This window comes from Robertmurraya korlensis NBRC 107688, assembly GCF_001591645.1.
Classification (GTDB): domain Bacteria; phylum Bacillota; class Bacilli; order Bacillales; family Cytobacillaceae; genus Robertmurraya_A.
Map to the genome: position 1 here is coordinate 1 of NZ_BCVH01000018.1, position 57,671 is coordinate 57,671.

The window sequence follows — 57,671 nt, forward strand, 5'->3', positions numbered from 1 at the left end:
TCCGTTTCTACAATAAGAGATTCGATAAAGGTATAATCCTTCTAGAATAAATACCCCTTTGTTTAATAAGAAATTTTTACATTTTCTCAATTAAAAATACTAAATCGTTAAAATCTGTATCAAATCCAATATCGTTACATTTATAAGTTAAAATGTTATTTCGTTCTTCAAGTAAATACCCGATGAGTATGACTGTGACTGTCTCCCGTTACCTCTGTCCCAAATATTATAGATACTTAAGTATCCGTTGCTTGTATAGCATCTACAAATCAGTTCTTTTGGGGCAGAATCTTCCCATAAAGAAATACTGGGGTATTTTTCATTGCTTAAAGAGGGAATCACAATTCCGTTATCAGTTCGTAACCAAACCCCTTGTCTATGGGGTGACCCTTTACTAATAAATTCAACCTTAATTTCTTGTCCGTCCTCAATGTTTTGTACATCCCATTTGATTACATTATGTAGACCTTTTTCAGCAAATGCTTGGTTTAATATTCTTCCTACCCCTAATTCCATCATAGCCTCCGTATTAAAAATTCTTACAATTAGTATAAGTTCCATTCTTCATATTCAATAATCCTGCTTCTTTTGTTACAGAAGAAAAAAATCGCCGCAGCGATTTTTTTCTTTAACTATACTCCGTTAGTGTACTAATAATAATAAAAAGTAGTTTTAATGTGTGATTGGATTAGTTGAAAGATAAAAAATCATAAACATACTAAAACAACCTAAAAGGATTAACATTGTAAATACAAGTTTTCTACCTAACTGTCCTATGAAATAGATATTCACCATAAGGTAATAGGTAATTGCACTACCGACTATAAAAAGCATAAATTCTTTAGTGTAATTACTCGAAGGAAGTGGACTTGTAACATTAGTTAGTGCTAGACCACCAAATATAAATATACCGATTATATTTAATAATCTTCTCATACTTGATTCTTTATTAGCTACAATTACAGCATTTTGTGACGTTTGGACATTGGTTTCCAAAATTACACCACCAATCTATATGACCTTAATAAATTATACGAATTTAATCTAATAAATGTTTCATTGATTCTCAGTGGTGCTTATTAAATAAAACTGCCTTTAGCACAATAAAAAGTGCTGTATCAAATCAGCACTTAAAAGAATTTCTTATATAACTCGCGTCTCAAATGCCCACTTAGATAAGCATATACTCTTGTAGTTTCGCTCTTTTCGTGTCCCATTAAATTCTGTATAACCTCTAAGGGTGCTCCATTATTTATAAGTGTTGTGGCATAACTATGTCGTAATTGATGTGGATGAATACTCTTATTGATTCCTGCTCTTTTGGAGATCTGTTTTATAACGTATCTCATTTGAGCAATGCTCATTCGATGCGGTGCTCGGATCGTAACAAACAAAGCCTGTTGGTCATCTGTTCTTTGTTCTAAGTACCTTTTTAACCAAATACTACATCGAGTGTTAAAATACACTTCTCTTTCTTTTTTCCCTTTCCCAAATACAATAACTGACTGCTCAGGAAAGTTGATTGAATTTTTATCTAAGTTTACAACTTCTCCTATTCTACATCCTGTTGAATACATAAACTCAAATAACGCTTTCTCAAAAGTAGTATCACATGCTTCACGCAATAACTCGATTTCTTCTTCTGTTAAAAACTTAGGAATTCTACTCTCAGGCTTTGGTTCTTTAATTGTAGATACTGGGTTTGTAGAAACATATTTCTCTTCTTGAGCCCATTTAAACAATGATTTTATAAATCGAATTCGATGGCAAAGACTAGATGCCTTCAACTCCGTAGCGACTTCTCCTAGATATAGTTTAATAGATTCGGTCGTAATATCAGTAATGTTAATATCACCAAAATATCTAATTAATAAGGATAACTGAACATTATATACCTTCAATGTTTGAGAAGAATAGCCCTGAATTTGTTTATCAGCTTTATATAGATTCCAGGCTTCCGATACAAGCATAATGAACAACCCCCCGATCGTTCTTTTACTAACATTCTTCACCTGTAAGCTATAAAATATACTAGTTTTTTAGTTTTTTATTATGTTATTGCCCCCGTTACTTTAAGTACATTTCTTCACAAACTTTCGATTATTCACTCACAGTTCCTATATGATAAATATTCTAAAAATTTCTTGGACGCAAGGGAAAGTGATTTTTGATCTCTCATAGCAATACCTATATTTCTAAAAGCAGGAACTTCAAGCTCTTTCGCTATAATCTTATGAGGAATACGCTGTAATATCAATTCTGGTAATATACTGATTCCTAGCCCGTTTTCCACCATAGACAAAATGGCATAGTCATCCCATGTTGTAAAATTTACTTGCGGTGAAATATGATGCTTCTCAAAAATCTCAGAGATTTCTGCTTTTGCTCCCTTCTCTAATAACATAAACGGATTATTCAGTAAGTCCTTGATTGGAAACTTTTCGCAATTAGCAAGAGGATGATTTTGCGGAATTACTACCAACAATCGGTCTTGCTCCAAAAAGATAGTTTCTAATTCTGGTTTAGACGGTAGTCGTATAAATCCGAAGTCAACACGTCCGTTTAGAATCCAGCTTTCAATTTCTGTATAATCTCCAAGCAAAAGTTCAAAATCTATCTTTGGGTAATCCTTCTTAAAAATTTTTATAATGTTAGGGAGCCAATGGCTTGCTACGCTAGAAAAAGTCCCAATGCGAACCATCCCAGACTCCATATCGTGTAAGTCTTCGATCTGCGTCATTAAGATTTCATACTCATTACAAATTCGCTTTAATTGGGGCAGTAACTTTAAGCCATCCGAAGTTAAATTGATACCAGTCCGTCCTCTTTCGAATAGGAAAACTCCCCATTCCGTTTCTAAATCGTTAATCATACGACTAATCCCAGACTGTGTATAGCCCAATACTTCGGCAGCTTTTGTAAAGCTACCAAATTCTACAGCTTTGACAAATGCCTTATATTTTTGGATATTCATTTCTCTTCCCCCAACCCATCTGGTTTTGTCATATACATCATGATAAACATTCGTTTTTTAAATGTATGTGAGTATGATAAATTATCACTATTAATAATTCAAGTTTGGAAAGGAAAAGGTATTAAACGATGTTTTTTGTGAGTGAAATAATGGCAATAGCACCAGACAGCTATAAGTCATATCTACAAGCAATGGTCTACGAATCATTGACAAAGTTACAGATTTCATTTGAACGAGTGAATACTGATGAAGCAATTTCAATGGAGGACTGTATAGAAATTAATCGAAAATTGGATATGAAAATGGTGAAAACGTTGTTTCTCTGTAATAGTAAAAAGACAGAATTTTATTTATTTATAACTACAGCAGATAAACCATTTAAAGCAAAGGATTTCAGCAATGCACTCGGCATATCACGTGTATCCTTTGCTCCTGCAGAGCGGATGGAACATATTCTGGGCGTAAAAGTCGGAGCTGCTACTGTATTTGGTGTTTTAATGGACAAGGAAAATCTTGTGCAGGTTGTTTTTGATAAGGAAGTGCTTTTGGAAGAGTGGTATGGATGTAGCGATGGAACGACAACTGGATATATGAAAGTTAAAACAAAGCTAATCGTCAATAACTTCCTTACCTACGCAAAGCACATTCCGACAATTATCGAAATGTAATATTCACTTAAACAATAACGATAAATTCCTTTGTTAAAAACAGTTCGTCGTCTACTCCTAATCAGCTGTTTCACAGAATTAGTAGCGATGAATCAAATAGGCTAAAAGGAGGGGCAGTTTGTGGATCAAAAGCGACTATTACTAAATTATGGATTATTATTTTTTGTCACAGCTATATGGGGACTTAATATGGTTTTGATTAAAGTATTGGTGGAAGCATTACCTCCACAAACCATGACGGCATTTCGAATTATGATGGCTGGGATTACAGCATTAATCATAATCATTCTTGGAAAATCCTTTCGTCGTTTATCGAAGAGAGAGTGGATTTATACATTACTAGGAATGTTATTTAGTGTCATTCTACATCACTTGCTTATCGCAGTAGGTTTAACGATGATTGATGCTTCGAATGCTTCTTTAATTCTTGCATTAGTACCACTTACAACAGCAATACTGGCTGTCCTTTTTTTAGGTGAACAATTAACTAAATTGCGCACGATAGGTTATATTCTCGCATTAATTGGTGTATTTTTTATTCAAGGTGGTTCATTTAGTAATATGCAATTGTCTCAAGGAGAATTGATTATATTTATTGCTATGTTCGTGCAAGCCATCAGTTTTATTTTTGTAAAAAAGGCAACAGCAACACTCGATTCAAAACAGGTAACAACAATAATGTATCTAGTGGGTTCAATAGGATTATTGATTATTAGTTTTATAACTGAACCAAAGGGAGTCAATGAAATGACTTCAGCTAATATATTTATTTACTTTTTATTTATTGTGTCAGGAGTAGTGGCAACAGGAGTGGGGTATATTGTTTTTAATGCATCTATTCAACAGATAGGAGCAGGAAAAACAGCCATATTTAATAACTTTGTTCCTTTTTTTGGCCTTGTGTTCTCCGCACTTTTCTTAGATGAAAAAATTACATCTTCACAATTGATTGGATTTGTATTTATTGTAGCAGGAGTTCTTTTTGGGACAGGTTATATCGAAAAGCTATGGGCGAAAAAGCATAATCAGATTAATAATACAAAAAAGATTGTCGGATAATATACACTTTTTCCTATAACTGGTTTGAAATTATGGTAAAGAATAATTGGTTAGAACAACCTCCACATTGAAAAATATAACAAAAGGTGCCTTTCCAAATCGGTCGGGCATTTTATTTTTTGGCTTTGTTACGTATATTGTTGATTTCTCACACAAAAAAAGAAACCGCTCTAGTGTAAAGAACAGTCCTTTTTTCGGTTCACAGTTTTTAAAGTTTTCTTATCTCTGAAAATTCTAGAAATTGATAAAACGCCCCTTGTGATTAAAGACTTCAAACTAACACTAAGAAAAGTATGATACCACTGCCAACCATTGCTCCATTTAATCAATCCAGTTTTACGTTCAGCCCAAAACTCAAAAATTGTAAGTGGAACTGTAAAAAAGAGCAATTTATAAACGATACCTATTAGATTATCTTTACTTGTCCATTGATTGTATATAACCGTTACAATTGGATAAAGGAAAGCGTTGTATAGTATATGTATGTTAAAGATTATCGGAAATAATCGTGTAGGATATGAAATAAAGTTCCTCGTAACCCACTTGTCTAAAATAATATTGCTAACTGCGTTAAAAGTATATGCTAACCACCATTCCTTTTTAGGTGGACGTTTCATTAGGAAAGGCAATATTGCAATGGAGAGTATTAGTAATCCATATAAAAACCTTTTTTCATTTTTTTTACCACCCAAGTTAATCACCCTAAATTAGTATGCCACTTGTTTGGTTTTTTATCCTTGAAAATCAACAATTAAGTTTAACAGAGCCTATTTTTTAAAGAGCATTAATCCACTAACCTGCTCCGTTTGTTCAAGAGTGTTCAATAGTTTCGTACTGACAGCAATGACTTTTTTCGTCTTTTTTTACACATAAGCACCCTTTTATTGATAAAAACTCTTCTCTTTTCTAAATTTTATTTTCCACTAATATATCACTTTGCCACTTTTGATAACCATAAAGAATAATAGCAATTGTTGTCATTATTAAAATCCCTTCAAGTGGCGACAAGTTTCCTCCAGCAGTTGTAATTTCGAGTTTTTTCCATAATGCTCTAAAACCAAATGAATAGATACAATCTACAATCAAATTGATAATAAAATAAAGCCAAAACTTACCGAATGTGAAGTAGAAAATCCAAATAGTTCCAACCAAAAAAACCCCATACACAGTATGTATTTGTGCTACCTTATCCCATGAAAAAATGGTTTCTTTGTATTTCCACCAATCATAAGTCCAAGCTATTTGATATATAATTGTGTTTAACACCGTTGCTAACAAGGCAACAGGCATATATCTACGAACAGCAGATTTATTTAATTGATGTAAAAAGAATAAGGAAATCCAAGGGATTATAAAGAAAGACCATAAAACGAGTTTTACCATATACGAAATCTCCTTTAAATCTTTTTTATTGTTATAATTCCCTAGGTGCCCTTTGATTTATTTATTTTATTCAATATCTGCGCATAGCGTTTTATTATTTAACAAACCTGTACGATTTGTACATTAAGAATAAAACAGTGTTACCTATTATAGATCGCACCCTAGTTACTTTAAAGACGTTTATTATTTGCATAACTTCTTCCCATTGACGAAGGGGAAAACCTTATTTTATATTTACCGCTTACCTCTAACTTAACTTTTTCTGTTAAATAAGCACCTTGTCTGTTATGTTCTTCCTCTATTTCAAAACCATTTTCAACTATTTGGTCTATGTCCCAATCAATCCATTCACCATACTTTGTTGCCCATTCGCTTAATTCCCTTTTTAGTTCTATTTAGATTGAAATATCATCTAAATCAAAATTACAACCGCATTGATTACACCAAATAGGGTCAGCTCCAACATCACCTTCGACCTTTAACTTGTATGTTTCTTGTTGTTCACAAAAACACTTCATTTTTTGCTCCTCTGATAAAAACTTTTTATTATCATATAGTATATATTCAAGTGGATTAGTGGCGAATTATTCCACTAACCTACCTCTTTATCTTAATAATAGGCTGTAAAAAAAGACCTCTGATAAGGTCCATTTTGTTACATAAAATATATTAATCCAGCAAGTCCTATTGAAAGTAATCCACCTAAACCAGAAACTATAGCTACTTTTGTTCTGAATTTTCTATGGTTTTCAGTTTCAGAATGAAAAATTAGCCCTTTGTTGCTGCCCATCCGTCCAAGCTCCAATAAAAATACCAGAAGTAACTATTCCAATAACACCACAGAAGGAGCAGCAATCCTTCTAGACTATTCTTTTACTGTTATTGAATAGACCTGCTTCTTTAGTAGAATAGGAAAAAGGCTCTTTAACGAAAGCTCCCGTTAGTTTATTAAGAAAAGGTTGCTTAAATAACCTCCCTTATTGATGTAAAGCACGTAATCCTTGACTTTCTTTGAGTGTGTGGTGTTGAGAAAGTAACTCGCTGAAAAGAGCGAGACTTATCTATTTATTCAGCTACCTAAGGCTTGAAAAAGGAAACTCGAATAAGAAAAACATAGGGAGATTTTAGTCTTCCTATGTTTTCATTCATATTATTTATCTGTTTGTTCTTTCTTCTTTTTCAAATACTCCGCACGTATTTTTTCAAGTTGCTGCTTTTTATCAAATTTGGCAGGCTTGTGTTTTTCATGATACTTTGTCACAGCTACCTTACCTTTGGTATCCAATTGATATTTCCCCACTTTGTTCACCTACTTTTCTTGTCCTTAAAGAGAATCTATTCACCCAATATAATATACCTTATTTTACTGAAGTAAACCTTATTACTTTATTAGTGTACCGCTAAAGGTTTTCTCTATATTCTCTTTTCTAGTCTTTAATTGGTTTAATTACTTGGACTAATATTTATTTAATGTTTTAGCCTTATGACATAAACCTGTTTGGTTTGTTGAAGAATTAACTTTGCCCAATGAAAAACCCTCAAAAAGTTATATCAGTTACCCTAAGTCTTCACTATGTGTTTTTTGTATTTATTTCATACGAACGTAACACTTGTATCCCGTAAATTAATCAGTTATACTGATTATATATTAAACTGATTATCTAAAGAGGTGAATACTACGTTTGGAAAAATGGAATCAATCTTACGGTTTTTTGCTTGGAAAAGTACTTCAGCAAATGGAAACTAAGTTTGCTGAGGGACTTGCACCATATCAAATTAATGCTAGACAATATGGTGTGCTTTTATTTATTAATGGGAACCCTTATTCATCACAAAAAGATATTTCTGAAAACCTACAAATCGATCGGACGACCATGGTAAGCCATATTGATCACTTAGAAACATTAGGATTTGTAGAGAGAACCAGGAATCCCAATGATAGGAGATTCTATAGTCTTTTAATTACACAAAAAGGGAATGAAGTTTTAGATTCACGTTGGGAATTTCTAATCAATACGGAATTAGAAGTTCTATCCCCTTTAAGCAATCAAGAAAAACAATTGCTGAAGGAATTCCTAGTTAAAATTTGGAGTTCACTATAAAACTGGAGGTAAAGAAATATGAACGCACTTGATTATTTTCATGCACGTTTAGAAGCAACCATTAGCCCTATGGATTATTTGAAGTTAACACAAATTGAACCGAATAAGTATTTTTTGATTGATGTTAGAAATGGTCCGGATCATGTAAGAAGTTTAACAATCAAAGGTGCTAATATCATTCCCCAACAAGAGCTACCAGATCGGCTAAGTGAAATTCCGATCGATAAGGAAATTATTGTTTACTGCTGGGATGTCTGGTGCAACACAGCTGCCAAAGTAGCAATGTTTTTATTAGAACGTGGGTATAAAGTAAAAGAGTTAACCGGGGGAATTGCAGCTTGGAAAGAGATGAACTTTCCTATTTCAGATACTTCTGAAGATCTTAACCTGTCTAATAGTTGTGGGTGCTGACTTTATTGCTAAATAACAGGTATTGGAGTGGCGTTACTTCACTTGACCATGTAATGAATAAGTTAAAGTTAGGTTTGCCCAACTATGTCATGGAAACAAACACCTTTAAAAAAGGTGCTTACTGTTAATTAGATAATTTACTACTCTCCTAAGATTAATTTATTTCTAGCAACGAAACACTCATTTTCAATCATTTTATATCCTCCTGGTAAATTGAGTTGGTCCTTTTCGCGTGAGCTTTAGGACTCGTTCATTCTACCTAGAGGTTATTTTTTTATTCAACCCTCATTTTCATTTAATACAAAAATGCTAATTCAAAATCAAATCCGCCATCTGAATGGATCCGCATAAGTATCCAGTTGCTCTTTTGATCGGGTTGATCCCCATAATTTTGTCTTCATATTCCCCTATAAGCTGAAAGAATGTTAACTCCTCAATTGGTATTCGAGTGCTATCGCTTCGGAAAATCCACGAACACCAAATTTACTTGCACTGTAAACACTTTCAGTATCTTTTACTACTTTTCCTGAATTCTATATAATATTTATGATACATCCTTTATTCTTTACCCATTACCTTTAGTACTCGTTGGGAACAAAAAATGGTTCCTTTTAAATTTGTGTCAATCATTTGATGAATTTCAAGCTAAGCATAGGGTTAAATATATATAATTCTCTCATTTTACTAGTCAATCAATGGTAAAATGACTTTTTGGCTTATTAGAATGCAGAAGACACCGATATTACTAGAAACTGGTGGTGAGGATTACTTGAAGAAAAAGAAGGTTTGGATAAGTGCTTTTACTGTTATTTTATCATGTTTCATTCTTTATATATTTCTTTCGTCTTTTAGTAAATGGAAGGAAGAACCTGTAAGTGTTTCAATAAATGTTAACGAACAAGTTAGTCCTTCTATTGATACTGCAGTTAAGGAAGAAGAAGAAGCAACTGAGATTGACGAGAAACCAGTGGCAAAGGCGGTAAAAGAAAAAGTCAGAGAAATGATAGAAGGTGCTATTAATTTTTTTAGTCATGATAAAAAAATCGTTTCTATTGGTGATTCCCTCACTCAAGGTGTCGGAGATGAAACAGAAAGTGGCGGTTATGTAGGAATTTTAAACCACACATTCGAAGTGAATAAGATGAATATTTCCATTGAAAACTTCGGTAAAAGAGGAAATCGATCGGATCAATTGTTAAAAAGGTTAGAAGAAGAGGAGATTTCTTCAGCTATAAAGGATACGGATATCGTTTTAATCACAATCGGTGCAAATGATATTATGAAAGTTGTTAGAAGTAATTATACAAACCTTAATATAGAGCCCTTCCAAGAGGAAAAAATCAGCTATATTGAGAGATTAACTGCTATATTTGATAAAATAAATGAAATAAATCCAGATACTCAGATCTTTTTGATTGGGTTTTATAATCCATTTGAGCGTTACTTTGGTGATATAGAGCAACTAAATGTAATTCTCGATGAGTGGAACCAAGCAGGAGAATCAGTTACAGAAGAGTTTGAGAATGTATACTATATCCCTACAGAGGATTTATTCTCTAATTCTACTATCAACCTATTTACTGATGATAATTTCCATCCAAATACAAGTGGGTACAAATTAATGGCACAGCGCGTTCTTGAGTATTTAAATGAATATTATGAAGAAACTGAGTTACCAGATGAGGAGATCGAATAGAAGATGAATTTGATGAGAATACAAATAAAAACAAAACCGTCATGGAAACAATTATTTTTTGGAATAGTTGGAGTAAATGTATGCTTTGTTTTATTTTTCTTTATTTTTTTACTGTGGCCCCTGTCAGATACAGAAATACCTATAAAGGAATATATTGAAGAGGAACCCGGGGCCGAATTTACGATTACTTCGAGTAAGCAAAATTTGAATGAACTAGTCAATGAATATGTAGATCATTTCATGAAAGATAAAGATGATAAATATACAGTCATATTGGATGAACATGTTCAATTGTTGGGGTCAGTCGAAGCCTTCCAAACGGATATACCTATATCAATCACATTAGAACCCGAGGTACAAGAAAACGGAGACCTTGTGTTGTATGCTTCAGATATGTCACTTGGATTATTGGGACTGCCAGAAAAGAAAATTCTTGAATACGTGAAGAAAGAATTAATCACGCCTGAATGGGTTGAAATTGATCCTAAAAATCAACTTATTTATATTGGAGTAACACAAATGGAAGTGAAAAGTAACTTTAAAGTAAAGGTACAAAGTTTTGATTTAAAAAATGATCATATCACATTCAGAATTAAGGTACCTAATAAAACATTAGGTTTATAGATGGATAAAGAAGCACGCAAAACCTTCTTTTAAAGGGCTTTGTGTGCTTCTTACGTTTACAATCATTCTACACATTTTAAATAAAACACCTGAGATTGGAAGTCTCCACCGCGTTTTGCTACTTGCCTATTCACACCGTTAAATTCGGTAGGCAACTGAAGACCGACTTGCATCAGTTCATCACCAAAATAGGTCTTCCCCTCCACTGCATACGCCATATCTGCGGCTAACCCGCTTAGTAATAATGTCTGTTGCTTTCGAGAGTTCGGTGTTGCCAAAACCTTATAATAGCCTACCAGTGCCTCGGATTGATCTTGACTCACCACCATCCAGGCAGTTTCATTTCCTTCAAAAGGACTCATTAATCTGTAGAAATCCCCATCACGAATCAAGCGGCGATGTTCCTTATAAAAGATAACCTGCTTCTTAATTTCTTCCCTCTCTTCCTCCGTTAACGACAATGGATCCAATTCATAGCCAAATGTACCAAAATAAGCTGTATTTGCCCGTGTGGATAGCGGTGTTTCCCTTAATGTCTGATGGTTTGGAACTGCTGATACATGGGACCCCATACTATATAATGGATAAGCAAAAGATGTACCATATTGAATCTTCAGCCTTTCAACTGCATCAGTATCATCACTGGTCCATGCCTGCGGGGCATAATAAAACATCCCTGGGTCAAAACGACCGCCCCCTCCTGCACAGGATTCAAACAATACATGTGGAAACTCCTTTGTTAACCGTTCATAAAGGGAATACACCCCTAGAATATAACGATGGAAAAACTCTCCCTGTTGATTTGTTGCTAATTTTTGTGAGAAAGCCTCCGTAATATTTCGATTCATATCCCATTTAATATAAGAAAGATTGGTCTGCTTAATAATTCCAGCGATTTTTCCATACAGAAAATCAACAATCTCTGGTCTTGAAAAATCAAGCATGAGCTGGTTTCGCCCTAAAGTACGGGGCTGATTAGATAACCCAACAGCCCAATCCGGATGCTCCTTATATAGCTCACTATTGGGACTAATCATTTCTGGTTCAAACCAAAGACCAAACTTCATACCCGTATTGGAAATTTTTTGGGCTAAGCTTTCTAATCCATTGGGAAGTTTATTCAAGTCTACCTGCCAATCTCCTAGTGAAGAGGTATCGTCATTTCTTTTTCCAAACCAGCCATCATCGAGAACAAACAATTCAATTCCCAACTCGCTAGCTGAATTGGCAATATTTACGAGCTTTTCTTCATCAAAATCGAAATACGTCGCTTCCCAGTTATTAATCAAAATCGGACGCTCTTCCCTTTTCCATTGATCAGGTATCAGATTGTCACGGTACAGATGATGGAAGGCCTGACTCATTCCATTTAGACCCTGGTCGGAGTATACCATTACCACTTCCGGTGTTTGAAAAAGCTCTCCAGGTGGAAGAATCCACTTAAATCCAAATGGATGAATCCCGACCATTACTCTTGCCATACCATAGTGATCAACTTCCACCTGCATGATAAAATTACTGCTGTAAACAAAGTTAAATCCATATACCTCACCAGTATGCTCTGTCGTAAAGGGTCTTTTTAATGCCATGAACGGATTATGATGGTGTGAACTTGCCCCACGCAGACTTGAAATCGACTGAATTCCCATTTCTAACTTGCGTTCCTTGACATGCCTTTCCCGTCCCCATGTGCCTCCTAGATGGGTAACAATGAAATCTTTGTTAGGGAGGTCGAGGACTGCTCCCATGAGTCGATCAATCTCCAGATATTCACTACCCTTATTTTTCAAGGATGTACTTCTAGTAATAACAGGTTTGTCTCGAAAAATGGTGTAATTTAATATCAATTCTGCTTCAAGAAACTCATCCTTTAGAGAAATTTGAAGGGTGCTCGCGTCTTGATTATCATTTGCGTAGGTGGCAGGAAGTCCTTCCAGCTTTGGCTTTCCTTCTAAGATGGTAAAAGAGTCATAGGTAAAATTCGGTACATGGGGCTCTGCTTCTTTACTAACACTGATGGCTGGTTCCCTGAAATCAGAGTTTCCGTACGCAGGATACTCCTGTCTTACCGTTTCTAAACTAAAAGCAGGATCATCCTCATACACATGACAACTGGCAGCAGTTGGGACATCATAGGCTTGTAAATGAGAAAAATCCGCCCTGTTCCGTAATGCCTTGCCAAAATAAAGATGACCTAATTGGCCATTTTTCATCACGTGAAAAATATAGCTTATTTGCCCATTCGTTAGATGAAATTGTTGTTTTTCTGGATTGGTATGTATTAGCATAATCCTCACCTTCTCTTCACTTAATCCCTTATTGTAGATGCTACCATTTTTATGCGAAGAGCCCATTACCCCGGCTCTTCACAATCTATTACACTTTTTGAATCATAAATTCAAATTCCATGTCCTGTTCTGACTTAATGAGATGCTCATCATGGACTGGTGCACCCCAGCTGTCGTCCCCGCCGACTCCCATTTGCTTGCCGGCAACCGTTACAACCGTATAATGAACATTGGGAAGCTCATAGATATGCTGTGCGCTCTCCAGTTCAAATGCTGTATATGGAGAGAAATTACACTCCAATGGATCAGTTACCGACGAAATCTTCATTCCCTGGCCGTTACGATTGGTCACGTTCACACGGCGGACACCCGTTCTATTACCAGATTCCTGTGGCATCACATAACCTGATAGATTGTCAGATACCTGATTCTTGAAGGTAGTTAGTTTCGCACCCATCGCACGGTCTGAGTAATTTTCATCAGGCCCCATTGCATACCAGTCGAGTTGATCATAGTCCGCTGGCAGCTTGAAGGAAACTGCAAAAATCGGCATTTGCGGCAGATTTTCAGCTCCTCTATAGGCAGACTTCACACGAACGCTTCCATCTGGATAAACCGTGTAAACAGTTTTCACCTCGACGTCTTGGTGAATGGAGAATTGATAAGTAAAAGCAATGCTCACTTGATTGGGATCTTCTACATGCTCAATATTTACACACTTTCGCGCAAGGCTTGCAGCATACCAAAGCCCCGATTGGAAGCTTTGAGAAAAGCCACGGTCATTATCCGTTGTGGCTCTCCAGAACAACGGTGCAGGAGGAAGTGAGATCATTTCTTTCCCTGCATAGTTTAGTGATACCAAGCTTCCAGCCTGCTTCGAAAACATTACGGTAAAGTCTCGGCCATGAACGCCTATATTGACATCACCATGGGCAACACGTAAATCTCCGCTTACTGAAGCCATTTCTCTCGTACCCACTTCATATACATACTGCCCGAATGCAATCTCATATCCTGCTTCAGCCCAAACGGTGCTTTCCGTTAACTTTAGTGAGGTTTGAATGCAATACTCACCTGACTCCATCGTAACTTCCTTAGGTAAGACAAACTCAAATCGTCCCTTACTTTGCGGTTCAACAGCAGCTAGAAGGGTGTTTTTGTACAATTCCTTTCCTTCACGATATAAAACATACTCAAGTGTGTAATCTGCTGTATTAGAGAATAAGCTTTCATTTTTGAGGGTGACGCCTGTCTGGTCGGGTACTAGTTTAAAATCTTGATATAAAAATTTCACTTCCTGCATTTTTGGAGAGAGCTCACGGTTTGCATAGACAATCCCATTCGTACAGAACCCATAATCCGTTGGACGGTCTCCAAAATCACCGCCATAGGCTAGAAATTCATTTCCATAACGATCCTTTTTATAAATGGATTGATCAACATAATCCCAAATAAATCCGCCCTGATACATCGGATACTTCTGCTCTAGTTCTGTATATTTGTACATCCCGCCAAGTGAGTTCCCCATCGCATGCATGTACTCGCAGCTAATGTACGGCTTCTCAGGGTTGTCATTTAAATACTTCTCAATGTCGGCCGGCTTTGCATACATACGGCTTTCCATATCACTGGTGTCATTATACTCACGGTTGTGGAACACACCTTCGTAATGAACGAGTCTGCTAGGATCAGCCTGTTTGAAATATTTCGAGACATTCAAGATAACTTCACCCGCGTATGATTCATTCCCACAGGACCAAATTAAGATGGATGGGTGATTTTTATCCCGTTCCACCATTGATATCGCACGGTCCATGACAATCGGTTCCCATTCTGGCTTATTACCTGGAATATTCCAAGAAGGCTCAACTGCCCCCATTTTTTGCCATGACCCATGGGTTTCAAGGTTCATCTCATCAATGACATACACACCATATTCGTCACATAATTCGTACCAATAGCTTTGGTTCGGGTAATGAGAGGTACGAACGGCATTGATGTTATGACGTTTCAAGGTTTTAATATCCCAAAGCATATCTTCTTTTGTAATTGCACGGCCATGGCGTGGATTGAACTCATGACGGTTTACACCCTTGAATACAATCCTCTCACCATTAAGATGCATGATTTTATCTATCAGCTCAAATCTTCTAAACCCAACCTTCTGGGGAACTACCTCTACTAAACTTCCAGACTGGTTATAGATTTGAATAAAACATTTATATAAATAAGGATTCTCGGCACTCCATAGGGTTGGATGCTCAACAGGCAACGTAATTAACCACTTGCCATCGATATATGTAGCACTTTCTTTTTTAACAAGACTACCCGTTCCATCCACTAATTCTGCAGTGATCCTTGAAGGCTTCTCCCCTTGAAGTTTTAAATCCACTGAGAGAGTCGCATTTGTAAAAGATATATCTAGTTCAGGACGAACATGAAGATCAGAGACATGAATTTCTGGAACGGTATACAGATAAACATCACGGAAGATTCCTGAGAATCTCCAAAAATCCTGATCTTCAAGCCAGCTGCCGGTACTTCGTTGATAGACTTCCACCGCGAGCTTGTTCTCCCCATCTTGTAAATAGGGAGTTAAATCAAATTCCGCAGGCGTAAAAGAATCTTCACTGTATCCTACAAACTCACCATTTACCCATACATAGAAAGCAGATTCTACCCCTTGGAAAGAAATATATACCGGCTTTTCCTGCATTGCAGCTGGAACCTGAAAATACTTCACATAGCTTCCAACTGGATTATGATCCGTAGGAATTTCCGGGGGACGAAGTTCATGATGCCCATCCCATGGATACATCGTATTCACATATTGAGGCTGCCCGTAGCCCTGGAGTTGAATATGCCCTGGAACGGTAATGTCTCCCCAGCCAGCACAGAGATAGTCTTTTTCGAAAAAGTTTACGGGGCGATGGTTAGGATTCATACTGTAGGTAAACTTCCAATTTCCGTTTAATTCATGTCGCAATTTCATTGGTGACCCATTACGTGCTTCTTCCATGGTTGTGTAGTACACATGGTCTGAGTGAGCTGGAACACGGTTAACCGCAAACACATTTACATCTGTAAGCCAGTTCAAACTTGGTGTAGTTGTCATATCTATTACACTTCCTATCTATATATTTTATTTCCTATTTAACAGAACCCATCATTCCAGCAACAAAATGCTTTTGCATAATAAAGAAGATGAGGGCTGCTGGCAGAGTCGCAATAACAATGGCCGTCATAATCACGCCAAAGTCAGGAGAATAACTGGAACCAAGCACCGATATCAACAATGGAATGGTCTGATTCTCTGGTGACTGAAGCACAACAAGTGGCCATAAGTAGCTATTCCAGCTTGCCATAAACGTAATAATGGCCGCCGCTGCATACGTTGTTTTCATCGTCGGAATATAAATTCTGAAAAACACACCTAGCTCAGTTAAACCGTCAATTCTTCCCGCCTCAAGAATGTCCTTCGGAAACATCTTTGTACTCTGTCGGAAGAAGAAAATGAGAAAGGCAGTTGTTACGGTTGGTAAAATAACAGCGGAAAAGGTATCAATTCCAATCATCGGTGTCGTTTGTGAAATCGTTCCAAACATTCGGAATAACGGAACCATTAATGCGGCAAATGGAATCATCATTGAAAGAAGCAGGAAATTAAATAAGAAGTCCTTTGCTTTACTTTGAAATATTTCAAACCCATATCCAGCCAATGAAGCAATCAGCATTCCAAGTACAGTAGTAATAATCGATATTTTTGCTGAATTGACTAGGGCAGGAATTAGATCAACCGTATTGAGAAGATTGGTTAGATTCTCGACCAAATGGCTTCCTGGTAGTAATTTCCCCTTTGTGACATCAACTGATTTATTCGTTGCACTGATAATCATCCACAAAAATGGAAAGATAGAAACAATCGCAGCGATTGTAAGAAACCCGTAACCAAAGACTTTTTTAAGCATTTTTATCACCTGCCACTTTAAACTGAATGATGGAGAAGATCACGATCAGTATGACAATCGCATAGGAAACCGTAGCTGCATAGCCAAAGTCAGGAGTATATTTAAAGGATAGATTGTAAATATACTGGGAGATGGTCATCGTCGCATTCCCTGGTCCACCTACCGTAATATTCATTACTTCATCGAATAGTTGAAGCGTTCCAATGGTAGAGGTAATGCTAGTAAACAAAATAATTGGTTTTAACATTGGAATCGTAATTTTGAAAAAGGTTTGAATGGGTGACGCCCCATCGATTTTGGCTGCTTCATAAATAGAATGATCGATGTTTTGAAGGGCAGACAGATAGAAAATCATATTATAGCCGGTCCAGCGCCAAGTAATGGCAATAATGATGGTGATTTTAGCCCAAAATGGATCTGTTAACCATTGAATCGGCTCTGAAATGAATGATAGCTTCAATAACATAATGTTCACTAGGCCATCTTGACCAAATAAGTATTTAAAAATAACAGAATAGGCAACAAGTGAGGTAACACACGGTAAAAATATGGCCGTCCGGAAAAAGCCCTTACATTTCAAAGCCTTATCATTCAGTAAAACAGAAATAAACAAGGCAAGTATAATCATCAATGGGACTTGTATGATTAAATACACCACTGTATTTTTTACCGTAGTCAGAAATACAGGGTCCTTTAATAATCGTGCGTAATTCTCGAAGCCGACAAAGGTTAAGTTCGTTCCCCTACCGGATTGTAATGACATAATAAAAGCCTGAACCATTGGGTAAAAATAAAATAAGCAAATCAACACGGTAGCAACCGTTACAAACGACCAGCCAATGATGGTGTTTTTCAACCGATGCCCGCGAGTGGACTTACCTGTCTGTATGTGTGGGGTGGCTTTTGCAGGTATCACATCAAGTCATCTCCTAACCTAAAAATGTTTCTCATCTGGTATGTTAAAATAAAAGCCCCGACACACTCGCCTGCCACTAAATCGCTGAAGCCGACGAGTTTACGAGGCTTTTACCCTATTAAATTATTTCACCTGAGTTTCCGCTTGACCTTGAGCATCTTCTAACGCTTTATCAAGCTCTTTTCCTTTAATATAGTTTTGTGCTTCCACTGCAAGAATGTCCTCGATGGCATATGTGTGTAAGCCAAAGTTTACTTGTGGAATTTCCGCTGTCCATTTTGCGAAATCAGCAATGATCTTCTGGCCACCAAAAAACTCATCTGCTGCTTGATATGCTTCGCCTTCAGAAGCTGGTTTGTAAGTTCCGATCGCGCCAATTTCTTTATTGATGGTTTGATAGAATTCAACGTTTGAACCAAAAGTTCCAGCTAAGAACTCAGCCGCTTTTTCTTTTCCTGATACATTAAGAACATACCAAGAGCTTCCTCCTAAGTTTGAAGCGTTTACAGAATCCGCTACACCTGGAAGTTTAGGGAAAGGTACGACCGCCCATTTACCCGATTGCGAAGCTTCTGCCTTAACGGAAGGAGTAATCCAGTTACCTGTTGGTACCGTTGCTACCTCACCGCTGTTAAAGCCTGCTAAGAATTGACTCCAGTCCGAAACTGGTTTTACTAAATCAGCCTCTAAAAGCTTCTTATAAGTTTCGAACGCCACTTTTAGTGCTTCATTATCAGCTAAGTTAGGTGTGATACCATCTTCTTCTAAGTACCATGAACCAGCTGTTTGGATCATCATACGAATTAAGCCAAGGTCATTGGGATCTTGTGTTAACATTTGTTTCCCAGTTACTTCTTTCACTTTTTTACCGATTTCGATGTACGTATCCCAATCGATGTTTTGTAGATCATCAATTGTATAACCAGCTTGCTCTAAATAATCTGTTCTTACATACAATCCTGTAACCCCCGTATCAAACGGTAGGCCATAGTTCTTGCCGTCCAAGCTTGTCGGGGCAATTTTATAATCAGCAAAATCTTCGGCTTTAAACGTGCCCGTTAGTTCGTGAAACATGTCTGGGTATGCCTGTAGGAAGCTTTGTGCACGATAATCTTCAATAAGGACAATATTTGGCAACCCTTTCGTTGTACCAGAACTTAAGCTCGTGTTTAACTTTTGAATAATGTCATCCTGTGCGTTTTCAATAATTTTAATCTTGAGCTCTGAATCTTCTGAAGCATAGGTTTCTTTTGCAATTTCCATTGCTTTAATGTTAAAATTCGGGTCCCATGCCCAAACGGTAATTTCATTTGTATCCTTTGTCTCACCGGAAGTTTCTTCTGTTTTCGAGCCGGAACAAGCCGTCAATAACAGTAAACTCACTAAAAATAGTACAAGCATTTTTTTCATTGTTATCCCCCCATTTTTTTTTCTATCTCTTTTGTAAGCGTTATCCACACCTTACATTCCTTATATTAGCAACATTACGGGGTTAGTCGTTAGGACGATATTTTTAATACCTTGTAAAATTTTCAGTTAATTGAATACGCTTACAAAACCGTTATTGGAATTTTTTTAGATTCTATGACTATTTTTGACTCGGAAGGATGATCTTCACCTTTGTCCCTTCTCCTAGCTTACTAGAAATCGAAACTCCGTAATCATCTCCATAAATCAGTTGGATACGCTCATGTACATTCCTTACCCCAATTCCAGAGAAGTGCTGTTGTTTACGTTTCGTATCAGGTAGCGAACAATCGGCTGAAACCTCCATCCCATCCCCATTATCAACAACCTCGCAAATTAACTTGTTTCCTTCCTGCCAAACGAGAACATTGATATATCCGTCCTGCTTTTGAATAAATCCATGGAAAAATGAATTTTCCATAAAAGGCTGCAAAACCAGCTTTGGAATTTGCAGTTCTTCACATCCAGGAGAAACAAAATAGTTTACTTTTATGCGGTCACCATAGCGTTTTTGATTAATCAGGACGTAATTCTTGAGATTATCTAATTCCTGCTTTAACGTAATGGTTTCACTCACATTGCCAATTGTATTTTGGAGGAGTGAAATAAGTGAGTTAATGGTTGCTTCCGACTCTTCTTTTCCACCTTGCTGGACCATGAACTTAATGGATGTCAGTGTATTGTATAAAAAATGGGGGTTGATTTGTTGCTGCAGAGCTGCTAACTCAGCATTCCGCCGCTGTTTTTGCGAGACGACAAGCTGTTCAACATACTCATGAAGTTCATCAAGCATCGAATTAAAGGCTTGACCGATTTGCCTTGTTTCATAGGTTCCCGAGACAGTCACATACTGCCCGAAATCATGCTTAGATGTACTCTCAATTTGCTTTACTAGCCTTGACAATGAATTGGTCATTCTTCTTGAAGCAAGAAACACAAATAGTAGCGCAACAAAAACAATCCCCATTGAAATAAACACCATTTTCCTCTTATCAATCAGGTTGCCAAATGCGGTCTTTTTATCAATGATATTAAACATATACAAATCAAAGGATGGAAGGTATTTAGTCAAAATGATTTGTTCTTTTCCTAAGAAGCTACCAATGATGTAATCCTTCGGTTCGGCTTTCATTTCTTGCGCGTATTGAAGTAACTCCTCCGATTTTTCACCGATAAGCTTTGACTGATCGCTCGACATAATGACTCCCGCTTTGTTAACCAAGAAAACATGATTACCTGGACTTGTATAGCTTGAGTAAAATTTTCTAAATTCACTTTCTTTTATAGCAAAGTACATGGATCCATAGATGTTTCCAGATGTCCTTTCCATTAACGCCTTTGAAGTAACGATGTAGTTTCCCTGCGCTTTAGCAGTGCGTTTGTCCAATTGGTACATCAACTTCTTCGGCTGATTACCTGTGTTACGGGCAATAACACCCTTCTTTAGCTCCTCATCCGTTATTGGCCAGTATGAGCGATCAATCGAAAAGATGATCCCATTAGAACCTGTAATAATAATTCCGGTTTCGTACGTATCGATACTAGATTTAATTCGTTTCATTTGCTGGTCTAATGTAAAAAAATCCTGGTATCTCTCAAGATTGGAGCCTTCCTTTGTAAGTATTTCCTTAATCGTACCGCTTTGCAGTAAGTTGTTTGATGCAACGACAACCGAATAATGATACTTTTCGAAGCTTTCCTCTACTTGGTCCATTACTTTTGCATTGGTAATACTGAATTTATCAAAAAAGAATTCCTCCGACATCCGAATCGTCGTCCACGTAATGGTGATAGAAACAGTGATGATAATGATGACACTAATGACAAACATAGTAATAAACAAGTTGTTATGTCTAAAACGTTCGGGAATAAATCTCATATGAATACCATCTCTTATCTCATGTTTTGTTTTCTTCTATATTGACTTGGCGACAGACCCGTTAATTTTTTAAACACTTTGCAAAAATAACTGTGATCAGAATAACCGACTATTCCACTTATTTCCGAGATTGTAGCCTTTCCCTCGACTAGCTGCTTAGAGGCTTCCTCAATTCGAATCCGATTCAAGTATTCAATAAATCCCTCACCGTTATGAGTAGAAAAGTAACTTGATAAATAGGACGGATTGAAATGAAAATGCTTGGCAACATCCGTAAGGGTTAACGGCTCAGCATAATGATCCTTGATATACTCAAGCAGTCTATTCATATTCAGGTTGTCGTATTGATTTTGAGAAGAATTGATACATTGTTTTGCCTCTGAAATAAACTGTGTCAATAGGTGTACAGCCTCTTTAGCCGTCTTCGCCTCATCGATTGTCTTAAAATACGTATATTTCGCTTGATTCAATGACTTTACCTGGTAATCCATGTTTCCAAGTAGAACCGTAATATTAAAGATGATGTTTCCGAAAAATGCCTTGTATTCATATACGTCCAGTGTATAGTCGTTTGATAAGGCTGTTACATGATCATCGAGATATTTGAAAGCACTTTCAAAATTTTTCCGCTTAAATTCACTGGTAAACCAGTCTAAGTTAAAACTCTCACATTCTACCTTTTGTATGGGAAGATTCTCTTTCATTAAAAGTGGCTGTTCTGAAAAATAAAAACGATAGTTTACTAATTTCATCAGGCTCTCTTTGTAAGTAATTCCTACCAATGAAAAATCAGTAAATGGTTCACTCAAAACCAAACCATAATCAGTAGTTAATTCACCTAGGTTTTCTACATACTTGTTAAGTATTGAAAAATGATCCCCATTAACTAGGACGATATTTTTATAGTAATAAAAAGAATACTCTTCACCTAATTCTGCCTCCATTTTTTCCTTAATAGAGGTAGGCAAATCTGTTTCTCCATTTCTAAAGACAACACCTAATAAACGAAACGTACGGTAAGGAAAGGTTTCTGAAATCTTCTCCTTATCATAAGGGACTTCATATCCAGAAATCAGTTTCTGAATCATTTGCTCAATGGAGAGGGTAACCGCTGCATTACTTTCCGCCAATTGTAAATAAGGGATTCTAGCAGCAGCTGACCTTAAGGCTTTTAACAGTCCCTTTGCCTCTAACTTTGGCTTAAGAATGTAATCAACCACTCCACTTTGGAAGGTGGAGCGAACGTAGTCAAATTCTCCGAAACTGCTTAAGATAATGATTTCGATTTGTGGGTAACGTTCCTTGACGATTCTTGTTAATTCCTCTCCATCCATAATCGGCATCACCATATCAGTAATAACGATATGCGGGCAGGTCGCTTCAATGATTTGAAGTGCTTCCTGACCATTCGATGCTTCTCCGACTATTTCAAATCCTTCATGTTCCCAGTTCAGATAATGCTTAATCCCTTGCCTAATTAATATTTCATCATCAACGATTACTACTCTGCAACGTTCGCCAACGGTCACTTGTATCCCTCCAGATGGTGAGAATATGATATATTAGTAATATTTTATTATATAACGTCATTTTTTGGGGGAATTACCTACAAATTCTTCTGTAAATAAAAACACGCAAAACTCCCTAATCTGGGGTTATTACGTGCTTCCTTTTGTATAAAATGCAAAGGAATGGATCTATCTCCCTCTGCACTAACCTATTACTCCAACGATAATTTCACAATCTCATTCAAATATTTTGTTGTATTATATCCAGAGATATCAAGCTTTTTAGGAATCATATCACTGTCTTCTAACCTAAGGGTTTGGACGGTTGTAAAATGACGGGGTTGCTCAATTTTTTCATATTCGATTGGGGTATTCATGTCGTACTTTACCCCATTCTTGTCGACAAGGACCCCTTCCGTCTCCATACCCATCGACATTGGAAAGCTTTCATCTTCACCAACAACATTTATATGAAGCCCCTCATATGCTCGATTCTCAACATTATGATCGCTTATAACAATGGTCGTAGGGATACCAACATCAACCTTATCAATACTGATGGTACTTCCTGCATATTCAAAGGTTTGAGGGTATTCCTGACTAGCATTAAGTTCAATCGTTTTATTGTCTTGTATTATTAGATAGGCAGATCCAAGTTGAACGCTAACCTGTTTTGGTTTTTCTCCTAAAAGAGTGTCAAATTGTGCTTGAGAAATGAACCAATTCATGTCTTGCTGTATATGAGAACCACCATATAGATCTGATTTCACGATTTTGTTGTTCACTTCTAGATCGTTAAATTGAAGAAACTCTAATTGTTTCTTTGGATCTGTCGTATTAATGCCATATTGCAAGGTCGTTGTTGTTGGAGCAATAATTAACTTATCAAACCGAACCGGAATCCCTTCAATATTGGTTTGTCCACTTAACGCGTATTCAACAGAAGGCTGTTTGGTGACAGGAATCTCGAAGTTCCACTTCCCTGTTTTAGACTGAATGTCCCCGTAGCCCCATAATTGACTCGCGACAGAGGAATCACGATCTATTTTCAGAAGCTTGTTGATCTTCAGATTGATGGTCCCCTCTTCCTCTTTTAGCGGTAGTAGACTAATTTTCCCCTGATATACGTTCTTTTCGGTCTTATTGACATCTGATTCAAGATTAGGAGGATAATATCTCGGATAACTTTCATTTTTCATGATTTTATATACGTTTTCCACAATTACCCCATCATCATAATTCATAAAATATTGATTATCTTCATTCGTATCTTCTATCTCATAGAAAACAAGCGTCTGAACATCATCGGCAACAACGGCCTTAATTTTAACTTTCACCCCTTCACTTTCCGCTACTAGGTTCACCCTTTGACCCAGGTCCTCTTGTAGATAGGCACGCAACTGCTCATCTTCTTCGGTCCACGTATAGTAGACGTTGGCAAATGCACCCGTAAAAAAGCCAATTCCCATTAGCAAGGCGAATACGCCTGCAATAGCAAGTCCAACTCTCCTGCGTTTTTGGTTCTTTTGACGTTTGCGGTTCTCCTCTTCTAATAGCCTCTCTTTTACATTCATCATAAAATGAGAAGGTAAATGAAAATCTTCCATTGTATCCGTATCATTTACGATCGATAACCTAACATCCTGAAAGGTAGACAAATCCTCCTGACATTCTTCACAATGATAAATATGTACTTCGAAATCAATCCTATTCGGCCGATCCATCGTTCTTTCTAAATAATCGATGTAATCCTTATGATACTCTGTACAGCCATCATAGGATTCTTCATTCCCCATTTGTTTTCTAAGGGATCGGATTCCCGAAAACAGATACTTCTTTAACTGATTCACTGATACTTGAAGGATATATGCTGCTTCCTCCTGAGAAAGGCCTTTTACATACCTAAGGACCATCGCTTCTTTTTCATGGTTATTTAGTTGATCAAATGCTTTAAGTAACTCATGCTGTGGTTCCGAGGAATGTATGCCACTTTCCCGAGAAAGCGAACGACAGGTTTGAAGGAAAATAGTAGTCACCCAAACTTCAAACGATGTTTCCTGCTTAAATCTAGGCACTTCTTTGTGAACCTTACTAATCGAACGGTAAAACAACTCCTCTATTTGGTGCTCATTACTAAGGAAAAATAAACCCAGTTCATAGAATGATTGTTTATGCTGATCGAACCAATTGATGACAGATTCCATTCCCTGTTCTCTTATCGTACCGATGGTCATTGAATCTAACTTTGTTGGGATCATATAGGTCTCCCCCTCTAACATTATCCTTACTTTCATCTTACCGCATAGGGGATCTTACTTGTACCAATTTATGTAATATTATAGAGATTCCGAACTATATTCTCGCCTCGGATTTAGTGAGTCGGGAACTAAACTTCTATTTAGGACATGCAGATTCCAGGATTTAGTGGAATTTGTGCACTGAAATTCTATTTAGAACATGCAACTTCCATAATCTAGTAGAATGGGTGAATTAAAAATCTATTTAGGATATATGTTTTCTGGAAATTCAATCAAACGTTTGGATTGAATTTTTTTGATACTTTACAAATTTATGGGATTAATACGCGATCCTTTGGCCTCATAACGAATATATACAAAAAAACATTGAAGATTTACTTCAATGTTTCAGTTTACAAATTAATAAGCACTGGTCCCGGTCTCACCTTGGACAATCGCTACACTAGAGCTTGCTCCAATACGTGTCGCACCTGCTTCTACCATCGCTTCTACTACTTCACGGTTACGAACACCACCTGAAGCCTTCACTCCTATTTCCGGACCAACCGTTTCACGCATAAGCGTAATATCTTCAACCGTTGCTCCCCCAGTTGAGAAGCCCGTTGATGTTTTCACATAATCAGCACCTGCTTGTACAGCAAGCTTACAAGCCCGGACCTTTTCCTCTTCGGTCAGCAAGCTTGTTTCAATAATTACTTTCACTAGTGCTTTTCCTTCAGCTGCCTTCACTACTGAACGGATATCCTGTTCAACGGTAACATCATCGCCGTCTTTTAACAGGCCAATATTTATAACCATATCCACTTCATGGGCACCTTTTTGAATCGCATCTTTTGTTTCAAAACCCTTTGTCTCTGAAGTGCTTGCCCCTAATGGAAATCCAATTACTGTACATACCTTCACATCAGAACCCTTTAATAATTCGACTGCCGTTTCGATCCAAGTAGAATTTACACAAACAGAGAAAAACCCATGTTTTTTTGCCTCTTGGCAGAGGACTTCCACTTGATCCTTTGTGGCATCGGCTTTTAACAGGGTATGGTCAATCAGGTTTGCCATATTTTTAGTCATTTGCTTTTCACCTTTCCTTCTTCCTTTTGGAACTTATTTGTTTAAGTTAAATCTTCTGGAGAAAACGCACCTGGTAATAATTCTTTAACCGTCATTTCTTTGAAGTCTCCCTTGACGTTCGTTAAAATTACCTTCATATCTGGATTACATAGCTCAGAAATCACTTGACGACATGCACCACACGGTGGAACAGGACGATTGGTGTCTGCCACGACAACTAGTAAATCAAAATCCCTGTCACCTTTTGCATACGCACTAAAAAGGGCTGTACGCTCAGCACAATTGCACATTGAATAAGCTGCATTTTCGATATTGCAACCATGGTATACTTTCCCATCCTTTGTTCGTAGTGCAGCCCCCACCTTAAAATTTGAATAGGGAGTATATGCCTTCTCTCTTGCCTTTTTTGCTTCTTCAAACATGAATTGATTGCTCATCCTACATCCTCCTCTCTCTTCACATTCCTATCTTTGAATTTCCTGAACTATGAGTTTGTAAAAGTTTTAAAAATAAAATCTACCAAGACACCACCGAGGTACACACCGAAAACCCCTAACACGCCCGCAAGCACAGGGGGAGCTGGTAATGGTAGACGCAAGAACTTAAAGACAACTCCTATTACAATTCCTGCTAATATACTTAATAGTAACTCCTTCATTTTCCATTCTCCTTTTTGTAAAATAACAACGTTACCGTCGTAGGAGGTCTAACCTCTCAAAGGTAAAAGTTAGGGCCACTCATTGGCCCCTCTTTCTGTTTACTATTGATAAATAATGTCATAAATCAAAGGGTTTAATTCTACACTTCTTTGCGAAATATGATAAGCATCATAAATTCGATTGATTACTTCCGTAACTTCTTGAGTATTACTATGAATGGTTACAAGTGACTCCCCTTTTTTAACTGAATCACCAATCTTTTTATTTAATACAAGCCCAACAGCTAAATCAATTTCTGAGTCTTTTGTTGTTCTTCCTGCTCCTAAAATACTTGAAGCAATCCCAATTTTATCAGCAATGATCTCTGCAATATAACCATCCTCTTTGGCCTCTACTTCAAAAGTAAAAGAAGCTGTTGGAAGCCTTGACGGATCATCGATGATCGAATCGTCTCCACCTTGAGCTGCAATAAATGTTTTAAACGTTTCAATTGCTTTTCCTGTCTGGATGGATTCCTCTAACATTTTCCGTGCTTCGTCCACATTTTCTGCTTTATTTGCTAAATAGACCATTTTACTTCCAAGTGTTAAACATAGCTCATATAGATCTTCTGGTCCTTGACCTTTTAACGTGTCAATCGCTTCTTTTACTTCTAGGGCATTTCCGATTGCAAAACCGAGCGGCTGGTTCATATCAGAAATTACGGCAATTGTTTTACGGCCAGCACCATTGCCGATTTGCACCATTGCATGGGCGAGTTCCTTGGCACCTTCTAAATCCTTCATAAATGCGCCTGATCCTATTTTGACATCTAAAACGATTGCATCAGCACCAGAAGCAATTTTTTTACTCATAATGGAGCTTGCAATCAGTGGAATGGAATTAACCGTTGCCGTGACATCTCGTAATCCATATAACTTCTTATCAGCAGGTGTTAAATTCCCACTCTGTCCAACAACGGCAATTTTATTTTTATTCACTAGATTATTAAACGTTTCCCCATCAATTTCAACCTGAAAGCCGCTTATTGATTCTAATTTATCAATGGTTCCTCCTGTGTGTCCAAGTCCACGCCCAGACATTTTAGCAACAGGAACTCCTACAGAAGCGACTAATGGTGCAAGAATCAGTGTTGTCGTATCACCAACTCCACCTGTACTGTGTTTATCAACTTTAACCCCTTCAATGGAAGAAAGGTCAATTTGGTCACCTGACTCAACCATTGCCATCGTTAAATGTACTCGTTCTGAAATGGTCATATCTTGAAAGAAAATCGCCATCGCCATGGCTGACATTTGATAATCAGGTATATCTTCATCCGTATAACCCTTAATCATAAAATCAATTTCTTCTTTCGTTAGCTCATGACCATCACGCTTTTTTTCGATTAAGTCGACCATTCTCATGACATCTCATCCTTACACATTAGTATTTTAAATAAAAAGGGGAGGACTCCCCTTCACCTAAATAAAGATTCCCGCAATTGCTGCACTTAGTAATGAAGCTAACATCCCAGCAGCTACTGCACGAAGCCCAAGCTTTGCAATATCAGATCGACGGCTCGGAGCTAGTCCACCTAAGCCTCCTAAAAGAATCGCCATTGAACTTAGGTTCGCAAAACCACAAAGCGCAAAACTTACTACAATAACGGTTTTTGGACTTAATTGCTCAATTTGTGGTGCAAATGCAGAATACGCAACAAATTCATTTAAAACTAGCTTTTGACCAATAAAACTACCTGCCGCTACTGCTTCAGACCATGGTACACCCACAGCAAACGCTATTGGTGAAAACAGAATTCCTAGAATTGCTTGTAGTGATAGATTTTCAAAACCAAATAATCCACCTAAACCACCCAATATTCCATTGATTAATGCAATTAATGCAATAAACGCTATTAACATTGCCCCTACATTTAAAGCAAGCTTTAAACCATCTCCAGCCCCACGAGCAGCTGCATCGATCACATTAACCGATTCTGTATCTTTTTCCATTTTTAACTCATGAGAAGTCTCTGATTCTTCCGTTTCAGGCATCATTAATTTAGCCAAAACCAAACCTGCTGGAGCTGCCATGAAACTAGCAGCTAGTAAATATTCAAGCGGAACACCTAAAAGAGAGTAACCTACAAGGACTGAACCTGCTACAGAAGCTAGTCCTCCAGTCATAACAGCAAACAATTCTGATTGTGTCATTTTTTCTATAAACGGACGAACAACAAGTGGTGCTTCTGTTTGCCCTACGAAAATATTGGCAGCTGCCGACATGGACTCAGCTTTACTTGTACCTAATAGCTTTGATAATCCTCCGCCAATAATTCTAATAAACCACTGCATAATACCTAGATAATATAAAACCGAAATTAACGATGAAAAGAAAATAATAATGGTTAGCACTTGGAAGGCAAAGATAAATCCAAATTGATCAGCACCTGCTAAAGGCCCAAAAACAAACGAAAGGCCTTCGTTCGCATAATTAATGACATCTTGAATTCTCATTGTGAACCATTGTAAGGCCGTACGCCCAGCTTCCCATTTTAAAACGACAAACGCGAACGCCAGCTGTATCGCTAAACCACCGAATATCGTTCGATAATTAATCGCTTTCTTTTTATTTGATAAAAGAAAGGCTATTCCCAAAACAACAAAGATCCCAAAAATTCCCCATAATACATTCATGTTGTTCACCTCTATAATGTAATGTAAAGCGTTATACACAGTTACCGAAAGCGCTTACTAATCCACAAAAAAAATATACATTTTTACTTTATTGTCCGACGTTTGTTATCAGACGTCCAACAACTATAAGCGAGTAGGAAGTTAGATGAAAAAGTAACTAGCTATTTTCCGTCTTTGTATCCCCTTTCATTTCGTTTGACGACTTCTCTCTCACATTATATAGGTAAGAGGTCCAACAACTCAACACTTTTTTTCTTGTAAAAAATAACCTGTTCGGAAACAGGCACCTTTTGCACACAAAAAGTTCAAAAATGAAACCTTACCACTAGAATATAAGATAACCATCCTTGTGGTAGTTTTTCATTTTCTATACACTTCAATTAAAATATTCTTCTAAAAGATTCTTTTTCGAAAAACATTAAAGCTGATTTGATCTGCTCTAAAAAAGTTAATTGAATATAATACTGGTTCATCATTCGAGTCGTAATGGACTTGTTTGAGGATCAATAATGGAGTTCCTGATTCACATTTTAAAATATCTGATATCTCTTCATGGTAACCCATTGTCTCGATAAAAGCCTTTGCATAGGTAATCGTTACGTTAGCCTCTTCCTCTAAAAAATCAAACAAAGACTCGTCATTCAGTTGATAGCCACCAGGAAATAAGTGTGCTGGAATTTTATCTATACAGTAAACTAGTGGCATTTCATTTGCTGTACGTACTCTTTTAACTAGTAGGACCATTTCATTTTTCTTTAACTTTAATTCGTTAATTTCTTCTTCTTGCGGTTCTACATATCCAGAAAATAAAAGCTCTGTCCCAGGGGTCTTCCCCTCTCGCTCAATTAAGTTCGTAACACTAAACAACTCTTCGATCCCACCAGAGATAACTGGCTTTTTATTCACAAAGGTGCCAATACCATGTTTTCGAGTGATAATATTTTCCTCTTCTAAAATTCGAAGTGCTTCTCTTAAGGTCGTTCTTGAAACATGAAGTTGTTTCGCAAAATCAGTCTCAGAAGGCAAACGTTCACCAGGCTCTAATTCGCCATTTTTAATTTTATCTTTTATTTGATCAATAACAATCAGATAACGAGACTTTTGGTAGATATAATCCATCGAACGAATCCCCCATGTTTAGTATAACGTTATTTTACATACAATTAAGAACGCTTTCAACTTATAGAGGTTTTTAAAAATAGTAGTTAACTATCTTACAAAACAAATGTGAACCTATGAAAAAAAGAAGCAGGGCTTTTCCTTTTATCTGGAGTCCCCGCTTCTTTTCTTTATTCTTCCTCAATAACCCTAGCCACATTGTTACCGCAATTTTTACATTTTCCTTTTAACACAATACCGAAATTATGCTCTTCCACTATAAAAGCAGTAATCGTTGTTACATCTGAGCAATTCCCGCACCAAACATTACCTAGTAACCCATTTCTTACATCCTTCGGCATAGAAAGCCACTTTTTGTTTGCCTCCATCGTAAAACCCTTTCTTTCCCATGATTTGAGTAAAGTCTATCTACTTATCATACACATTCAAATCAAAAACCTAAAGCTACTCTTTTTACAAGAACTCGACCTATCCGACCGTCTCTATCAATACCAAGATTACAATACCCTAATTGTTCAAAAATCAGTCACAAATATTCGAAAATCAACCTGTCCTATTAAACTACCCCTCTCTATATAAACATTGAAGGGATGGTGTAAAGGAATGAAAAATGGCTGTATTGAACAATTCGAGCAGTATTCTCAATTTTCCTCTTTAAAAGAATTCAATACTCATATGGAAATGTGGTTGGCTGTCCATAAAGATGATTTCTCTAAGGGAGAACGAGTAGGTTTGAAGCGACTCGTTCGTTTTGCTGCGAAAATCCCTGGTGTTTGCAATGCGAAAATTGGGACCGTGTTAAAAGCAATTCATGATGAACACAACGGAAACGGAATCTCTCGTTCTACTTTCAAACGAATGATCCAAAAGGCAATTGGTGTAGGAATGCTGACCGTTCATGAAACTGAAAGAAAAAATGGATCACAGTCTAGTAATCTCTATGTGTTCCAACCTTTTCCTAAAAATGAACTACCTAAGGAAAATCAATTAAACCACCCTAATAAAACTAGTAATCCTTTGAAAACTAATAGTAAAAAGATAAAAGAACGTAAAGAAACGGATTCAGCCAATCATACCGAAAATAAAACGAACAAACCTCTTGATTACACTTACACAAGTGACCGAGTTCCTTACTCATTCTCTCAAGTAGTCAGATACTTCTATACAGAAGCAAAGCAGATTGAGGAATTCTGGAGAATGACACAAATCGCCGCCTACCGGAATAATTTTGAAAACCGGAAAGACCTTGTAAATATCGCCGTTCACTCATTTAAACAATTGATTAGCAAACTAAAAGTGAGCACCATACAAAAGCCGATAGCCTATTATTATGGGATTCTGAATAAAAAACTTGAAGAGCTTTATTTTGAAGATTTGTATGAAATGGAGTTTTGTATGGCTTTAGTAAAAAACCAGTTGTTTTTATCTTTTAATTTCAATTAAATTTAAATAAAGAGTTATTATATAATAGATGAGAATGGGTTCTAAAAGAATCATTCATAATGTATTCATCAATCAATTGTCCATTATGAATATAATCAAAAGCATCATATACACAAAGTCCTGAAGCATTCATCCCTATAACTGAGTCTGTTAACACCTTTTCTAGCTTAAGGAAATCTTCTTTCGACGTTTCTCCAATAGCAAAAGAAGGTTGTCCAATTATTCTTGCTCCTTTATAGTTCTTACATTCTACCCCTTTTAGTAAAGTCGAAATCAGTTGCCTTACACCCTCAAGACCATTTTTGTTATTAGCCATAACCATATCTTTTACTGGAAAAAATATTACACTAGATTTATCTATTCCATGGGATTCCAACAACTCCATCAGTTGATGGTATATATCTTTACTAAAAGAAACGGTTATTAGCTCATTATTTTCTACCCCATGCTTTATATAAGGTAATAGATTGATTAAAAGATGCTCACGGCCATAATAATAAAAGGTAGAGTGAATACCAAAAATATTATCTAGAGTCTTTATTTTGCTATCAATTCTTCTTTTATCACATTTTATACACTCTACAATAAATTGGTCTAACGCTTGACTTTTATTAACCACCATAGCATCCAACATATTCTCTTTTTCAGATACTAGATTTATTAATGTTTCTCTACTTTCTTCTAGCAAAGCTTTGATATTACACCCATCACAAACTGGTTTAATAAAAAGCCCCCCTCAGGACATATTTATACACCTGTTTTATTCTGCATGTTGTTCAAAAACACCTTTATTCCAAACACATATTTGTAAGGAAATTTAACATTAATTTGGGTAGATATCACTAAAACCAATTCCAACCAAATTCCTATCGGTACCCGAAACAAATTAAAAATAGGGTACAAAAAAAGAAGTCCATCACTGAACTTCTTTGATTACTTTATACATGATACTAGCTTTTCTTACCAAGGTTTTGCCTCCTACGAACATCTATAGCCCCAGTAAGTTTGGTAAGAACAAACTGATTTGCGGTACATAAGTTATGAGCATTAGTAAAACAAATATGGCTGCATAAAATGGAAGGAGCGGTTTGAGAACTTCCTCGATTTTCACCTTCGCTACGCTGGCTCCAACAAACAGTCCCGTACCAACAGGTGGTGTAATTGAGCCCACGCATAAGTTAAAAATGAAAAACATAGCAAAATGGACAGGGTGTACACCTATGCTAGTTGCAATAGGTAAAAAGATTGGTGTAAAGATTAAAATCGCTGGAGCAACGTCCATGAAACATCCAATGAGTAACAAGACAATATTCATGATTAACAGGATGATAATCGGATTATCAGAAATCCCTAAAACAAAGCTACTAATCGCTGCTGGCAGACCAGTAAACGCCATGGCAAAAGACATGAGCGAGGACGCTGCAATCAATAGCATGATAATCCCTGTCATCTCAACCGCTTGCACTAAAATATTCGGTATTTGTTTGAGTGTAAGTGATTTATAGTATACAAGAGCAAGAAATAATGAATAGACGACACAGATGGCAGATGCTTCGATAGCTGTGAAAGCTCCCGTAAGAATCCCGCCAATAATGATAAAAATCAATAACAAGCTTGGAATGGCTTCAATAAAGATTTTTTTTACATTCACATTCTTCGCCTTAGGTGTGATGGGGAAATTTCTCTTCTTTGCAATCATGAATGCAACAATCATAATCGCAAGAGCCCATAGAATTCCGATAACGTATCCACTTATAAACATAGCAGCAATGGAGGTTCCTCCGCTTATTAACGAAAAGATAATAAACGCCGTACTTGGAGGAATAATCATTCCGGTTGGGGCCGAAGCGATATTAACTGCCGCTGCAAACTTTTTGTCATATCCCTCTTTTTCCTGAAGTGGGACCAACACACCACCAATGGCTGTTGATGCCGCGATAGCTGAACTAGAAATACTACCAAAAAGCGCATTTCCCATAACATTGGAGTGAGCCAAGGAACCTGGGACTCTCCCCGTTAATACCTTGGAGAAGTTCACCAACTTAACGGCAATTCCTCCATTATTCATGATGATTCCTGATAATATAAAGAACGGTACAGCAATCAATGAAAAACTATCCAGGCTGGCCACCATTTTTTGTGCTGACGTAAACACAGCGACATCAAATGGCAATACCAATAAAACCGTTGCCAAGGAAGCGACTGAAATACTTATCGCGATCGGAATTCCCACAGCTAGTAGAACGGCAAATACTAAGACTAAAATGATCGTGGCTTGTAAAACCATGCGAGTTCACCTTCTTTGTATAATTTAAACAACTCTCTCTTCTGGCAATTGTTCTTCACTATTCGTAAATACTTCTTTTTTCTCTGAAAAAAGTTCAATTATATTTTGAATACTGTAAAAAAGCCCTAATGCTCCACTGACTGGTAATGAGAGATATACCAATCCCATTGGTAAATGAAGAGAAGGTGATAATTGTGCCATAGTAATGGAAATTGCCCGTGCTCCTCCATATAACATAATAATGCCTGAGAAGAATAAGAAACCCGTTTGAATCACAATATCAATCGACAACTTTTTATTATCCTTAAAACGATCACTTAACAGTGTAAAAGCAATGTGCTTCTTTTTCCCTACCACATAAGCAGCTGATAACATCGATAGCCAAATTAAAGCAAATTTAAGAAACTCTTCTGTAACCGAACTAGGACTATTCAGGATATAACGACTGATTACTTGCCACATGGTAACCGCTACCATTACAAGGAATAATGTACCCGTAATCCATTCAAGCGTTCGGTCAATCACTTTTTTGATACTTTTCACCATTTCCTCCTCCTATCACTCATCTTCACTTAAACTGCGAATCGCATTATAGGTTTTTGAAAACTCCTTACTGTTTTTAAATTGTTCGTGAAGCGGTTGAACAGCTTCTTGAAAAGGCTTGTTATCTACTTCATTAAAGACAACACCGTGTTTATCGATCGCTGCCTGTTTCTCCTTTTCAACTGCTTCTTTCCATACCGATTTTTCAAATACAGTTGATTCTTTGGCCGCTTCATGAATGGCATTTCTTTGATCCTTTGTTAGGCCCTTTAATCTTTCAGTATTCATGACCACAATATCTGGGACCCTCGTATGTTCATCATAAGAGTAGTATTGTGTCACATCACCATGCCCAGCCGTCACAAGTACGAACTCGTTGTTTTCAGCTCCATCAATAATGCCTTGCTGTAATGAGGTATATACTTCATTACTGCCCATTGGTGTCGCGGAACCACCCAACAACTCCACCATTTTTATAGCCGTTTCACTTTGCATAACTCTTATTTTCTTCCCTTTTAAATCTGCCGGGGTCTCTATTGGAGAATCTTTCATGTAAAAACTTCTTTGACCACTATCGTAATAAGTTAATCCGACAAAACCAAGGTCTTCCGTTGATTGGTAAATGGGATTCATAATTTTTTCATTTTCCATTACTTTATAGAAATGCTCTTCGCTATCAAACAAGTATGGAATCCCGAAAATAGAATACTTTTTTGAGAAAGACTCTAGAGCGGAACCGCTTACTTTTGTAATATCAACCGCTCCGGTTTGGGTTAGTTCAATTAGTTCTCTTTCCCCGCCTAATTGTGCATCTGGGTAATATTGAACTTCAATCTTTCCATTTGTTTTTTCAGAAACCAATCTTCCAAATTCCTTCATTGAATCGATTACAGGTTGACTGTTACTCGCATAAGCAAATCTGAGGACGATTTTTTCTTCTGCTTGGGTTTTCGTACTACAACCGGAAACCATTGCAAGCAATAATATTCCTACAAGTACCAGTAGAAAGTTTCTCTTCATTTCTTTCCCTCCCGAAATATTCCGCTCTGTTTCTGAACATCACTATATTAAATATAAGAATGTAAATACTCACTTAAACATAAAACCGCAAGCGATTGTCCATAAGGCATGGTAGTTGTTCTAATATCTTTATAAAACTGTAGTGTATCTCCCATACCGGTACCGACTGAGACTTTTTGCAATGCTCCTTCATGATTAATTTCCTTCAAGATTCCCTCAATGGCTTTGTGGGCGACCTCTTTATAATCCTGGCTTACATACCTTTTATGAACGGATTTTAGGATCCCATATGCAAATCCAGCTGTAGCAGATGCTTCTAAATAAGAGGTTGGGTCGTCTAGTAATGTGTGCCATAATCCGCTTTTATGTTGGTATTTTGCTAGTGCTTCAATTTGTCTGTTTAATGTATCTATTAGGAATTCACGAAGAAAATCCCCTTTTTTCAAGTCTAATATTTCAATAATTTCAGGAATGGCAATGGTAATCCAGCAGTTTCCTCTTGCCCATAGTGCTTCTGCATAATTATGATTTTCTTCGAATGTCCAGCCATGGAACCATAGACCAGTCTTTCGGTCCGTTAAATATTTGATATGGATAAGGAACTGTTGTTTTGCCTCCTCTAAGTACTCAGGTTTGTTTAGTAATATCCCAATTTTCGCTAAAGGGAGCACCGTCATCATTAAGGTGTCGTCCCATAACTGATTTTTGTTTTCAGGTCCGTAGGTCATATGCTGTAAGCCATTTTCCTTTGTACGGGGCATATCATACATGACCCATTCAGCCCAATCCTCTAAATACGGGATATATGTCTGGTTCTTTGTATCCTCATACAAACAAGCCAGGGTTAGAAATGGTGCCATTGTATTAACATTTTTAGGTGGCACACCTTCTTCAAATCTTGCTTCAAACCAACGATTAATAATTTCAATCGCTTTTGGGTCATTCGTCAATTTCCAATATTTATAGATTCCATATAGACCAACACCTTGAGGCCAATTCCAAACATTCCAGCTTTTATCGTCAACGATTAGCCCATCAAAATTGAGCAAAAATTCTCCAGAATCATCTTGTATTTTTGTAAGGTTCTTCATTAATAAATTTATAGAATGAATGATTTCTTTTTTTTCAATAACCTGTTCCTTTATCACAGATATCCCTCCGAAAATCATCTTTTTTAATATTTGTCAGCGCTATCAAATCTTATAGGTTCATTGTAATGAATGCGGTTTCTTGGAACAATTTAAAAAACAGAGGTCTAGGTATAAAAAACATGGATGTTTTTAAACCAGTTGATTTTGGGAGAAGTTAATACTCTTGACAGCTTATTAATAAAATAAAAAAACCAGCATCGGCTGGTTTTGATTATGGATATAGGGTGCTATCCTATAAGGGAGGTGCTAATCCTGTTTATGCATTAGTTATTGCTTTGTAAAATCCTTTCTGCTTCTGCTCTAAACATCTTCGCACCATCTTCTGGAGTAATTTTCTTAAATAAGATTTGGTTTGTAATATCCTTCAACACCCTTATGACCTCTGAATTTCCAAGTGGATCAAGTGAATCCGATTTACTTATATTTTGAGAAACCTTTTCTACATATTGAAAGATATTTGCTTCTACATCTGTTAATCCTGGCTTGATTCCTTCTATCACCTTTGAAGATACCGGAACACCTCGTTCCCCTTTAATCAACTTATTTGCTTCCACATTGTTTACAAAAAAGTCAATGAACTTAGCAGCTTCTATCTTTTGCTTTGAACTCTTAGGAATGGAGAAAAACATACTTGGTCTTAAAAATAACGCTTTTTCCTTTGCCTGCTCAGGTGGGAGCAAGATTGATAAAGAGGAATCTGAAGATTGAGCGAATGTGGAATATTGGTTGGACCAATTCCAAGTCAGTGCAACACTTCCATTTCCAATAAACTCTGCTTCATGCCCTTTCATCTGTGCTTGTACGTCTGGCGTCGGGAAAGCGCTCTCATCTATTAGTCTAAGTTGCCTATTAAAGTAATCTATGAATAACTGATCGTTTAGATAGCCAAGACGTGTACCTTCTTGATTATAAAATCGTTCACCTTTTGTTCGTAAATAGTAAGGGAAAAACACATCAGCTGGGTACATTCCATTTGTACCGTATTTTCCTGTAGCTTTTCTTATAGCAATTGCCGTTTTTTCAAAGTCCTCCCAAGTCCAGTTTTCGTCATCAATGACAACACCAGCCTGATTTAAAATAAAGTCATTTGCAATAACTGAAAGGACGTTTGATCCTAATGTAAATCCGTATAATTTATCATCATTCTTTCCACCGGCAAGCACATTTTCACCAATCGAACGGGCGTCAATGGTACCATTGGAGATATATTTTGATAAATCCTCAAGTTGTCCTTTTTCCCCATATTGAAATAGGTAGGCAGTGTCCATTTGAATCACATCAGGTAGTTTGCTCGTGGCAGCCATTGGAGCGAGCATTCTCCAATAATCGTCCCAATTCCCAAATTGGGGTTCAATCTCCACATGCGGGTTTTCCTTTTCATACAACTCAATAACCTTCAAGGTATAATCATTTCTTTGCTGACCACCCCACCAGGATACACGAAGGGTTACTTTTTCATGTTCACCGTTATCTCTATTCAAATTTTCACTGCTGGGGCTACATCCAGAAACGGTTAGTAGCAATATGAAACATAAAAATACCGGGCCAAGCCTTCTCAATTTTTATCCCCCCTTTGGTGAATAAACTCTATAATGATTTTGGCCGAAAAATAAGGAATGGAGGGTATAACTTATGTTACTTTTCGATATTCTGAAGGTGTATACCCAGTATACTTTCTAAAAACTTGACTAAAATATTGTGGGTTATCCTTAAAACCGATCATTTCCGCTAACGTTCCAACTTTTACGTTATCCATTTCCAAAATATATTCAACTGCCTTTTCTATTCTTTGTTTTGTAAGATAAGCAGAAAACCTCTGACCAGTTTCTTGTTTAAACAGTTTTCCTAAATAATCTGGATTCATATAAAGGATGTTATTCGCTACCATTTTAAGAGAAAGATCGGGATTACTAAGATTCTCTTCTACAATTTCTATTACTCTGTCAATAACAGAGGACTGTTTTGATTTGAAATGATTATAGTATTCATTTGTCATGTTTTTTGCGGCTGCTTCGATATATTCCTTCATTTGCTGTACGGTTTCCATACCTAGCAATGCTGAGGTTCCCATAAGGTAGTCTTGCATATGCTCTACATCTACCGTCTGGATGACGGAAAGATATAGCTGGATACAGTAGGATTTTGTCAAGTCAATCCCTATCCGTAAATCAGCCATTTTTTCAAAGATGATATCGATTTCTTTCCCTACATCCTGAATATGTCCCGATTTGATTTTTAAAATGATTTGCTGTTCATCCATGATCCTTTCGCTTGGAAAGTGAGTATTTATGGGGAATAGATCTTTTTTCGTTATAATGCTTCCTTCTCCTAAATAAAAACGATGTTCCAAACACTCCATTGCTTCACGGTACAAGTTTCTAGCGTTACCAATAGAATCCCCTTCACTTATGGCAACAGTGGTATCCCTTTTGAAGTACTGTGAAATAAGCTGTCTAATTTGTGTAATTTGATCATGGAGTTTTTCCCAGTCATTATTATCCTTGATGAGAAACAGTGCATATTCTCCAATATTGCTGTTTAAGAGAATCGAATCAAATATGTCTGCTCCAATATTTTTTATCGCATATAAATCCTGATAGGTAAAATCACCCTCCACCTTAAAAAGGATGAGTCTAACTTTTTCATTCTCTATCTCTATATCAAAAAGTCGCTGATAGTAAGATAAGTCTTTATTTGAATAGTTTTTACTAGTTAAGAATTCCATTAATAGGTGGGATTTTATATAAGGCTGCGCCTTTTCATATTTTGCCCGAAGATCACTGACAAAGGTATCCTTGACGTTTTGTTCCTTTAATTCGGTAATAACAACGTGTAACGCAGCCGTAATTTTTTCTTCATTACAAGGCTTTAACAAATATTTTTTAACACCATATTGCATGGCAGTCCTAGCGTATTCAAAATCATTAAATCCGGATAAGAGAATAAACTTGATGGAAGGAAATTTCTTGTTGACCTTCGATACTAGACTGAGCCCATCCATACCAGGCATTCTTATATCACTGATCACAATATCTGGTTCTAAATCGATAATTTTTTCATAGGCTTCCATCCCGTTTCTTGCAGTTGCCACAAGTTCCGTATTCAATGCCTTCCAATCAACTACACTAGAAATCCCTTCAAGAATAATCTTTTCATCATCAGCTACTAACACCTTATAAGTCATCTAATCACCCCGTCCTAACAGGTAAAACCACAGTAATCGCGGTCCCATTCCCCGAAAGATTTTCAATTCTTAAGCCATAGTGTTCTCCAGCATAAAGCTTGATTCGATCGTCAATATTATTTAATCCAATTCCCGTCCCTCTAGGTTTCACCAAGCCTTCTTTGACCTTTTGCAAAATCAGGGGGTCAATACCTGGTCCATTATCTTCAATCTGGATATAAAGTTTATCTTCCTCTTGAAAAGCAGATAGTTTAATATTCATCGTGTAAATAGAAGGCTCCACTGCATGCTTGAAGGTATTTTCAAGCAGTGGCTGTATGATTAATTTCGGAATCCTATACTTTCTAACGTAATCGGGAATATCCATAACCATGTCGAACCGATCGTCAAATCGGTACTTTTGAATCGTTAAATAGCTGTTCACAATATCAAGTTCTTCCTCAAACAGAATGATATCCTCTTTAAAATTTAGGGAGTTCCTCATTAGATGTCCGAGGGATTCAACCATCTTAGAAATTTGCTCCTGTTTTCTTGTTATTGCCAACCAGTTAATAGATTCAAGCGTATTGTACAAAAAATGTGGGTTAATCTGAGCCTGTAAAGCTCTAAACTCCGTTTCCTTTATCAGGAGCTGCTTTGAGAAATTCTCTTGTATCAACTCATCAATTCTTTGAATCATTGTTTTAAAATTGCGATAAAGAATTCCAATTTCATCGTCATTTTGAATAGCAGGATGTAATCTATGAACAACGTTAAAATCGCCGTTTTGAACTTCCTGCATGGTTGTTGCTAAGTCCAAAATAGGATTCGTAAGCTTCCTTAAAAATGTAAAGCCAATGGTAATAAGAAAAACGAACATGATCATAAATACCAACAACAATGTATATTTTGCGGCCGTAATCTTTGCAAACATCCTATCAAATGGAATGATGCTCCAATAAGTCCACCCATCAAAATTCGTTGTTATATGGTTGATGAATGTTCTTTCTCCCTTGATGTTTTCAATACTGTACCCCTGCATATTTTTCGTAAGGAACGTATATTCGCTCAAATAGTCCATTTCTTTTTCAGAAAAGATCATTCGGTTTCCCTGCGTAATAACAATATTTCCTGCAATCTCCCCTTGAGGTTTCGGTAAATCGCTTACAATTTTATTTAAATTTACCCGAATAAGGAGCTTTCCGATCTTCTCAAAACTTAGTTGCTCATACGAAAGGATGAGTCGGGCTGAAATTAAGTCTCCATTATATCCAACTAGTTCCAACCAATGGTTTTCCCCCTCGTACTTATCAGCTTGAATAAAAGCAAGATTTTTATCTTCCTTCTTTAGGGGATGGCTGCTGGAACCAGATAAGAATTCCCTTCCAACTGAATCATATAAATTAATGGATTGAATATAGTTTTCAGAGCCGATATATTTGGCCAATTCATCTTCAATTTCTTGTTGAAGACGATGGAAATCATAACCGGTCACATCAGCTTGAAGCTCTGATAAGATCCTTTGAATCTGTGGATCAACCGCAATATTGTAACTGACTTCTTCTACTCTATCTAACTCCTTTTCGATCGTGTTAGATGACATCATCAACACTTGTGAGGATTTTGTATAGAGTTGTTCATCATAAAAGGAAAACGCATATTGAAGTCCACCCAATACGAATGCCAGTGTGGTCAACATAATTAACGTGATCGTTATAAATAACTTTGCATTTAGTTTTAAACTTTTATAGAAATTCGCAATGCTGACCCTTATCTTTTTCATGTAATTTAGAAATCTCCCTTAGCATATAAGGCTTAGAAAACGGCTCCATCTGTGGAGCTTTCATAAAGGGAATGCTGTAATTTAGTATACTTAGCAAGACAACGTTTTCATTTTTAAATAAGGGAAATAATATTCCCAATTTTATACTAGTGTAATAGAAAAACACGAATGGATTACTATAAAAAACCGACTTTTTTGTGTAGAAAACAGAGATGATTGTTACGGATTCATGAAGAAACGCCGGTTAGGAAACCCAGCGTTTTCTTACTGTAACCTAAAATAAAAAGACAAGGAAAAAATCCCTGTCTTTTAATCTATTAATGAATAACTCTCATCACTCTGCCGTTAAACGTATTTGCCCAATACCCACTTGACATATTGGCAATAGCTACACCTGTTGAGCTTTGTGATCCAATAAACTTACCGCCACCGATATAAATTCCAACATGACCATCCTGTTTATATGTATTAAAAAATACCATATCACCAGGTCGCATTTCATTTACAGATACAGGTGTCCCTGTATTTTTTAGTGAATCCGTGCTAGCACCCACGCGAACACCAGCCTGTGAAAATGCCCAAGATACAAAACCAGAACAGTCAAAACGCCCGTTTGCGATGTCAGAGGCTGTTCTTCCCCCGCCAAATACATACACTGAATTACCGATATATTTATTACCTGCATTGATTACAATCGAAATAGAATCAGATGAACCTGCTGTATTTGAAACCGGTATTGAGTTAGAGTTGCTTACTGACGTTCCTTTGCTTGTCCCAGATTGGGGGTTCGATGGGGCTGTAACAGCAGTTCTTGCTGCCTCGGCAGCTATTTGCAATTCTGCTTTCTGCTGCTGAAGACTTGAAATTTCTGCTAAACTATCATTCTCTTGATTAACCAACTGTGCTCTTAGAGCCTCATTGTTTGCCTTTTGCTCAGCAATTTGAGCTTGCATTCCCTCAAGTTCAACCTTCATATTGTTCAGGTCATTTAACTTTTGTTCGACAGCCTTGTATTTTTCTTCTACTGCCTTTTTATCCTCTTCATGTGCTTCTATCATTTCTCGATCAGCATCTAGTATTTTTGTCACTGCTCCAACACGGTCAATAAAATCACCAAAATTTTTGGATCCAAAGACTACATCTAAATAGCTTAATTGACCACCGCTAGCTTGATAAGAAACCGCACGGGCCTTCAATTTTTCATTACGGACCGCAATTCGTTCCTCAATCTCATCAATCGCACTGTTCAGTTGTTCAATTTCGACCTGTGTTTCCGCAATTTGCGCATTTGTAGATTCAATCTTAGCACTGTTGTCAGCAATAGCTTGTTCAATCTTTTGGATTTGTGCTTCTACTTCTGATCGCTGTGCTTGTAAGCCACTAAGCTGTTGTTGAGCGTTTACAATACTGTTTTGAATATTTTGGATGGATTCCGCTTTAACTGGTGAAACAGTAAGCAAGCTACCTACTCCAAGTGTGAATGTTGTAATAAGTGTAATGAATGTAGTTTTTTTCAAGTTTAGGTCCTCCCTGCTCCCGGCAGTGAAACAATTTATATGTATAATGACATGTATTGATTTCGACAAATATATATGTTAATAGTATTATATCATCAAAATCTGACAATAATGTTATAGGTAAATTACAAATATATTTCAAATATTACAAGATTCAACATGATTTATATAAATCTAAATAGGTGAAAAGTAATATACATAAAAGTACCTTATAAAGAGACCATTTTCATAGTGTCTCTTTATAGGGTATTTTTTACGAATACCTTTTACGATATATGCATCAGGTAATGTCGGAAAAATCTAACAACTCTTGATTACTCTTTATGGTAAAATTTTCTTAAATAATCCTTTGTTAACTTCAATCATGTTTACATATTAGTCTCCCGATAGGAAGATTTATGTAAATGTTTCAAGTCTACTGTTCTACTAAGGGTTAGTGAGGAGGGGGAAAGGGATGTTATATACAGACGAGTGTTTAGAGAAGTTGCGGATGGAAGGCGATCCAGTTCTGGACCGAATAATGGATGAACTGTTTCAGAACAGTCAGGTTGGATCCGTAAACGAATTATTGAAGCGATTAATGCACAATAATCAGGAGTATCCAGAAGAACTACCGGATACCATTGAGTTTTGGCTGAAAAATACCGCTCATTGCCCAGAAGGAGTGGACTGGGCCAGAATAAAAAACGCTACTGATTTATTTCAGGAACATGGCATCGCCATCACCTTCCTACTATCAACAAGCTCACTTGTGAATTGTTACGCAGCACGTAAAGGTGTGAAGGTCCTTACTTTCAGTTATCGTTTAGGTCAAAACGCATACCGTAGGATAGCAGAAACAGGGCAATTCGTGCTTCACATCTTGGCTCCAGGTGGACTTGAATCCGGAGGACTAGGAATCAAAGCCATTCAAAAAGTCCGTCTCATGCATTCCGCCATTCGCCATTTGGTTCAAAAGACCGGCAGATGGGACGAAAAAGAGAATGGCATCCCCATTTGTCAGGAGGATCTGCTTGGTACTCTAATAAGCTTTTCCATTGTGATCATAGATGGGCTTCGTCAGTTAGGTATGAAAATAACAAATAAACAAGCGGAAGATTACCTGTACTTTTGGAAAATTGTCGGAATCATGCTGGGAGTTCGAAAAGATATTCTCCCAGAAACCATCCAAGAGGCAAAGCAGTTAGAGGAAATGATTAAAACAAGACACCATGGACCTTCTCCAGAAGGGGTTCTGATGACTCGTGCTCTACTTGAATTTCATGCAGACCTCATCCCCGGTGAGATGTTTGACAATATAATTCCAGCTCTCATTCGAGAAACTGCAGGAGACGAAATAGCAGACTGGTTGGAAGTTCCTCACTCCAATTGGATAAAAATTATGAAATTCAAAGAGCTAACAGGCTTTTTGCTTGATCCAGATTATACGGGTTTTTTCGGAAGCATGGTCAATCGAGTGGGGTTAGCCATACTGAAGCGCCAGTCACTTGCGATGACCGACTATGAATATACCCAATTTCTCATACCAACTGAACTGCAGAAGGCTTGGGGAATTGAGGAGAAAAGGGTGTAATAATAAAACAATGAAGCATGGGGCGGTTCCCATGCTTCGTTTCTTGTTTATTATCTATTGAAACCACGATTACTAGAGATTTCTATGCTATTTTATATTTGTATTCCTACGTTATGGTGTTGCTGCGGAGGAAGCAGCTGCTTGATCGGCCTTCACACAATCAATTGCCACGACAAGTGCAATAATGACGGTTTCCATCTCTTCATTCATTATTTGAACTTTGTAGCTATCTCCCCAAGCGAACCACTCCTTGCTCACTTTACCTACGACATTACCATTTTGTAATATCTCAAACTCCATATCCCACCAATTCCCATACACTTCAATACCTGCAGCATCAATCGTATAGCGTGCCTTAAAGAAGGAAAACTCCTTCTTAATCGTTACTACCTCTCGCCCATTCACCTCAACAAGAAATTTCGGTAAGAAGCTGAACACCTTCTTCGTAATGAGCGCCACTTCGTCTCTAGTTGTATTCATAATGGAGAAAGTCTTTGGAATTTGCATAAAACTGCCCTCTACGTAATATACATCCTTCTCCTGCGCATCCTTTACTGTAAACTTGCCACTAACACTGAATACCTTCTGTTTTATATATAAAGCTGCTTTATGGAAAAAGTAATTAAAGTGATCGATGAAGAAGAATTCTATCGAAGAAGACTAATGGGTCTTCTCCTTAAAGGAGTCCCTTTCTAAAAAACGAGTGTAGACAAAGCCAAAAATGGCTTTGTCTACAAGGTCACGGTTATTACGACGCAATCATCAGCCTATTTTATGAAGTAGGACTTAGCCCCATTAAATCTCAACAAGCGAATGAACTCCAAACCATTGTTTCGTTAGTCGCATCTGGAGTAGGAAATGGCAGTCTTACCAGCATCCATCATGAACTATATTAATAATAAAGTGACCTATCTAACACTAACTGAAAACAACACTTCCTGTACATCTTCAATGGCCAGGAGAAAAGACAACGACTCTACAACATTAAAATCATTTATTAAACATGTTGATCATCAAAATCTTTGTTTAAGTTAATATTAGATTTATATAAATACTAATATTAGCTATGAAGCAAAAACGAGAAGACTTGCAAATTCTGTTCGTTCAACGGAGATTAAGGAACATGAGTTAGTAACTGAAATTGAAAACTCTCTCTTAATCTCAAATTAAAATTAAAGCACCAATCCTATTATGGAGTGGTGCTGATTGTTAAAAAACGCATTTGCTATGATACGGTTCTCCGCACCTATTTAAGAGGCAGTTCTTTTACTCTATTTTACATAATTAAGTAGCTTACCGATATTCTCAACTTCCACAGATACTACGTCTCCTGACTTCATTGGACAACTGCCGGAAGGAGAACCAGTAGCTAAAACATCCCCCGGCTCCAATGTCATAACCCGTGAAATCCAACTAATAAGGTATGGAATCGAAAGGGACATCTGATTCGTACTGCCATCTTGTACGACTTTATCGTTTAAAGTTGTGATGATTCTTAGATTCGTTGGATCTAAACCTGTCACAATCCACGGACCCAACGGTCCAAATGTATCAAATCCCTTGCCCCGTGTAAATTGAGGGTCAGTTTGTGTCAGATCTCTTGCCGTTACATCATTAAAAATCGTACATCCAAAAACATAATCCAATGCTTCTTCTTCCTTAATGTTTTTCGCACGTTTTCCAATAATAAGTGCAACTTCACCCTCCATTTCCACCTGATTTGTTAGACTAGGAGAGGGAAGAATGATTTCCCCCTCGTTTGGAATCAAGGAAGATGCAGGTTTTAAAAACAAAAAAGGTTCTTTCAGATTGGCCTTTCCCCCGGTCTCCTTTGCGTGTTCGGCATATGTCCAACCAAAATTAACCACCTTTTGGGGTTTTACAGGCTCCAATATCTTTACATCTGCAACTTTAACTCTTACACCATCAAGTTTTAACTCATTATTTATAATTTCATTAAAGTTACTAGATAATTGTAGAATTTCCCCATCCTGAACAATCCCGTAGTATTTTTCACCAAATATATTTTGATATCGAACGATCGTTTTCGTCCTTTGTAATAAATTCATTGTCATTCATACTCACCCTCTTTACAAATTGCGTTTAGATTAAACATTTATAATTCCTATAAATACAGCAATGGCTATTAAGACAAGACTTATTCCCCATAGCCAAAATAGAGAGTAGCGTATGTGACGTCCCATTTCCAAACCGGATAAACCTAGGGCCAGCCATACTGCAGGCGCCAAAGGACTGACAAATTTACCTACAATATTTCCAATTATCATCGAATAAGCTGTCGATACAGAATCGACTCCAAATCCTGCGGTTATTTGTTCAACCACAGGTAACAATGCAAAGTAATAAGCATCTGTACTTAATAATAAATCAAATGGAACACCAAAAAATCCAACCATTAAATGCAAATAAGGAGCAATCGTTCCCGGAAGGGTACCTACGATACCATTTGCAATTGCTGTCAACATCCCTGTACCTTCCAGGATTCCTAAGAATAGACCTGCTGCTAGTATTATAGATGCCATCGTTAAGGCATTAGGTGCATGTTCTCGAATCCTTCGCATCTGTTCCTTAACACTTGGATAATTTATTGGCAATGCTAGACTGACACCGATCATAAAAGCTAAGCCTGCGGGAATAATCCCAGTCATAAGAACACCGATTACAGCTAAAGCAAGAATAGCATTGATCCATAATAATTTGGGACGAGCGAGGCTGTTGTCTTTGTTAGCGGATTCTATATCCTTTGTATCATTTTCAGTTAATGCAAATTCGGCTGAAGCAGCAATTTCTAAAGAACCATATTCTTTAAATATGCGGCGTTTCTCCCTCATACCAAGGAAAACAGCTACAATTAACATGATGACCATCCCGATAATTTGAATAGGGATAATAGGTTTCCATAGTTCGATTACATCCATTTCAAGAACAGTAGCTGTCCGCCCTAGAGGTCCAGCCCATGGAAGCATGTTAATCATACCTGCACTTCCTGCTACCAATAAAAGCAGCAAATATGGATTCATTTTTAAACGATTATATACTGGAAGAAGGGCTGGAATGGTTATTAAAAACGTAGAAGCACCTGATCCATCTAATTGAGCAACTGCTGCTATAAGAACGGTAACGATACAAACAGTAACAACGTTCCCCTTTGTAAGGGCTACCATTTTATTGATCATTGGATCGAAGAGTCCGGCATCTTGCATGATTCCAAAGAAGAGAATCGCAAAGATAAACATAATAGCAATGGAGATGACAGAACTTATTCCCTCATCAAAAAAGACTCCAACTTCCGAAAACGAAAAGCCCGCTAGCAGCGCACCAATAATCGGCGGTATAACCATTGCAACAATTGGTGTTACCTTTCCACTAACGAGCAATGCGACGATAACGAATATAATAATAAAACCAATTAAGCTTAAACTCATGTCGTATCCCCTTCCTAAATCGTGTCTCTACTCAACTAACTAGCCTTATAGCTTACTCCGTAAGCGCTTACCAGAAGAGTATGAGAAACATATATTTCTAAATTTTTAGATTAATAAAAAAATATCATATAGATAGTAGAAAGGGGAATAATTGTTTCATAAGTACAATAACTAGCATATTATTAATTTTGTTCATAAGTTTCACAGAGAATATATTTTCGTTCTGGTCTTCCAACACTTCCATAAATTAATTTTGTTTCAATTTTATTTTTCATCACCAAATATTCCAAATATCTCCGAGCGGTAGATCGACTTGTTCCAATTAGGATACTTAGTTCTGATGCGGTGATTTCTTCCACTTTTTTCTCTTCAAATAAACGAGTAATTTCATTTAATGTGATAGGTTCGATTCCTTTTGGATGATTTGTAATCATTGTAGAATCAGAACCTGGGCTCTCCTTAAATCCTTTAATAAGGTCTATATCTCCCTGACATAATTCTTTATTTACATCTAGGAGCTGCCGGAATTCCTTATATCTTTTTAATGTTTGCTCAAAACGTACGTGATCAAATGGTTTTATAATAAAGTCAAAAATCCCGCCCCGTAGCGCTTCTTGGATTATTTCTACTTCCTTCGCAGCTGTTACTGCAATTATATCAATTCCATGATAAGCATTACGAATCTGCCAAAGAAGGTCTAATCCCTCTACATCTGGGATGTAAATATCCAATAAAATTAAATCTGGGATGCATTTAGTACTTTTAAGGTATTTTAATGCCTCTTTACCACTGTTAACGACATTTTGTACGAGAAAGCCCTCTACCTTTTCAACATATTGTCGATTCACTTCAGCAACCCTAAAATCATCCTCAACAATAAGTACTGAGTATCTTCCATTCAATGTTATCACCTCATATCTTTTGGAATGCTTATGATGAAACAAGCCCCACCTAAATCTCCATCTTCGAGAAAAATTTCTCCGCCAACATCTTGCAGCACTTTCCTAGACAAAGCTAATCCTGTACCGCGGTGCTGGCCCTTCTTTGTCGAAAAACCTTGCTCAAATATGTGCAGATAATCCTGTTTTTTTATTCCATTACCGGAATCATCTATTTCGAAAATGACATCATCGCCATTATCAGAAAAGAAAATAGAAACCTCCCTTTTTCCGTCTTTGTATTCTTTAACTTCATCTAATGCATTTTCAATTACATTCCCTAACACAGTTAAAATGGCGTCCTTTTGTAATTCATTAAACTGAAATGTAAGATGGCTGTCTGGAAGAATATATAATGATACTCCCAACTCTTGCGCTTGAATGAATTTCCCCTGTAATAAAGCATGTATTAAAGGGTCGGACACTTTTTCTGTTAAAAACCTTAACAGTTTACTTTGAAGGTTACTTTCCTTTTTTATAAACTCGATTGCATCTTTTAATTTGTTATGAATCAATAATCCCAGTATGATATGTAGCTTATTTGAATGCTCATGTGTCAGGGCTCGTTGGGCGTTCGCATATTGCTTAATGCGTGACAATTCCTCTGTCATTTTCTGCAGCTCGCTTTTTTTACGAAAAGTAAATACCACACCGGTGATAGAATCTTCACTATACAATGGGGTTTGGTTGACGAGCACAATATTTTCACCTAGGATCATTTCCCTATCATTAAATTTCTCTCCAAAAGAAATAAAACTCGGAATGACCTCCTTTATTGAAACACCGATATAATCTTTTTGTCCTTCCTTACTGCTAATAATTCGTTTTGCTGCTGAATTTATTGCATGAATGGTTCCTCTATTATCAATTGCGATAATCCCTTCATGTGTGGACTGTAAAATAGCCTCGTTCTGTAAATACAAGTAAGAAATCTCTTCTGGTTCTAGATTAAACAGTAACCTTTTAATATAAAATGATATAGCAATTGCTCCGATTAAACCAAGCAGGACAATAATACCAAGTGTATACCAGATTGATTTGCTTTGATTGATAATAATGTCTTGTACATTATCATTCAAAAATCCGACTGACACTACACCTATTATTTTTTCACCCACGTATATTGGTACCTTCCCCCGTATAGATAAACCAAGCGTTCCCTCTTGCTTTGAAACATATGACTGTCCCAAGACCAAGGCTCGCTCATTATCCCCCCCTACCATTTTCCCTCCAATCCGGCTAGGATCTGGGTGAGAGTATCTGATTCCTTGACTATTACCAACAACAATAAATTCAGCTCCGGTTTCTTCTTGAATCGGTATAACAATATCCTGAATAACCGTTGAAGGATCTTTCAATTGAAAAGCTTTTTTGATTTCTGGTATATGGGCAACACTATGTGCCAAATTTAGCGCCCGTTTTCCGACTTGTTCTTCTATTGTATTTGAAATGAATCGATTGAGGAATATGACAAAAATAGCAAAGATTCCAATAATCAATAGGCTTATAAGCGTAATCATTTTTAACTTTAATTTAAATTTCACTTTTGGATATAATCCTAGTTTCCTTTTGCTTTGGAATGTATTATCCATAATATTTCCTCACCTAACCCTTTCCCAAAAAACTTCCTCTATTTATGGTAAGGTTCACTACTTTTAATCCTCCCAAAAAAGCAGAAACCTTATTTAGTTTCTGCTTTTCCCTTCAAAACTATCTTCGCCACAGCCTCGCAATGCGTAGTATGCGGAAACATATCAACAGGCTGTACTTCTAGCGTGGTATATCCTCCATCCTCAAGCACTCTCAAATCCCGCGCCAAAGTAGCTGGATTACAAGAAACATAAACAACCTTCTTAGGCTTCATCTCAATAATCGTTTGCAATAAAGCATCATCGCAGCCTTTACGTGGTGGATCTACGACAAGAACATCCGCGACAATCCCTTCCTTATACCAATTAGGAATCACAACCTCTGCTTCTCCTACTGCAAACTCAACATTTTCAATCCCATTTAACTCTGCATTACGATTCGCATCAGCAATGGCCTCTGGTACAATTTCTACTCCGTACACCTTCTTAGCCTTCTGTGCCAAGAACAATGAAATCGTCCCTATTCCACAATAAGCATCAATGACCGTTTCCTCACCAGTTAACTCCGCATAAGACAGTGCTTGGTCATAAAGCACCTTCGTTTGCTCTGGATTCACTTGGTAAAATGATCTTGAACTAATCGCAAATTTCACGTTGCCAATCAAATCATAGATAACCTCTTCTCCCCATAACACACGGGTTTCATCCCCAAGGATGACGTTGGTTTTCTTTGAGTTGACATTCTGAATGATCGATTTGACCCCTTCAACGGCCTCTACGATTTCCTTTACAATCTTCTCTTTGTTCGGGAGCTCTGATGTTCGCGTGACAAGAACAACCATGACTTCCTTTGTGACTTGTCCATGACGAGCCATGATATGTCGTAACGTCCCTTTATGACGCTCCTCGTTATAGGCAGTGACTCCGTATTTTGTACAGATTTTCTTTACCGCTTGTACGACTTCATCATTTTTTTCCTGCTGAATCATACATGCCTCCATATCGATGATTTCATGGCTACGCTGTTGGTAAAAGCCTGCGATCAAGCCTCCTTCTCGTTCTCCTACGGGAACTTGTGCTTTGTTTCGGTATCTCCATGGTTCACTCATGCCTAAAACAGGATGAACCTTTACATTTTCGAGCTTACCAATTCGAGTAAGAACATCCCTTACTTGCTTTTCCTTTGCCAATAGCTGTCCTTCATAGCTCAAATGTTGAAGCTGACAGCCGCCACATTCCTTATAAATCGGGCAAGGTGCGTTCACACGGTATGGGCTTTCTTCAAGGATCTCTTCTAAACGGCCGAATCCATATCCCTTACCCGCCTTGATCACCTTTATTTTTGCTCTTTCACCAGGTAGTGCATTTTTAACGAACAATGGATAGCCATCTACTTTGGCTACTCCGGCCCCATCATGTGTTAAATCTTCAAATTGAACTTCTATATAATCATTTTTTTGAACGGGTATTGTTTTGGTCATTGGTTACTTCCTTTATCTTTGGACATTTTTCGATAAGAAAAATTGTACCATAACTATGCGCGGAATACGAAGTCCCGTCTACATAAAAGGCTGTTTTCGTAAAGTTTGTTGTCTTGGAAAAATCCTAAAAGCCGGATTTTTCCCCGCATAACGCTGGATTTATTGGTCTATTTGGAGATTAGCTCTTTTCTAAGGATGATAATATACTGATTGGCTGTTGAAACAAATAGTGTATTTACTAAAAAGTGTGTAAATAGCAACAATGTTTTAGAAAAGAGCCATATAAAAAAACTAACCACACATTGTGCGATTAGTTCTCTGAGGATTTCCAGCCCTCTGCTGGTCGATCTTGCTCACGTATTTGGTCAATTGGGACACATACCTCTAAATGGCGATAGAGGTTAACAAACTCTGCAGGTAAAAGACCTCCGAATTCTCCGTCCAGATTCAGTTGAACCTTCTCCTCCGAATGTACCTTTATCCGGTTGGCTTTTGTATAAAGGACATGAGGGTCGTTCACATGCTCTCCGCGAACCGCTAACGTGGCAATTCGGATAAATTCAGCCAAGTTGGTCTTCTTAAGTATCAGTAAAGTAAACATCCCATCATTAATGGAAGCATCAGGTGCAAGCTTCTCAAATCCACCAACTGAGTTGGTTAACCCAACAAGAAACAGCATGACCTCTCCCTCAAATAGCTTCCCGTCATACTCAATGGTCAAATCAGTTGCACGAATGGAAGGAAGCATTTCAATCCCTTTTAAATAGTACGCCAATTGTCCAAGCATCGTCTTTAACTTACTAGGTACCTCGTAGGTTAGCTCTGTTAAGCGCCCACCACCAGCAATATTGATAAAGTACTTGTCATTAATCCGACCGATATCAACAGGAATGGTATCACCCTTGACAATAATGTCAGCTGCTGCTTCGATGTCTCGTGGAATATGTAGCGCTCTTGCGAAGTCATTGGTTGTTCCAACGGGAATGACGCCAAGCTTCGGGCGGTATTCCTGCTCAGCAAGTCCGTTCACCACCTCATTAATCGTGCCGTCTCCACCTGCTGCTACGACAAGGTCATATTTACGAGCTACCGCAATTCTAGCTGCTTCCGTTGCGTCCCCTGCACCAGTTGTTGCGTGACAAGAAGTCTCATATCCGGCTATCTCTAGCTTTTGTAGTACCTCTGGCAATTGCTTTTTAAAGGCTTCTCTCCCTGAGGTAGGATTATAAATAATTCTTGCTCTCTTCATTTCTCATCATCCTATTTCAAAAATAAGGTTCTTATCTTTTTGTATGTAAACTCCGTTGCCGATTCCATCAATTAACATTAATATCATATCTCACAGGCTTCATTCCTGCAAATTTGTTGACAATCTATCATATCATGACTAATAGGTAAAAGTAAAAAAGTCTCTTTAATGAAACGTTACATAACCATCTTCATTTCATTTGATCCTCTACAAACCTAAAATATCTTTTTTGTTGTCGAGAATATGGTAAAATTTAGATAAAAACTGAAAATCACAAGGAGGAATTATATGGAGTATGGACTGCTTTTCATAGCCTATATACTCGGCTCCATTCCTACTGCCTTATTGGTTGGAAAATGGCTCTTTCAAGTTGATATTCGAACGCTTGGTAGTAACAATCCCGGGGCTACAAATACGATTAGGGTTCTCGGAAAGAAGGCAGGAATCATTGTTCTCTTAGTTGATGTGGGCAAAGGAGCGCTTGCAACTTATTTACCTGAAATCTTCCATTCGAGTCTGGATCCATTATATACAGGACTCATTGCGGTTATCGGGCATTGTTTTCCGATATTTGCCGGTTTTCGTGGTGGAAAGGCCATTGCTACGACTGCTGGTTTTTTAATCGTCTATAATCCTTTCTTATTCTTGATTACTTTTCTTACGTTTTTCGTAGTTATCTTTCTATCAAAATATGTGTTTTTCGGATCTATATCGGTTGGTGTCGCCATGCTCTTTTATTCTTTTTTTGAAGAGGGTTATAAAACAGATCTTATATTTTTTTTATTCTTACTTCTCCTTTTCTTTTTGCACCGCTCCAATATCCGAAATTACTTGAATCATACTGAATTAAAAATTAATGATAAAAAGCTGAAGGATGATCGAATTCCTCCTAAAAAGTAAATTAAGAGTACATTATTAAAAATTCAATCAAACGTTTGATTGAATTTTTTTGTAGCAAATGCATGAATATTCGAAAGTGTGATAGAGTGGTTTTTAAGGATCGCATTATGTTACCTATTTCACTATTTATTTCGGATAAAAAAATATAGTCACTTTTGTATAATACTGATAGAATATTGCATATATTTACACAATTGTGTTCAAGAACAAAAGGGGGAAAGATGTATGTCCAATGAAATTTATCAAGGCATCTCTATTGCTATTTACATGGCTGGAATGCTCTTTATTGGTTGGTATTCTTACCGTAAAACTAGCAATCTTACAGACTATATGTTAGGTGGAAGATCATTAGGTCCGGCTGTCACCGCACTAAGTGCTGGGGCTGCTGATATGAGTGGTTGGCTCTTAATGGGATTGCCTGGGGCCATTTATGTAAACGGTATCGTAGATGGGTGGATTGCCATCGGTCTTACCATTGGTGCCTATTTAAACTGGGTCCTGGTTGCTCCAAGACTTCGTTCCTATACTCAAGTAGCGAATGACTCCATCACCATACCTGGATACTTAGAAAACCGTTTCAAAGACAAAACCATGCTTCTTCGTATTGTTTCAGGTATTGTTATCCTCGTATTCTTTACATTCTATGTTTCTTCCGGAATGGTATCTGGAGGCGTATTCTTCCAAAGTTCTTTCGGAGTTAGCTACCATACTGGATTATTTATCGTCTCAGCTGTTGTTGTTGCCTATACGTTATTTGGTGGCTTTCTAGCAGTAAGTTACACCGACTTTATTCAAGGTCTCATGATGCTACTTGCTCTTATTTTCGTACCAATTATAGGAGTAATGGAAACTGGGGGACCTGCTGAAACGTTTGAGACCGTCAAGCTTGTGAATCCACAATTTATGGATTTATTAAAAGGGGCTAGCTTGATCGGTGTCGTGTCTGCCATGGCATGGGGATTGGGATATTTTGGACAGCCACATATTATCGTACGCTTTATGGCCATTACCACCGTTAAAGAAGTAAAGAGTGCCAGACGTATTGGTATGACGTGGATGATTGTCTCTCTCATTGGTACGATCTTTACCGCTATGATTGGGATTGCTTATTTTAAGAAAAACCCTGACTTAACTCTATCAAATCCAGAAGCTGTATTTATTGAGCTTGGTCAGTATTTATTCCACCCAATTATTGCAGGATTCTTATTAGCTGCTGTTCTTGCAGCCGTTATGAGTACCATTTCATCACAACTGATTGTTACTTCAAGTGCACTAATTGAAGATCTATACAAAGTATTATTGAAGAAGAATGCTACTGATAAGCATTACGTGTTATTAGGACGGTTAGCGGTTCTGACAGTAGCCGTTATCGCCCTATTATTAGCACTCGATCAAGACAATACGATCTTAGCTCTAGTTGCATACGCATGGGCTGGATTTGGGGCATCCTTTGGTCCTGTTATTCTTCTTAGTCTCTTCTGGAAGAAGATGACGAATTGGGGAGCGATCTCAGGGATTATCACCGGTGCGATTACCGTCATTCTATGGAAACAAGCGGAAGGTGGAATTTTCGACCTATATGAAATTGTTCCAGGCTTTATCCTAAATGCAATCGTTGCGATTATTGTTAGTATGGTAACTTTTAAGCAAGATGATCAAATTGAAAAGGAATTTTATGAATCTATCCGTTTATTGAAAGAGGAAAAATAAAGTAACAACAGCAACTCATTCGACAGCGAATGAGTTGTTTTTTTGTCGTAAATACTCTTTTCCTGGGAAATACATACTTATTTCCAGTTAACTTGTCTATTCTTGTTGTTCATAAAAGTGACATAGTTCACACTTCGGTCAAGAAGCCTTTAACAAACTGTGAACTTACCTGTAGACCTATGGTTATTACTATGGCCACAGAGTATATTATGAGTGTAATCATTAATTAAATCCTTTTTGAAAGGCGGAATCATTTATGTTTAATCAATTTCTAAGAGAAAACAAGATTTCTGCGGCACTTCTTACATTATTACGTGTGTATCTCGGGTATGCTTGGATGACAGCAGGCTGGGGCAAAATAACTGGTGGGTTTGATGCTGCTGGATTCTTAAAAGGTTCTATTGCTAATCCTGTTGCTGGTCCAGATGGAATTGTTTACGGCTGGTACGTATCATTCCTTGAGGGTGTGGCACTACCGAATGTTGATCTATTTAATTTCCTTGTACCTTGGGGCGAGTTTTTAGTAGGATTAGGATTAATTCTTGGATGCTTTACAAGTGCAGCCATGTTCTTTGGTTTAGTGATGAACTTCTCTTTCATGCTTGCAGGTACGGTATCTAACAATCCTACTGACATTCTAATGGGTGTGATCATTCTTACAGCTGGATTCAATGCAGGTCGTTATGGCTTAGATTACTGGGTAGTTCCTTTCCTTCGTAAAACGGTTATTAAGAAAGATACAAATATTCTTCAGCAAAAGGCGTAACGATTTCAGTCATGAATGGACATTGTGAACATTTCGTTCAAATGATTTCAACCAATTTGTGAACATCTTCACATAAAGATTCTTTAACTCATTACAATATTATATATTATAGGTGTAATTATTAAATCCATTATTGAAAGGCGGAATCATTTATGTTTAATCAATTTTTAAGAGAAAACAAGATTTCTGCAGCACTTCTTACTTTATTACGTGTGTATCTCGGTTATGCTTGGATGACAGCTGGTTGGGGCAAAATCACTGGCGGGTTTGACGCTGCTGGATTTTTAAAAGGATCTATCGCTAACCCTGTGGCTGGTCCAGATGGAATTGTTTATGGATGGTATGTATCTTTCCTTGAAGGTGTTGCACTACCAAACGTAGCTT

At 37.3% G+C, this 57,671-nt stretch carries 52 protein-coding genes (1 of these 52 running past the window's edge); 12 read left to right on the forward strand and 40 right to left on the reverse strand.

Translation table 11 applies throughout. The annotated features are described in order from the left end of the window. Nucleotides 1-147: 147 nt before the first annotated feature. From BKO01S_RS18400 to BKO01S_RS18415, 4 genes are all read right to left on the reverse strand, one after another. Entirely contained in the window at nt 148-516 is a 369-nt protein-coding gene (locus BKO01S_RS18400) for a hypothetical protein (protein WP_066057661.1), read from the reverse strand. A gap of 156 nt (nt 517-672) precedes the next feature. Further along, complete coding sequence (locus BKO01S_RS18405; protein ID WP_232311277.1) at nt 673-996, reverse strand: hypothetical protein; 324 nt, start codon at nt 994-996, stop codon at nt 673-675. Nucleotides 997-1,130: 134 nt separating this feature from the next. Next, nucleotides 1,131-1,970 carry a tyrosine-type recombinase/integrase gene (locus BKO01S_RS18410; RefSeq protein ID WP_066057666.1) on the reverse strand — a complete coding sequence of 280 codons (840 nt, stop codon included), beginning with the start codon at nt 1,968-1,970 and terminating at the stop codon, nt 1,131-1,133. Nucleotides 1,971-2,104: 134 nt separating this feature from the next. Next, nucleotides 2,105-2,974 (reverse strand): LysR family transcriptional regulator, encoded by an 870-nt coding sequence (locus tag BKO01S_RS18415; RefSeq protein ID WP_066057669.1) that lies wholly within the window; start codon nt 2,972-2,974, stop codon nt 2,105-2,107. Between the two features lie 149 nt (nt 2,975-3,123). On the opposite strand from BKO01S_RS18415, the gene BKO01S_RS18420 reads away from it, so the two are divergent. Together BKO01S_RS18420 and BKO01S_RS18425 are read left to right on the forward strand one after the other, a co-directional pair. After that, nucleotides 3,124-3,642 carry a prolyl-tRNA synthetase associated domain-containing protein gene (locus BKO01S_RS18420; RefSeq protein ID WP_232311278.1) on the forward strand — a complete coding sequence of 173 codons (519 nt, stop codon included), beginning with the start codon at nt 3,124-3,126 and terminating at the stop codon, nt 3,640-3,642. Between the two features lie 120 nt (nt 3,643-3,762). Continuing rightward, a complete protein-coding gene (locus BKO01S_RS18425) occupies nt 3,763-4,701 on the forward strand; it encodes a DMT family transporter (protein ID WP_066057674.1) in 939 nt (312 codons plus the stop codon). Nucleotides 4,702-4,871: 170 nt separating this feature from the next. Here the strand turns inward: BKO01S_RS18425 and BKO01S_RS18430 are convergent, their stop codons facing one another. The 5 genes from BKO01S_RS18430 to BKO01S_RS25055 all read right to left on the reverse strand — a co-directional run bounded on the left by BKO01S_RS18430 (nt 4,872) and on the right by BKO01S_RS25055 (nt 7,369). After that, nucleotides 4,872-5,393: a CBO0543 family protein gene (locus BKO01S_RS18430; protein WP_198158844.1), complete on the reverse strand. Its 522-nt coding sequence runs from the start codon at nt 5,391-5,393 to the stop codon at nt 4,872-4,874. A 214-nt stretch (nt 5,394-5,607) separates the two neighbouring features. Further along, nucleotides 5,608-6,084 (reverse strand): hypothetical protein, encoded by a 477-nt coding sequence (locus BKO01S_RS18435; RefSeq protein ID WP_066057677.1) that lies wholly within the window; start codon nt 6,082-6,084, stop codon nt 5,608-5,610. Between the two features lie 170 nt (nt 6,085-6,254). Further along, the gene (locus tag BKO01S_RS25300; protein WP_501193741.1) at nt 6,255-6,479 is read right to left on the reverse strand and encodes an immunity protein CdiI family protein; all 225 of its coding nucleotides are present in this window, start codon (nt 6,477-6,479) and stop codon (nt 6,255-6,257) included. Beyond that, complete coding sequence (locus tag BKO01S_RS25240) at nt 6,480-6,602, reverse strand: hypothetical protein (protein WP_369691007.1); 123 nt, start codon at nt 6,600-6,602, stop codon at nt 6,480-6,482. Between the two features lie 632 nt (nt 6,603-7,234). Next, the gene (locus BKO01S_RS25055) at nt 7,235-7,369 is read right to left on the reverse strand and encodes a hypothetical protein (protein ID WP_269748555.1); all 135 of its coding nucleotides are present in this window, start codon (nt 7,367-7,369) and stop codon (nt 7,235-7,237) included. Between the two features lie 397 nt (nt 7,370-7,766). Between BKO01S_RS25055 and BKO01S_RS18445 the strand changes: the two genes are divergently transcribed. The 4 genes from BKO01S_RS18445 (at nt 7,767) to BKO01S_RS18460 (ending at nt 10,917) form a co-directional block, all read left to right on the forward strand. After that, nucleotides 7,767-8,186, forward strand: coding sequence for a MarR family winged helix-turn-helix transcriptional regulator (locus BKO01S_RS18445; protein ID WP_066057680.1), 420 nt, complete (start codon nt 7,767-7,769; stop codon nt 8,184-8,186). 18 nt (nt 8,187-8,204) lie between these two features. Further along, a complete protein-coding gene (locus tag BKO01S_RS18450) occupies nt 8,205-8,597 on the forward strand; it encodes a rhodanese-like domain-containing protein (protein ID WP_066057683.1) in 393 nt (130 codons plus the stop codon). Between the two features lie 769 nt (nt 8,598-9,366). After that, complete coding sequence (locus BKO01S_RS18455; protein ID WP_066057686.1) at nt 9,367-10,293, forward strand: SGNH/GDSL hydrolase family protein; 927 nt, start codon at nt 9,367-9,369, stop codon at nt 10,291-10,293. Nucleotides 10,294-10,296: 3 nt separating this feature from the next. Then, nucleotides 10,297-10,917 (forward strand): YpmS family protein, encoded by a 621-nt coding sequence (locus BKO01S_RS18460; RefSeq protein WP_232311279.1) that lies wholly within the window; start codon nt 10,297-10,299, stop codon nt 10,915-10,917. Between the two features lie 62 nt (nt 10,918-10,979). On the opposite strand, the gene BKO01S_RS18465 is transcribed toward BKO01S_RS18460, so the two are convergent. The 15 genes from BKO01S_RS18465 to BKO01S_RS18535 form a co-directional block, all read right to left on the reverse strand. Further along, nucleotides 10,980-13,205: an alpha-galactosidase gene (locus tag BKO01S_RS18465; protein ID WP_066057871.1), complete on the reverse strand. Its 2,226-nt coding sequence runs from the start codon at nt 13,203-13,205 to the stop codon at nt 10,980-10,982. Between the two features lie 88 nt (nt 13,206-13,293). After that, nucleotides 13,294-16,320, reverse strand: a complete 3,027-nt coding sequence (gene lacZ / locus BKO01S_RS18470) for a beta-galactosidase, LacZ type (RefSeq protein WP_066057689.1) — start codon at nt 16,318-16,320, stop codon at nt 13,294-13,296. 34 nt (nt 16,321-16,354) lie between these two features. After that, entirely contained in the window at nt 16,355-17,173 is an 819-nt protein-coding gene (locus BKO01S_RS18475; RefSeq protein WP_066057692.1) for a carbohydrate ABC transporter permease, read from the reverse strand. Continuing rightward, nucleotides 17,166-18,062: a carbohydrate ABC transporter permease gene (locus BKO01S_RS18480; protein ID WP_066057874.1), complete on the reverse strand. Its 897-nt coding sequence runs from the start codon at nt 18,060-18,062 to the stop codon at nt 17,166-17,168. Before BKO01S_RS18480 ends, BKO01S_RS18475 begins: the two co-directional genes overlap by 8 nt. Before the next feature lie 150 nt (nt 18,063-18,212). Beyond that, the gene (locus BKO01S_RS18485; RefSeq protein WP_066057695.1) at nt 18,213-19,499 is read right to left on the reverse strand and encodes an ABC transporter substrate-binding protein; all 1,287 of its coding nucleotides are present in this window, start codon (nt 19,497-19,499) and stop codon (nt 18,213-18,215) included. 178 nt (nt 19,500-19,677) lie between these two features. Then, a complete protein-coding gene (locus BKO01S_RS18490) occupies nt 19,678-21,435 on the reverse strand; it encodes a cache domain-containing sensor histidine kinase (protein ID WP_066057698.1) in 1,758 nt (585 codons plus the stop codon). Nucleotides 21,436-21,449: 14 nt separating this feature from the next. Beyond that, nucleotides 21,450-22,964 (reverse strand): response regulator transcription factor, encoded by a 1,515-nt coding sequence (locus BKO01S_RS18495; protein WP_066057701.1) that lies wholly within the window; start codon nt 22,962-22,964, stop codon nt 21,450-21,452. Nucleotides 22,965-23,155: 191 nt separating this feature from the next. Next, nucleotides 23,156-25,201 (reverse strand): DUF4179 domain-containing protein, encoded by a 2,046-nt coding sequence (locus BKO01S_RS18500; RefSeq protein ID WP_066057704.1) that lies wholly within the window; start codon nt 25,199-25,201, stop codon nt 23,156-23,158. Between the two features lie 399 nt (nt 25,202-25,600). Beyond that, on the reverse strand, nt 25,601-26,272 hold the full coding sequence (gene deoC, locus BKO01S_RS18505; protein ID WP_066057707.1) for a deoxyribose-phosphate aldolase: 672 nt from the start codon (nt 26,270-26,272) through the stop codon (nt 25,601-25,603). A 41-nt stretch (nt 26,273-26,313) separates the two neighbouring features. Next, a complete protein-coding gene (gene cdd / locus BKO01S_RS18510; RefSeq protein ID WP_066057710.1) occupies nt 26,314-26,709 on the reverse strand; it encodes a cytidine deaminase in 396 nt (131 codons plus the stop codon). Nucleotides 26,710-26,756: 47 nt separating this feature from the next. Next, on the reverse strand, nt 26,757-26,930 hold the full coding sequence (locus BKO01S_RS18515; protein ID WP_066057713.1) for a XapX domain-containing protein: 174 nt from the start codon (nt 26,928-26,930) through the stop codon (nt 26,757-26,759). Nucleotides 26,931-27,032: 102 nt separating this feature from the next. After that, nucleotides 27,033-28,337, reverse strand: coding sequence for a pyrimidine-nucleoside phosphorylase (locus tag BKO01S_RS18520; protein ID WP_066057718.1), 1,305 nt, complete (start codon nt 28,335-28,337; stop codon nt 27,033-27,035). Between the two features lie 57 nt (nt 28,338-28,394). Further along, on the reverse strand, nt 28,395-29,609 hold the full coding sequence (locus tag BKO01S_RS18525; RefSeq protein ID WP_066057720.1) for a NupC/NupG family nucleoside CNT transporter: 1,215 nt from the start codon (nt 29,607-29,609) through the stop codon (nt 28,395-28,397). A 393-nt stretch (nt 29,610-30,002) separates the two neighbouring features. After that, a complete protein-coding gene (locus BKO01S_RS18530) occupies nt 30,003-30,728 on the reverse strand; it encodes a GntR family transcriptional regulator (RefSeq protein WP_066057723.1) in 726 nt (241 codons plus the stop codon). Nucleotides 30,729-30,898: 170 nt separating this feature from the next. Continuing rightward, nucleotides 30,899-31,096 carry a hypothetical protein gene (locus BKO01S_RS18535; RefSeq protein ID WP_066057727.1) on the reverse strand — a complete coding sequence of 66 codons (198 nt, stop codon included), beginning with the start codon at nt 31,094-31,096 and terminating at the stop codon, nt 30,899-30,901. A 235-nt stretch (nt 31,097-31,331) separates the two neighbouring features. On the opposite strand from BKO01S_RS18535, the gene BKO01S_RS18540 reads away from it, so the two are divergent. Next, the gene (locus tag BKO01S_RS18540; protein WP_066057731.1) at nt 31,332-32,171 is read left to right on the forward strand and encodes a hypothetical protein; all 840 of its coding nucleotides are present in this window, start codon (nt 31,332-31,334) and stop codon (nt 32,169-32,171) included. On the opposite strand, the gene BKO01S_RS18545 is transcribed toward BKO01S_RS18540, so the two are convergent. From BKO01S_RS18545 to BKO01S_RS25060, 9 genes are all read right to left on the reverse strand, one after another. Further along, a complete protein-coding gene (locus BKO01S_RS18545) occupies nt 32,164-32,859 on the reverse strand; it encodes an MEDS domain-containing protein (RefSeq protein WP_066057734.1) in 696 nt (231 codons plus the stop codon). The genes BKO01S_RS18540 and BKO01S_RS18545 overlap by 8 nt on opposite strands. Before the next feature lie 300 nt (nt 32,860-33,159). Further along, a complete protein-coding gene (locus tag BKO01S_RS18550; RefSeq protein ID WP_066057739.1) occupies nt 33,160-34,458 on the reverse strand; it encodes a TRAP transporter large permease in 1,299 nt (432 codons plus the stop codon). Between the two features lie 24 nt (nt 34,459-34,482). After that, the gene (locus BKO01S_RS18555) at nt 34,483-35,004 is read right to left on the reverse strand and encodes a TRAP transporter small permease (protein ID WP_198158846.1); all 522 of its coding nucleotides are present in this window, start codon (nt 35,002-35,004) and stop codon (nt 34,483-34,485) included. A 12-nt stretch (nt 35,005-35,016) separates the two neighbouring features. Beyond that, nucleotides 35,017-36,021 carry a TRAP transporter substrate-binding protein gene (locus tag BKO01S_RS18560; RefSeq protein ID WP_066057742.1) on the reverse strand — a complete coding sequence of 335 codons (1,005 nt, stop codon included), beginning with the start codon at nt 36,019-36,021 and terminating at the stop codon, nt 35,017-35,019. Nucleotides 36,022-36,068: 47 nt separating this feature from the next. After that, nucleotides 36,069-37,112 (reverse strand): beta-galactosidase BglB, encoded by a 1,044-nt coding sequence (gene bglB, locus BKO01S_RS18565; protein ID WP_439951055.1) that lies wholly within the window; start codon nt 37,110-37,112, stop codon nt 36,069-36,071. A gap of 323 nt (nt 37,113-37,435) precedes the next feature. After that, nucleotides 37,436-38,731 (reverse strand): ABC transporter substrate-binding protein, encoded by a 1,296-nt coding sequence (locus tag BKO01S_RS18570; protein WP_066057746.1) that lies wholly within the window; start codon nt 38,729-38,731, stop codon nt 37,436-37,438. Between the two features lie 71 nt (nt 38,732-38,802). Beyond that, a complete protein-coding gene (locus tag BKO01S_RS18575; protein WP_066057749.1) occupies nt 38,803-40,356 on the reverse strand; it encodes a response regulator transcription factor in 1,554 nt (517 codons plus the stop codon). Nucleotides 40,357-40,360: 4 nt separating this feature from the next. Then, nucleotides 40,361-42,118 (reverse strand): sensor histidine kinase, encoded by a 1,758-nt coding sequence (locus BKO01S_RS18580; RefSeq protein ID WP_066057752.1) that lies wholly within the window; start codon nt 42,116-42,118, stop codon nt 40,361-40,363. A 317-nt stretch (nt 42,119-42,435) separates the two neighbouring features. Then, a complete protein-coding gene (locus BKO01S_RS25060; protein WP_066057755.1) occupies nt 42,436-43,635 on the reverse strand; it encodes a coiled-coil domain-containing protein in 1,200 nt (399 codons plus the stop codon). Nucleotides 43,636-44,089: 454 nt separating this feature from the next. Between BKO01S_RS25060 and BKO01S_RS18590 the strand changes: the two genes are divergently transcribed. Continuing rightward, nucleotides 44,090-45,208 carry an oxygenase MpaB family protein gene (locus tag BKO01S_RS18590; protein WP_066057757.1) on the forward strand — a complete coding sequence of 373 codons (1,119 nt, stop codon included), beginning with the start codon at nt 44,090-44,092 and terminating at the stop codon, nt 45,206-45,208. Between the two features lie 111 nt (nt 45,209-45,319). Here BKO01S_RS18590 and BKO01S_RS18595 read toward each other — a convergent pair whose 3' ends face one another. The 7 genes from BKO01S_RS18595 to BKO01S_RS18625 form a co-directional block, all read right to left on the reverse strand. Beyond that, nucleotides 45,320-45,844, reverse strand: a complete 525-nt coding sequence (locus BKO01S_RS18595) for an LURP-one-related/scramblase family protein (protein WP_066057760.1) — start codon at nt 45,842-45,844, stop codon at nt 45,320-45,322. A 635-nt stretch (nt 45,845-46,479) separates the two neighbouring features. Further along, nucleotides 46,480-47,283, reverse strand: coding sequence for a fumarylacetoacetate hydrolase family protein (locus tag BKO01S_RS18600; RefSeq protein ID WP_232311281.1), 804 nt, complete (start codon nt 47,281-47,283; stop codon nt 46,480-46,482). Nucleotides 47,284-47,316: 33 nt separating this feature from the next. Further along, nucleotides 47,317-48,654 carry a CitMHS family transporter gene (locus tag BKO01S_RS18605; protein WP_066057763.1) on the reverse strand — a complete coding sequence of 446 codons (1,338 nt, stop codon included), beginning with the start codon at nt 48,652-48,654 and terminating at the stop codon, nt 47,317-47,319. 182 nt (nt 48,655-48,836) lie between these two features. After that, nucleotides 48,837-49,565, reverse strand: coding sequence for a response regulator (locus tag BKO01S_RS18610; protein WP_369691008.1), 729 nt, complete (start codon nt 49,563-49,565; stop codon nt 48,837-48,839). Beyond that, nucleotides 49,562-51,184, reverse strand: a complete 1,623-nt coding sequence (locus BKO01S_RS18615; protein ID WP_066057767.1) for an ATP-binding protein — start codon at nt 51,182-51,184, stop codon at nt 49,562-49,564. Before BKO01S_RS18615 ends, BKO01S_RS18610 begins: the two co-directional genes overlap by 4 nt. Before the next feature lie 89 nt (nt 51,185-51,273). Further along, nucleotides 51,274-52,662, reverse strand: a complete 1,389-nt coding sequence (rlmD, locus tag BKO01S_RS18620; RefSeq protein ID WP_066057770.1) for a 23S rRNA (uracil(1939)-C(5))-methyltransferase RlmD — start codon at nt 52,660-52,662, stop codon at nt 51,274-51,276. Nucleotides 52,663-52,972: 310 nt separating this feature from the next. Then, entirely contained in the window at nt 52,973-53,911 is a 939-nt protein-coding gene (locus BKO01S_RS18625) for a diacylglycerol kinase (RefSeq protein WP_066057773.1), read from the reverse strand. A 288-nt stretch (nt 53,912-54,199) separates the two neighbouring features. Here BKO01S_RS18625 and plsY point away from each other — a divergent pair, with 288 nt between their 5' ends. The 4 genes from plsY to BKO01S_RS18645 form a co-directional block, all read left to right on the forward strand. Beyond that, nucleotides 54,200-54,811, forward strand: coding sequence for a glycerol-3-phosphate 1-O-acyltransferase PlsY (gene plsY, locus BKO01S_RS18630; RefSeq protein WP_066057776.1), 612 nt, complete (start codon nt 54,200-54,202; stop codon nt 54,809-54,811). Between the two features lie 225 nt (nt 54,812-55,036). Further along, nucleotides 55,037-56,521: a sodium/proline symporter PutP gene (putP, locus tag BKO01S_RS18635; RefSeq protein ID WP_066057779.1), complete on the forward strand. Its 1,485-nt coding sequence runs from the start codon at nt 55,037-55,039 to the stop codon at nt 56,519-56,521. Nucleotides 56,522-56,777: 256 nt separating this feature from the next. Further along, a complete protein-coding gene (locus tag BKO01S_RS18640) occupies nt 56,778-57,287 on the forward strand; it encodes a DoxX family protein (RefSeq protein WP_066057782.1) in 510 nt (169 codons plus the stop codon). A 152-nt stretch (nt 57,288-57,439) separates the two neighbouring features. After that, nucleotides 57,440-57,671, forward strand: the beginning of a protein-coding gene (locus tag BKO01S_RS18645) for a DoxX family membrane protein (protein ID WP_066057785.1). 278 nt of this gene lie beyond the right edge of the window; the window shows 232 of its 510 coding nt (coding positions 1-232); the start codon lies at nt 57,440-57,442; its stop codon lies off the right edge, out of view.

What these genes read in the sequence shown, in the direction of transcription:
- BKO01S_RS18400 (WP_066057661.1), bottom strand. Translation starts at nt 516, where the DNA reads ATGGAATTAGGGGTAGGAAGAATATTAAACCAAGCATTTGCTGAAAAA.
- BKO01S_RS18410 (WP_066057666.1), bottom strand. Translation starts at nt 1,970, where the DNA reads ATGCTTGTATCGGAAGCCTGGAATCTATATAAAGCTGATAAACAAATT.
- BKO01S_RS18415 (WP_066057669.1), bottom strand. Translation starts at nt 2,974, where the DNA reads ATGAATATCCAAAAATATAAGGCATTTGTCAAAGCTGTAGAATTTGGT.
- BKO01S_RS18420 (WP_232311278.1), top strand. Translation starts at nt 3,124, where the DNA reads ATGGCAATAGCACCAGACAGCTATAAGTCATATCTACAAGCAATGGTC.
- BKO01S_RS18435 (WP_066057677.1), bottom strand. Translation starts at nt 6,084, where the DNA reads ATGGTAAAACTCGTTTTATGGTCTTTCTTTATAATCCCTTGGATTTCC.
- BKO01S_RS25240 (WP_369691007.1), bottom strand. Translation starts at nt 6,602, where the DNA reads ATGAAGTGTTTTTGTGAACAACAAGAAACATACAAGTTAAAGGTCGAA.
- BKO01S_RS18450 (WP_066057683.1), top strand. Translation starts at nt 8,205, where the DNA reads ATGAACGCACTTGATTATTTTCATGCACGTTTAGAAGCAACCATTAGC.
- BKO01S_RS18460 (WP_232311279.1), top strand. Translation starts at nt 10,297, where the DNA reads ATGAATTTGATGAGAATACAAATAAAAACAAAACCGTCATGGAAACAA.
- BKO01S_RS18465 (WP_066057871.1), bottom strand. Translation starts at nt 13,205, where the DNA reads ATGCTAATACATACCAATCCAGAAAAACAACAATTTCATCTAACGAAT.
- lacZ (WP_066057689.1), bottom strand. Translation starts at nt 16,320, where the DNA reads ATGACAACTACACCAAGTTTGAACTGGCTTACAGATGTAAATGTGTTT.
- BKO01S_RS18475 (WP_066057692.1), bottom strand. Translation starts at nt 17,173, where the DNA reads ATGCTTAAAAAAGTCTTTGGTTACGGGTTTCTTACAATCGCTGCGATT.
- BKO01S_RS18485 (WP_066057695.1), bottom strand. Translation starts at nt 19,499, where the DNA reads ATGAAAAAAATGCTTGTACTATTTTTAGTGAGTTTACTGTTATTGACG.
- BKO01S_RS18490 (WP_066057698.1), bottom strand. Translation starts at nt 21,435, where the DNA reads ATGAGATTTATTCCCGAACGTTTTAGACATAACAACTTGTTTATTACT.
- BKO01S_RS18500 (WP_066057704.1), bottom strand. Translation starts at nt 25,201, where the DNA reads ATGATCCCAACAAAGTTAGATTCAATGACCATCGGTACGATAAGAGAA.
- deoC (WP_066057707.1), bottom strand. Translation starts at nt 26,272, where the DNA reads ATGACTAAAAATATGGCAAACCTGATTGACCATACCCTGTTAAAAGCC.
- cdd (WP_066057710.1), bottom strand. Translation starts at nt 26,709, where the DNA reads ATGAGCAATCAATTCATGTTTGAAGAAGCAAAAAAGGCAAGAGAGAAG.
- BKO01S_RS18515 (WP_066057713.1), bottom strand. Translation starts at nt 26,930, where the DNA reads ATGAAGGAGTTACTATTAAGTATATTAGCAGGAATTGTAATAGGAGTT.
- BKO01S_RS18520 (WP_066057718.1), bottom strand. Translation starts at nt 28,337, where the DNA reads ATGAGAATGGTCGACTTAATCGAAAAAAAGCGTGATGGTCATGAGCTA.
- BKO01S_RS18525 (WP_066057720.1), bottom strand. Translation starts at nt 29,609, where the DNA reads ATGAATGTATTATGGGGAATTTTTGGGATCTTTGTTGTTTTGGGAATA.
- BKO01S_RS18530 (WP_066057723.1), bottom strand. Translation starts at nt 30,728, where the DNA reads ATGGATTATATCTACCAAAAGTCTCGTTATCTGATTGTTATTGATCAA.
- BKO01S_RS18535 (WP_066057727.1), bottom strand. Translation starts at nt 31,096, where the DNA reads ATGGAGGCAAACAAAAAGTGGCTTTCTATGCCGAAGGATGTAAGAAAT.
- BKO01S_RS18540 (WP_066057731.1), top strand. Translation starts at nt 31,332, where the DNA reads ATGAAAAATGGCTGTATTGAACAATTCGAGCAGTATTCTCAATTTTCC.
- BKO01S_RS18550 (WP_066057739.1), bottom strand. Translation starts at nt 34,458, where the DNA reads ATGGTTTTACAAGCCACGATCATTTTAGTCTTAGTATTTGCCGTTCTA.
- BKO01S_RS18555 (WP_198158846.1), bottom strand. Translation starts at nt 35,004, where the DNA reads ATGGTGAAAAGTATCAAAAAAGTGATTGACCGAACGCTTGAATGGATT.
- BKO01S_RS18560 (WP_066057742.1), bottom strand. Translation starts at nt 36,021, where the DNA reads ATGAAGAGAAACTTTCTACTGGTACTTGTAGGAATATTATTGCTTGCA.
- bglB (WP_439951055.1), bottom strand. Translation starts at nt 37,112, where the DNA reads ATGAAGAACCTTACAAAAATACAAGATGATTCTGGAGAATTTTTGCTC.
- BKO01S_RS18575 (WP_066057749.1), bottom strand. Translation starts at nt 40,356, where the DNA reads ATGACTTATAAGGTGTTAGTAGCTGATGATGAAAAGATTATTCTTGAA.
- BKO01S_RS18580 (WP_066057752.1), bottom strand. Translation starts at nt 42,118, where the DNA reads ATGAAAAAGATAAGGGTCAGCATTGCGAATTTCTATAAAAGTTTAAAA.
- BKO01S_RS18590 (WP_066057757.1), top strand. Translation starts at nt 44,090, where the DNA reads ATGTTATATACAGACGAGTGTTTAGAGAAGTTGCGGATGGAAGGCGAT.
- BKO01S_RS18600 (WP_232311281.1), bottom strand. Translation starts at nt 47,283, where the DNA reads ATGACAATGAATTTATTACAAAGGACGAAAACGATCGTTCGATATCAA.
- BKO01S_RS18605 (WP_066057763.1), bottom strand. Translation starts at nt 48,654, where the DNA reads ATGAGTTTAAGCTTAATTGGTTTTATTATTATATTCGTTATCGTCGCA.
- BKO01S_RS18615 (WP_066057767.1), bottom strand. Translation starts at nt 51,184, where the DNA reads ATGGATAATACATTCCAAAGCAAAAGGAAACTAGGATTATATCCAAAA.
- rlmD (WP_066057770.1), bottom strand. Translation starts at nt 52,662, where the DNA reads ATGACCAAAACAATACCCGTTCAAAAAAATGATTATATAGAAGTTCAA.
- BKO01S_RS18625 (WP_066057773.1), bottom strand. Translation starts at nt 53,911, where the DNA reads ATGAAGAGAGCAAGAATTATTTATAATCCTACCTCAGGGAGAGAAGCC.
- plsY (WP_066057776.1), top strand. Translation starts at nt 54,200, where the DNA reads ATGGAGTATGGACTGCTTTTCATAGCCTATATACTCGGCTCCATTCCT.
- putP (WP_066057779.1), top strand. Translation starts at nt 55,037, where the DNA reads ATGTCCAATGAAATTTATCAAGGCATCTCTATTGCTATTTACATGGCT.
- BKO01S_RS18640 (WP_066057782.1), top strand. Translation starts at nt 56,778, where the DNA reads ATGTTTAATCAATTTCTAAGAGAAAACAAGATTTCTGCGGCACTTCTT.